Raw genomic sequence first — 55,550 nt, 5'->3', positions numbered from 1 at the left:
CATGGTCAAGCTGGCGTTGCTGGAAAAGGGCCTGCCCTTCGAGGAAGTGCTGTTTCTCGCCGGGCAGACGCCCGAGGCCCTGGCCATCAGCCCGCGCGGCAAGGTGCCGGTGTTGCAGACCGAGGACGGCCAGTACCTTAGCGAGACGTGCGTGATCCTCGAGTACATCGAGCAGACCCAGCCCGGCAAGCCGCTGCTGCCGGCCGACCCTTTCGAGCGGGCCAAGGTGCGCGAGCTGCTCAAGGAAGTGGAACTGTACATCGAGCTGCCCGCGCGTACCTGCTACGCCGAGGCATTCTTTGGCACGGCGGTGGAACCGCTGGTCAAGGAAAAGGCGCGCAGCGACTTGCTGGCGGGCTTTGCCACCCTAAAGCGCAATGGCCGCTTCGCGCCCTACGTGGCAGGTGAGCAGCTCACTCTCGCCGACCTGATGTTCCGCTTCTCGGTCGACCTGGCCGCGGCAGTGGGCAAGAGGGTGATGAGCGTGGATTTCCTGGCGGACTTCCCCCAGGCGAGGGCGTTGCTCGAGTTGCTGAAGGACAATCCGAACGTGGTGCGCATCGAAGCCGACAAAGAGGCGCAGATGCCGATGTTCATGGAGATGATCAAGAACAAGCGTTGATCTGGCGAGGGGCCGCGGTTCGGCGCCCCGGCAGGCCCGCTGAGCACGCTTGAAACCGGCGGGGAGCCCGCGAACACCGGCGAAGCCGGTGCCCGCGTTGCGACGGCTTAACGCGAGGCCAGCAGGGCCTGGCCGCGCACCACTGCCGCGCGCACTTGCGCCGGAGCGGTACCGCCGATGTGGTTACGGGCGTTGACCGAGCCTTCCAGGGTGAGCACGGCGAACACGTCCTGCTCGATCTGGTCGCTGAACTGGCGCAGTTCGTCCAGGCTCATCTCGGCCAGGTCCTTGCCGGTGTCCACGCCGTACTTCACCGCATGGCCGACGATCTCGTGGCAGTCGCGGAACGGCAGGCCACGGCGCACCAGGTAGTCGGCCAGGTCGGTGGCGGTGGAGAAACCGCGCAGGGCCGCTTCGCGCATGATGGCGTGCTTGGGCTTGATCGCCGGGATCATGTCGGCGAAAGCGCGTAGCGAGTCGCGCAGGGTATCGGCGGCATCGAACAGCGGTTCCTTGTCTTCCTGGTTGTCCTTGTTGTAGGCCAGCGGCTGGCCTTTCATCAGGGTCAGCAGGCCGGTGAGCGCGCCGAACACGCGGCCACTCTTGCCGCGTACCAGCTCCGGTACGTCCGGGTTCTTCTTCTGCGGCATGATCGAGCTGCCGGTGCAGAAACGGTCGGGCAGGTCGATGAACTGGAACTGCGCGCTGGTCCACAGCACCAGTTCTTCGGAGAAGCGCGACAGGTGCATCATCGCCAGGCTTGCGGCGGCGCAGAATTCGATGGCGAAGTCACGGTCGGAGACGCCGTCCAGCGAATTGCCGGCCACCGCCTCGAAGCCCAGCAGCTTGCAGGTCAGCTCACGGTCGATCGGGTAGGTGGTGCCGGCCAGCGCTGCGCTGCCCAGGGGCATGCGGTTGGTGCGCTTGCGGCAGTCGACCAGGCGCTCGTAGTCGCGGCTGAGCATTTCGAACCAGGCCAGCAGGTGGTGACCGAAGGTCACTGGCTGGGCGGTCTGCAGGTGGGTGAAACCGGGCATGATGGTCTCGGCTTCGCGCTCGGCCTGCTCCAGCAGGCCCTTCTGCAGGCGGGTGATTTCGCCGAGGATCAGGTCGATCTCGTCGCGCAGCCATAGGCGGATATCCGTGGCGACCTGGTCGTTGCGGCTGCGGCCGGTGTGCAGCTTCTTGCCGGTGATGCCGATGCGGTCGGTCAGGCGTGCTTCGATGTTCATGTGCACGTCTTCGAGGTCGACGCGCCAGTCGAACTTGCCGGCCTCGATTTCACCCTGGATGGTATTCAGGCCATCGACGATCGCATCGCGCTCGGCGTCGCTGAGCACGCCGACCTGCGCCAGCATGGTGGCGTGGGCGATCGAACCCATGATGTCGTGGCGGTACAGGCGCTTGTCGAAGTCGACCGAGGCGGTGAAACGGGCGACGAAGGCGTCGACGGGCTCACTGAAGCGGCCGCCCCAGGACTGATTGGTCTTGTCGGTGCTCATGGATTCACTCGTAGCAGGCGTGAACGAAAAAAGTGGCGCCGATCATAGCAGGGTTGGGGCCGCCGCCGCAGGGCGCTGGTCGCCGGAAACCGCCGAAAAACCATTGGCGTCGCAGGGCATGATGATATTCACCGATTGAACGGCAGTGTTCCACGGACCGTCTACAGTTGGACAAAGGGCTGGCAGTGTTCTGTCAGGCCACTGAATCTTTGGCCTTCGCATGGGTCTGTAAGCCTGACCGCGATAACGGTCGACCGACTCCTGTCTACGTGCTAACCCGTGCGAGACTCACTCAGGAATCCAGCACCATTATGAATGTCCTGATCGTTGATGATGAACCCCAAGCCCGCGACCGCCTGAGCCGCATGCTCGGCGAGCTGGAGGGCTACACCGTGCTGGAGCCCAGCGCCACCAACGGCGATGAGGCCCTGGCCCTGATCGAAAGCCTGAAGCCGGACGTGGTCCTGCTGGATATCGGCATGGTGGGCCTGGATGGCCTGCAGGTGGCAGCACGCCTTTGCGAGCGTGAGGCGGCGCCAGCCGTGGTGTTCTGCATCGAGGACCAACAGCAGCCCCAGTTCAAGGACAGCCCGCTGAGCCATGTGGCCAAGCCGGTCCAGCCCCAGGCGCTGCGCGACGCCTTGCGCAAGGCCGACAAGCCCAGTCGTGGCCTGCTGTCGGCGCTGACCAGCCCAGCCGGCGACAGCGGCACGGGGCCGCGCAGCCACATCAGCGCACGAACGCGCAAGGGCATCGAGCTGATCCCCTTGCCCCAGGTGATCTACTTCATCGCCGACCACAAGTACGTCACCTTGCGCCATGAGGCCGGCGAGGTGCTGCTCGACGAGCCGCTCAAGGCGCTGGAGGACGAGTTCGGCGAACGCTTCGTGCGTATCCATCGCAACGCACTGGTCGCCCGCGAGCGCATCGAACGCCTGCAACGTACGCCGCTGGGGCATTTCCAGCTGTTCCTCAAGGGACTCGAAGGCGACGCCCTGACCGTCAGCCGACGGCATGTGGCCGGGGTGCGCAAGATGATGCAGGCGCTCTGAGGCTGCAGCGTACACGCAGCCTTCCTTGACCCAGGCCTGCTGGTAATGCCGCCGTAGCTGTTATCATCGGCGGCATTTCTCTGCTTCGGGGCGTTTCATGTCCACTCGCGAAATCCGCATTGCCACCCGTAAAAGTGCCTTGGCTCTCTGGCAGGCCGAACATGTCAAGGCGCGCCTTGAGCAGGCCCACCCGGGCCTGGTCGTGACCCTGGTGCCGATGGTCAGCCGCGGCGACAAGCTGCTCGATGCGCCGCTGGCGAAAATTGGTGGCAAGGGCTTGTTCGTCAAGGAACTGGAAACAGCCCTGCTGGAGAACGAAGCCGATATCGCCGTGCATTCGATGAAAGACGTGCCCATGGACTTCCCCGAAGGCCTGGGCCTGTATTGCATCTGCGAGCGCGAAGACCCACGCGATGCGTTCGTTTCCAACCGCTTCGCCAGCCTCGATGCGCTGCCGGCCGGCAGCATCGTCGGCACCTCCAGCCTGCGGCGCCAGGCGCAGTTGCTGGCGCGCCGCCCGGACCTGGAAATCCGCTTCCTGCGCGGCAACGTCAATACCCGCCTGGCCAAGCTCGATGCCGGCGAGTACGACGCTATCATCCTTGCCGCAGCGGGCCTGATTCGCCTCGGTTTCGAACAGCGCATCACCTCCAGCATCAGTGTCGACGACAGCCTGCCGGCGGGCGGGCAGGGTGCCGTCGGTATCGAATGCCGCAGCGCCGACCTCGAGATCCACGCTCTGCTGGCCCCCCTCAACCACAAAGACACCTCCGACCGGGTAGTGGCCGAGCGTGCCTTGAACAAGCGCCTGAACGGCGGCTGCCAAGTGCCGATCGCCAGCTATGCGGTGCTCGAAGGCGAGCAGTTGTGGCTGCGTGGCCTGGTCGGTCAGCCCAGTGGCGGCACGCTGCTGGTGGCCGAGGCGCGGGCCGCCCGCAGCAATGCCGAAGCCCTCGGTGTGCAGGTCGCCGAAGACCTGCTCGATCAGGGGGCAGAGGCGATTCTCAAGGAAGTCTACGGCGAGGCCGGGCACCCGTGAGTAGCTGGCGCCTGTTGCTGACACGTCCCGCCGAGGAGTGCGCGGCACTGGCGCAACAGCTGGCCGCTGTCGGCATTTGCAGCTATAGCCTGCCGCTGCTGGCGATCGAGCCGCTGGGCCTGGATGCGGCGCAGCAACAACGCTTGGCCGCGCTTGCGCAGTACCAGGCGATCATAGTGGTCAGCAAGCCGGCGGCCCGCGTGTTGCTCGAGCGGCTGGCCGAAGCTGGCCTGCCTGCGCCGCGCCAGGGTTGGTTCACGGTGGGCGAGGCGACGGCATGTATCCTCCAGGCCCAGCACTTGCAGGTGCGCTGTCCCGAGGAGGGCGACGACAGCGAAGCCCTGCTCGCGCTTCCCGCCCTGCGCCAGGCCGTTGCCGTCCAAGGTGCGCGGGTGTTGATCGTGCGTGGGCAGGGTGGTCGTGAACTGCTGGCCGAGCGTCTCGCCGAGCAAGGTGCTAGTGTCGATTATCTGGAACTCTATGGCCGTCGCCTGCCAGAGTACCCCCGCGACAGCCTGGTACGTCTGGTCGAAGGGGAACGCCTCAACGGCCTGGTGGTCAGCAGTGGGCAGGGTTTCGAACACCTGATGCAACTGGCGGGTGCCGACTGGCCGCGCCTGGCGCAGTTGGCGCTGTTCGTCCCTAGCCCTCGGGTTGCCGCCCAGGCTCGCGCGGCAGGTGCCCAACAGGTTGTGGATTGCCGTGGCGCCAGCGCCACGGCTTTGCTGGCAGCCGTGCAGCGTAGCGCTGCACCTGCCCCTTAAGGCGCCAAGCGGACTGCGACGGCGCCCCCATGCATAGGATGGATACGTGAGCGAAACTGTCTTGCCAAACAACGAACGACCCACGGCGGGCGATACGCCGGAGCCCTCCGTCGCGCAAGCCACCGTTGCACAACCACCCAAGCGCGCGGGCAATGGCTTGGCACTGTTGGCGCTGTTGATCGGTGCGGCAGGGGTGGCCATTGGCGGTTGGGGTGCGTGGCAGGTGCGCCAGCTGCAAGGCAACGAACAGGGCCAGGGCGAGCACCTGGATGCCTTGAGCCAACGCGCCGAAGCCTTGCAGCAGCGCCAGCAGCAGTTCGGTACCCAGCTGGCGACCCTACCGCCTGCCAGCGAGCTGGAAGACCGCCGCCGTTTGGTGGCGCAGCTGCAAAGCGACCAGCAGCGCTTGAGCCAGCGCCTTGAGACCGTGCTTGGCGAGAGCCGCAAGGAGTGGCGCCTGGCGGAGGCCGAGCATCTGTTGCGCCTGGCAACCCTGCGCTTGTCGGCGCTGCAGGACGTCACCAGCGCCAAGGCGCTTGTCGAAGGCGCCGACGAGATCCTGCGTGAGCAAAGCGACCCCGGCGCCTTCGCTGCGCGCGAGCAACTGGCCCGCAGCCTGGCAACGCTCAACAGCACCCAGCAGCCAGACCGTACTGGCCTGTTCCTCAAGCTGGCCGCCCAGCGCGAGCAGGTCCAGCAGCTCAGTGCCCAGTCGCCAGAGTTCGAGGCCAACGCCGACGCCCTGGGCGCCTTGACCTCCGATGGTGATGGCGCCAGCCGCTGGTCGCGGTGGTGGGCGGAAATTTCCAAGTACTTCCAGATCGAGTTCGGCGCCGACGAAAACGTGCGCCCGCTGCTGGCCGGGCAGTCGCTGAACCAGTTGCGCCTGGCGCTGAGCCTGACCCTCGAGCAAGCCCAGTGGGCTGCGCTCAATGGCGAGGAAAAAGTCTACAACCAAGCGCTGGACGATGCCCGCAGCGTGTTGCTGGCCAACTTCAACGTGGACAACCCGCAGAGCAAGGCCATGCTCGACAGCCTCAACGCCCTGGCCGAACAGCCCGTCTCGGTAGTGGTGCCGGACCTCGCCGAGAGCCTGGCGGCGGTGCAGGCGTACATCCAGCGACGTCACTTGCCGGTCGAGGGCGAAGGGGGCAAGCCATGAAGCGTGTCTACCTGCTGGCGGTGCTGGCGATCGTCATCGCGGCGGGGCTGGGGATCGCTATCGCCAAGCACAGCGGCTACGTCTTGATCGCCTACGGCGGCTTCCGCTACCAGTCGGGGCTGTGGGCCGCATTGGCGGTGTTGGTGGCGTTGGTGCTGGCGCTGCTGCTGTTGAAATACCTGGTCGGGCTGGTACTGGCATCTACCGGGGTGGTGAACCCCTGGTCACGACGCAACCGGGGTCGACGCACCCGTATTGCCATCGAGCAGGGCCAACTGGACCTCGCCGAAGGCCGTTGGGCAAGTGCCCAGCGTCATCTGCATCGCGCCGCCGAGGCCGAGCGCCAACCGCTGCTCTATTACCTCGGCGCTGCCCGTGCGGCCAACGAGCAAGGGCGTACCGAGGACAGCGACAACCTGCTTGAGCGTGCCCTCGAGCGCCAGCCCCAGGCGGAGCTGGCCGTTGCCCTGACCCATGCGCAGTTGCAGATGGACCGGGGCGACAGCGATGGCGCGCTGGAAACCCTGCTGGCCATGCACGAGCGTCATCCCCACAACGCCCAGGTGTTGCGCTTGCTGCAGCGCCTGTATCGCGAGCGTGGCGACTGGCCGGCGCTGATTCGCCTGTTGCCCGACCTACGCAAAGGCAAGGTGCTTCCGGCAAGCGAATTGAGCGAGTTGGAGCAGCGAGCCTGGGGTCAGAACCTGACACTGGCGGCTACCCGTGGCGAGGAACCCCAGGCAGCGCGCCAGGCTCTGGAGCGCGCCTGGCAGCAGCTCACTTCAGCCCAGCGCCAGGAGCCTCAACTGGTGTCGGCCTACGCCGAACAATTGCGCCAGCTGGGCGCCCAGGGTGAGGCCGAGCAGGTGCTGCGCGCGGCGCTCAAGCGTCAGTACGAAAGCCACCTGGCCCGGCTCTATGGCCTGGTACGTGGTGATGACCCGGCTCGTCAGTTGCAAGTTGCCGAAGGGTGGCTCAAGGAGCACCCGCAGGACCCAAGCCTGCTGCTGACCCTGGGTCGCCTGAGCCTGCAGAACCGTCTGTGGGGCAAGGCCCGCGACTATCTCGAGAGCAGCCTGCGCCTGGAGCGTAACCCCGAAACCTGTGCGGAACTTGCGCGTCTGCTGGCTGGGTTGGGCGAAACCGAGCGTAGCAACCAGTTGTTCCAGGAAGGCCTCGGCCTGTTGGACTCCCGACTGCTGGCCCTGCCGCTGCCTGAAGGTGTCAAGGTCTGACGGTGTTCAGGAGAAAGCCCGGCACCCGCACTTCCAATGGTGTTGGCCAGCCGGGCTGAAGTATGAAGTTCATATTTGTCATGTAGGAAATCGGACTTTTAGTAGTGAGGGCTAGGAACTCTCCTACGTCACGGTCAAAAGTTTCCTTGTTAATCAGGGAGTTGTCCCATTAGTAGTGTCTTGAAACAAAGCGCTTGTTTCCACTAACGTTTCAAACCACTTTTCTACATTGGGACGTACATCGCTCATGTCGCTGGCCTGCTTGCGCACCCTGTTTCTTCCCGCCTTGCTTGGGTCGTTGGCCACGTTGCTGGGGGCGATCCTTCTAGAAACCCATATCGGTCTGCTGCCTTGCCCGCTTTGCCAGAGCCAGCGGCTGGTCCTCGCGCTGTACGCATTGGTATGCCTTTGCGCCATGGTGCATGCGCCGGGGCCTGCCGGTGAGCGCCGATACCAGGCGGCAGCCTTGGCCTTCGCGGTGTTCGGGGCCCTACTCGCGGGACGGCATGTCTGGCTGCAGGGGGAGTGGTCGTCCATGGCCGGGTGTCCACTGCCCTTGGGGCAGGTGAATTGGCACATCTGGCGAGAGGCCCTGGAGTGGCTGTTCGTGGGCGGTGCGGACTGCGTCTCGATCACCTGGAGCTTTCTCGACCTGACCGTCCCGGAATGGAGCCTGTTAGCGTTCCTTCTACTGGCCTCGCTGCCCCTGTCGCGCCTGCTGGCGTATCGTTTCCGCAACCTGGGCAAAGCTTGATCCAGAGCAATCGCCTCGGCCTTTGCTCGACCAGTGGTCCGCTGCAGGGGCATCAAACGCTTGTATGAACTTAGTCCACTGCGTACCTTGATGGGCAGCACGCACGGGAATAATCTCCCAGCACGCTCACTGAAAAACACAACTGCTCGATGCCGTTCTGCTGATGTCACCTTTGTGCTACACGGTTGTAGTGCGAGGTGCAGCGGCATCTACCCAGAAGGGAAGAATCGTCATGCTCGATAGTTGTCAGAACGCTCAGGAACGCTGGGGTGGGGTTCACAAGCTGATCGACCGCTGGTTGCAGGAGCGCCAGGAGCTGGTGCACGCCTTCCGGGCCCTGCGCGATGCCAAGCCGGCCTTTGCCGACAAACTCCAGAACCGCGATTTCTGCGCGATCCTGGTCGACTATGTATCGGCTTGGCATTTTGAGGTGTGCGAGCAGTTGGTCAGCGAAGCCAAGGCATTTGGTGACGAGAAGGCGCTCAAGCTGGCCGAAGAGATAAACCCTCGCATCAACGACAGTACCCAGATCGCCCTGGCGTTCAACGACCATTGCGAGAAAGGGGAGTGCAAGGACACCGAGCGCTTCGCCGAGAAGCTGCGCAAGTTGGGTAGCCTGCTGCACGAGCGTTTCGAATTGGAAGACTGCCTGATCGAAGTGCTGCACAACGCGCACAAGGAAGAGGGCCTGGTGCAGGCCTGATGGCCTGCTTCAGTCGGCTACCGACAGCAGCTCGATCTCGAATACCAGAGGGGTGTAGGGCGCTATCAAGTCACCTGCACCTTCCGCGCCGTAGGCTTGGGCCGACGGCACCACCACCCGCCATTTCGCACCGGCTTTCATCTTCGGCAACGCCACCTGCCAACCCTCTATCACCGAACCCAGGCTGAACCACTGCGGTTGCAGGTTCTGGTCGAACACCGAGCCATCCGGCAATTTCCCCACATAGCGTACCTGCACCCTGCCGCCTGCCTTGGGCTGAGCACCATTGCCGCTGGCCAGCTCGGTGTAGAGCACACCCTCGGCCAGTTCGTGCACGCCTGCGCGGGCGCGTTCGTTGGTCAGGAAGCGTTTTTCCGCACTCTGCACTCGCTCTAACTCGGCTTGTTGCGCTGCCGCATTGGCCTGTTCTTCGTGTTGCGCGAGGATGGCTTGCATGCGTGCCTTGTCGATGCGTGGTGGCTGGCCCTGATAAGCCTGGCGCAGGCCCTCTATCAAGGCGTCAAGTTGCAGACCCGGCATCTCCTGGCGCAAACGCTCACCTAGGCTGGAGCCCAGGCTGTAGGCCAGGTCCTGGTCGTTTGTGGGGGGAGTGTCGGTGGCGGCGAAGGCGCAGGGCGCCAAAAGATACAGGCCGAAAATCAGATAACGGGGCACGGTCGACTCCTGCTGCAAGAGCGCAAAGTATGCCAGCGTTTGTTGCCCGGTAATGTGTAAATATCTGCAATGACTTAATCGCGAACTACACTTGCACGCAGCTGCAAGATAACAACTTTGCCCAGGCATGCAACGCGGCGCAAACAATACTGTCAACATGCCCTAGCGGCGGTAGCAGCAGAAGCATAGTATGAGCCGCAATCTCGTCAGCCAGGAGGTAAGCCATGTCGGCCAGAAACAAGCCAGTCAGTACGCCTTTGCACCTGCTCCAGCAACTTTCCGGTAGCCTGCTCGAACATTTGGAAGAGGCCTGCTCGCAAGCGCTGGCTGATGCGGAAAAATTGCTGGCCAAGTTGGAGAAACAACGTGGCAAGGCGCAGGAGAAACTACACAACGCTCGCCTGAAGTTGCAGGATGCTGCCAAGGCCGGAAAAGCCAAGGCCCAGGGTAAGGCCAAAGGCGCTATCGGCGAACTTGAAACCCTGCTCGATTCGCTGAAAGATCGCCAGACGCAAACCCGTACTTATATTCAGCAACTCAAGCGTGATGCCCAGGAAAGCCTGAAGTTGGCCCAGGGCGTTGGCAAGGTTCGCGAAGCTGCGGGTAAAGCCTTGGGCGCACGTACTGCCGCTGCCAAGCCGGTTGCCTCGAAAACTGCCGCCAAGCCTGCCGCCAAGCGTGCTGTGAAGACCGCTGTCGCGAAACCCGCTGCCAAGCCTGCCGCGAAGACCGCTGCCGCGAAACCCGCTGCCAAGCCTGCCGCGAAGACCGCTGCCGCGAAACCGGCTGCCAAGCCTGCCGCGAAGACCGCTGCCGCGAAACCGGCTGCCAAGCCTGCCGCGAAGACCGCTGCTGCGAAACCGGCTGCCAAGCCTGCCGCGAAGACCGCTGCTGCGAAACCCGCTGCCAAGCCTGCCGCGAAGACCGCTGCCGCGAAGCCAGCCGCCAAGCCTGCCGCGAAGACCACTGCCGCGAAACCCGCTGCCAAGCCCGCCGTCGCGAAACCCGCCGCCAAGCCTGTTGCTAAATCCGCTGCCGCCAAGCCCGCTGCCGCGAAGCCAGTAGCCAAACCTGCTGCGAAACCCGCTGCCGCGAAACCTGTTGCAAAGCCCGCCGCGAAACCGGCGGCTGCCAAGTCCGCAGCGCCCAAGCCTGCGGCTCCCGCCGCTGCACCGGCCCCAACCACCAACTCGGCAAGCCCCGCCAGCGCGACTTCGTCCGTTCCGACCAGCACCCCGGCTCAGTCACCGTCCACGGCGTCCTGAAGCCCCTTGGCCGCGGCGCGCAGCTGTCGCAGCGCGTCGTGGTCGCCGGCCTGCTCCGGCACCAGCCACTCCAGCCAGTCTCCCGTAGGCCCGCCCGGGCTTGCGGGCCACTGCTGCGCATGCGCCTGCAAACGCGTCAGCAACGTGCGTTCTGCATCCAGTTCCAGCGTTTTGACGCGCTCCCGGAGTGTCGTCAGTTGCACATCACCCCGTGCAGGGCCGCGCCATTCACGACGCAGTGCACGCAGCGGACCTATCACGTTCCGCTGCCATGGCTCGGCGATGTCCCTCAACTCCTGCGCGCGCAAGACGCTGGCGGGTACCTGCCGCCTCTGCAGCCAAGTGGCGCACAGCAACAGGCACACATCGCCCCCCAGTTCCTGCAAACTTAAGCAGGCATTCTCCACGCCGGGCCGTGCATACAAGGCCAGGGCATGATTCCAAAGTTCGTCGTGCATGGTTCGCTCGCGCCAATGATCGAGTGGCCTGTGTGGCCCATCCGGAAGCTGATAGACTCCGCGACCATCATGATCAGACTATCGAACCTCACTTTACAGCGTGGTCCACAGCGCCTGCTAGAAGGCGCCGAGATGACCCTGCATACCGGCCACAAGGCCGGTTTGATCGGTGCCAACGGCGCCGGTAAATCCAGCCTGTTCGCCTTGCTGCGTGGCGAGCTGTCCCAGGACGCCGGCGACTGCCAGGTTCCCGGTGACTGGCGCATCGCGCACATGCGCCAGGAGGTCGACACCCTCGACCGCCTGGCCGTGGACTACGTACTCGACGGCGACCTGCGTCTGCGTACGGTCCAGGCCGAGCTTGCCGCTGCCGAGCAGGCCCACGACGGCAACGCGGTGGCACGTCTGCACAGCGAGCTGGACAGCGCCGATGGCTACACCGCCGATGCGCGCGCGCGCAAGCTGCTGGCCGGCCTCGGCTTTACCAGCGAGCAGATGGATCGCCGGGTCGGCGACTTCTCCGGTGGGTGGCGGATGCGCCTGAACCTGGCCCAGGCACTGATGTGCCCTTCCGACCTGCTGCTGCTTGACGAGCCCACCAACCACCTTGATCTCGACGCCATCCTCTGGCTGGAAGAATGGCTCAAGAGCTATCCCGGCACGCTGCTGCTGATTTCCCACGACCGCGACTTCCTCGACGCCGTGGTCGACCACGTGCTGCACGTCGAGCAGCGCAAGCTGAACCTCTACAAGGGCGGCTACAGTGCCTTCGAGCGCACCCGCGCCGAGCGCCTGGCGCAGCAGCAGCAGGCCTACGAGAAGCAGCAGGCGCAGCGCGCGCACATGGAAAAGTACATCGCCCGCTTCAAGGCCCAGGCTACCAAGGCCCGCCAGGCGCAAAGCCGAATCAAGGCCCTGGAACGCATGGAAGAGCTTTCGGCCGCCCACGTCGATTCGCCGTTCGACTTTGTCTTCCGCGAGGCACACAAGCTCTCCAGCCCGTTGCTGGACCTTTCCGAAGCGCGCTTGGGTTACGGCGAAAAGGCCATCCTCGAGAAGGTAAAGCTGCAATTGGTCCCCGGCGCGCGCATCGGCCTGCTTGGCCCCAACGGTGCCGGCAAGTCGACCCTGATCAAGAACCTCGCCGGCGAACTCGAGCCCATCGCCGGGCGCCTGGCCCGTGGCGAGAACCTCGCCGTCGGCTACTTCGCCCAGCACCAGCTCGACTCGCTGGACGACAAGGCCAGCCCGCTGCTGCATCTGCAACGCCTGGCGCCGGCCGAGCGCGAGCAGACCCTGCGCGACTTCCTGGGTGGCTTCGACTTCCACGGCGACCGGGTGGATGAGCCGGTGGTGAATTTTTCCGGTGGCGAAAAGGCGCGCCTGGCCCTGGCGTTGATCGCCTGGGAGCGGCCAAACCTGCTGCTGCTCGACGAACCGACCAACCACCTCGACCTGGAAATGCGCCTGGCCCTGACCATGGCCTTGCAGGAGTTCAGCGGCGCCGTGGTGGTGGTTTCCCACGACCGTCACCTGCTCAAGAGCACCACTGACGACTTTCTCCTGGTGGCTGATGGCAAGGTCGAGGCCTTCGACGGCGACCTGGACGACTACAGCCGTTGGCTGATTGACTTCCGTCAGCGCAGCGCACCGGTCAGCAACACGCCGGTCAACCCGGACAAGACCGACAAGAAGGCCCAGCGCCAGGCCGCTGCCGCACTGCGCCAGCAGCTCGCACCGCACAAGCGCGCCGCCGAGAAGCTCGAAGCCGAGCTGGGCCAGGTGCACACGCAACTGGCCGAGATCGAAACGGCACTGGGCGACAGTGGTCTCTACGACAACGCACGCAAGGAGGAACTGCGCGACCTGTTGGCGCGCCAGAGCAAGCTCAAGCAGCGTGAAGGCGAGCTGGAGGAGGCATGGATGGAAGCCCTGGAAACGCTGGAAAGCATGCAGGCCGAACTTGAGGCATTGTCCTGATGGAGGAGCTGCGCGGGCTGCTGCCGGGACAATGGATGGACGCGTTCTGGCTGGGGCTTCAGGTGCTGTTGATCCTGACGTTCGCGTTCATCCTGCAACGTATCGTCGGCCGCGCGCTAAGCCGCCTGGGTGATCGCTACCCGCTGCCGCCGGAGCTGCTGGTGCCGGTGCGCGCAGGTCTGCGCTGGTTGATCGTGGGCAGCGCGTTGCTGTTCGTGCTCGAGCGCATGGGCGTTTCCGCCACGGTGCTGTGGACGGCCTTGTCGGGTTTCGTCGCGGTGGCGGCGGTGGCGTTTTTCGCCATCTGGAGCGTGCTGTCGAACCTGCTGTGTGCGGTGTTGATCTTCACCGTCGGGCCGTTTCGCATCGGTGATGTGGTGGAACTGGTCGACACCACTGACAAGCCGGGGGTAAAGGGCCGGGTCATCGCCATCAACCTGCTGTACACCACGTTGATGGAAACCCCGGAGGCGGGTGGTGCACTGGTGCAGGTGCCGAACAGCCAGTTCTTCCAGAAAGCCGTGCGTCGTTGGCGCGGCGCCGAGGCCCAGTTGGCCTTGCAGGAAGCCCCAAGCCAGGCGGACTGATACCGGGAGCGCAGCAGACCCCGTAGGAGCGGGCAAGCCCGCCCCTACACGAAGTGCGCAGGTTTTCGGGTATGAGCGCTTCAGTCGGCTTCGTGGGTCAGCTCCAGTACGCGATCCACCAGTTTGTAGATTCCACCCGCCGCTTCGCTGATCGACTTGGCCAGCATGTAGGCCGGGGTAGTCACCAGCTTGCGCTGGGTGTCCTCGACGATGTCGTGTACATCGCATTCCTCATGGGTACCGCCCATCTTCACCACCGCCGCGCTGGTGTCGGCATCGTTGCCAATGGTGCAGACCACGCCGGGGCCATAGATCTTCGCCGCCAGGGCAGGAGAGATGCAGATCAGGCCCACCGGCTTGCAGGCATCGGCGAAGGCTTCGGCCAGGGCCAGCACATCCGGGTGCACGCTGCAGCCCGCGCCTTCGACGGCAAAGTTGGAGAGATTCTTCGCGGCACCGAAGCCGCCAGGCACGATCAGCGCGTCGAAGTCCTGCACCTTGGCTTCGCGGATGTCCTTCACATCGCCACGGGCAATGCGCGCAGATTCCACCAGCACGTTGCGCGACTCGGGCATCTCTTCGCCGGTGAGGTGGTTGATCACGTGCATCTGCGGGATGTTCGGCGCGAAGCACTGCACCTGGGCGCCACGTTGGTCGAGGCGCAGCAGGGTGATCACGCTTTCGTGGATCTCGGCGCCGTCATACACGCCACACCCGGAAAGAATCAACGCAACTTTTTTCGTCATGCTTGTTACTCCAGTATCGAGGCGCTAAATGTCCTCTAGTTTGGCAGATGTGGCCATAGGGTTCGCCCACGCCTGGGCCTAATCTCTGGAGAGCCCCCAAAGAGACGCTGCCCATGGACCTGATTCTGCTGGCCGTGCCGTTCTTCTTCGTGTTGATCGCCGTGGAGCTGGTGGCCGACCGTGTGCGTGGCCAGCGCAACTACCGGCTGGCCGACGCCATCAACAGCCTCAGCACCGGCGCCTTGTCGACCAGCACCGGGCTTTTGACCAAGGGCGTTGGGCTGGTGACCTACGCCATCGCCTGGGAGCACCTGGCGCTGCTGCGCCTGCCGGAGGGGGCGCTGTGGGTGTGGTTGCTGGCGTTCGTGCTCTATGACCTCTGCTACTACTGGCTGCATCGCCTGGGGCACGAGCGTAATGTGCTGTGGGCGGCGCACTCGGTGCACCACCAGAGCGAGGAGTACAACCTCACCACTGCCCTGCGCCAGACCAGTAGCGGCTTTATTTTCTCGTGGATCTTCTACTTGCCGCTGGCACTGCTCGGCGTGCCGCCCCTGGTGTTCATCACCGTGGCGTCGTTGAACCTGCTGTACCAGTTCTGGGTGCACACTCGCCATGTGCCGAAGCTCGGCTGGCTCGAGTGGGTATTGATCACGCCGTCCAACCATCGCGTCCACCATGCACAGAATCCTTTGTATTTGGATCGCAACTACGGCGGTGTGTTCATTATCTGGGACCGCCTGTTCGGCACCTTCCAGGAAGAAGACCCGCGCGAGCCGGTCGTCTTTGGCGTGACAACGCCGCTGGCGAGCTGGAACCCGCTGTGGGCCAACCTGCAGTTCTATGCCCAGCTGTGGAGCGATGCCCGGCGTACCCGCAGCCTGCGCGACAAACTGCGTATCTGGTTCATGCCAACGGGCTGGCGGCCGGCCGATGTGGCGCAGGCAGACCCTCAGGCCAAGCCGGACCTGGCGCTGTTTCGCAAGTTCGAGGTGCCTTTGGGCAAGGCGCAGCAGGTGTACGTGGTGGTGCAGTTCGCGCTGTACATCGCGCTGGGCAGCTACCTGATGGAGGTGGCCGAGCGTGTACCGGGCGCGGCCCTGGTGCTGGGCTGGGTAGTGATGGCCGGTGGTCTGTTCGTGCTGGGCGCAGCGCTGGAGGATCGCCCTTGGGCGCTGCGCCTGGAAGTGGCCCGCCTGCTGTCGAACGGGCCAGCGCTTTATTTGGCGGGTGTGCTGGGCCTAGGGACGGCCACGCCCCTTGCCTGGCTCCTGCTCGGGGGCTACAGCCTGCTCAGCTTCTGGGGGCTGGCTGTCTGCCGCAGCCTGGCGCTCCGCGCGCTGGTTACGGTAACGCCGGCGCAGCCACAGCCCGCCACCCAGCACGAGCAAGCCACCGAGCACCCATAGCTCGTATTTCTTGATGCTGCCCAGCATGCCTTCGAGGATGGCGCCGAAGTGGTAGGCGGCCAAGCCCAGCGCCACGGCCCAGATCGCCGCGCCAATGCCATTGAGCAACAGGTAGCGCCGCGGCGGGTAGCCCGACAGGCCGATGGCCACCGGCATCACCGTGCGCAGACCATAGACGAAGCGAAAGCTCAGCACCCAGATGTCCGGGTGGCGACGGATGTGCTCCAGGGCCCGGTCGCCCAGGGCCTGCCAGCGCGGCTTGCGGGCCAGGATCTTGCGTCCATGGCGGCGGCCCATGAAATACCACAGCTGGTCACCGGCGTAGCTTCCGCAGAAGGCCACGGCGATGACCACCTTGATGTCCATGTATTCGCGGAACGCCAGAAAGCCTGCGAGCACGAGAATGGTCTCGCCCTCGAAGAACGTGCCGAGAAAAAGGGCAAAGTAGCCGAAATCGTTCAGGAATTCTTGAAGCATATTCTGGCGTGCTGGCGAAATGAACGCGCAGCCTACTCCCTCGTGCGGCTGTGGGAAAGTGTCCGAATGTGTCTTGAGGTGAAGAATTCCTACGAGGACAATGCCTGCGGCCGCAAGTCGCAGGGTTGCCTCAAGGTGTAACACAGACGTCATAATGGCCGCTTATAACTGTCACGCTAGCCCGTCTGCGCGGGCTCAGGAGTCTGCCGTGAGCTTTACCCCCGCCAACCGTATGTTTCCTGCCACCCGCCTGCGTCGCAACCGCCGGGATGATTTCTCCCGTCGCTTGGTGCGTGAAAACACCCTGACCGTCGATGACCTGATTCTTCCGGTATTCGTGCTGGACGGTGAAAACCGTCGTGAAGAAATCCCTTCGATGCCGGGTGTCGAACGCCTGTCGATCGACCTGCTGCTCGAAGCCGCGCAGGAATGGGTACGCCTGGGGATCCCGGCATTGGCGCTGTTCCCGGTAACGCCGAGCGAGAAGAAAACCCTCGATGCCGCCGAAGCCTGGAACCCGGACGGCATCGCCCAGCGCGCCACCCGTGCCCTGCGTGAGCGCTTCCCTGAGCTTGGCGTCATCACCGACGTGGCCCTGGACCCGTTCACTACCCACGGCCAGGACGGCATCCTCGATGAAGAAGGCTACGTGCAGAACGACATCACCGTCGACGCCCTGGTGCGCCAGGCGTTGTCGCACGCCGAGGCTGGCGCCCAGGTGGTGGCCCCGTCTGACATGATGGACGGCCGCCTGCTGGCGATCCGCGAAGCCCTGGAACAGGCCGGCCACGTCAATGTGCGCATCATGGCCTACTCGGCCAAGTACGCCAGCGCCTACTACGGCCCGTTCCGCGACGCGGTAGGCTCGGCCCTGAACCTGGGCAAGGCCAACAAGGCCTCCTACCAGATGGACCCGGCCAATGGTGACGAGGCCCTGCATGAAGTGGCCACCGACCTCGCCGAAGGTGCCGACATGGTCATGGTCAAGCCTGGCATGCCCTACCTGGATATCGTCTACCGGGTCAAAACCGAATTCCGCGTGCCGACCTTCGCCTATCAGGTCAGCGGCGAATACGCCATGCACATGGCTGCGATCCAGAATGGCTGGCTCGGCGAGGCGGTCATCCTCGAATCGCTCACCGCTTTCAAACGGGCAGGCGCCGATGGCATCCTGACCTATTTCGCCGTGCGTGCCGCTCAATTGTTGAGAGGGCAGTAACGCCCTAACAGGAACGTCAGATGAATAACGAAGTGCTCACACCTGTCGAAATCAAGGAAGCCCAGGCGCTCCCGGAAGAGCTGCTCGAGACGCCAACGGACCTGCCGCCCGCGGTCGAACCGGAGGTGGTGGCCGAAGCCGCCCCGGCGCCGACCCCGACGCCGGCGATCCCCGTCCCGGGCCTGGACGACAGCAGCCTGTACATTCATCGCGAGCTCTCGCAGCTGCAGTTCAACATCCGCGTGCTGGAGCAGGCGCTGGATGAGTCCTACCCGCTGCTCGAACGTCTGAAGTTCCTGCTGATCTTCTCCAGCAACCTCGACGAGTTCTTCGAGATCCGCGTGGCGGGCTTGAAGAAGCAGATCAACTTCGCCCGTGAACAGGCCGGTGCCGACGGCCTGCAACCGCACCAGGCGCTGGCCCGCATCAGCGAGCTGGTGCATGGTGAGGTGGATCGCCAATACGCGATCCTCAACGATGTGCTGCTGCCGGAGCTGGAAAAACACCAGATCCGCTTCATCCGCCGCCGCTACTGGACGCCCAAGCTCAAGACCTGGGTGCGCCGCTATTTCCGCGACGAGATCGCGCCGATCATCACCCCGATCGGCCTCGACCCGACCCACCCGTTCCCGTTGCTGGTGAACAAGAGCCTGAACTTCATCGTCGAGCTCGAAGGCGTGGACGCCTTTGGCCGCGACTCGGGCCTGGCGATCATCCCGGCGCCGCGCCTCCTGCCACGGGTGATCCGCGTGCCGGAAGACGTGGGTGGCCCTGGCGACAACTATGTGTTCCTGTCGTCGATGATCCACGCCCACGCCGACGACCTGTTCCAAGGCATGAAGGTCAAGGGCTGTTACCAGTTCCGCCTGACCCGTAACGCCGACCTGGCGCTGGACTCCGAGGAAGTCGACGACCTTGCCCGCGCGTTGCGTGGCGAGCTGTTCTCGCGCCGCTATGGCGATGCCGTGCGCCTGGAAGTGGCCGACACCTGCCCGAAACATCTTTCCGATTACCTGCTCAAGCAGTTCAGCTTGAGCGAAAGCGAGCTTTACCAGGTCAACGGCCCGGTCAACCTTACCCGGCTGTTCAGCATCACCAGTCTGGATAGCCACCCGGAGCTGCAATACACGCCGTTCACCCCGGCGATTCCGAAGCTTTTGCAGAACGCCGAGAATATCTTCAGCGTGGTGGGCAAGCAGGACGTGTTGCTGATGCACCCGTTCGAGTCGTTCACCCCGGTGATCGACCTGCTGCGCCAGGCCGCCAAAGACCCCCATGTGCTCGCCGTGCGCCAGACCCTGTATCGCTCCGGGGCCAACTCGGAAATCGTCGACGCCCTGGTGGACGCGGCGCGCAACGGCAAGGAGGTCACTGCGGTGATCGAACTGCGTGCGCGCTTCGACGAAGAATCCAACCTGCAAATGGCCAGCCGCCTGCAAGCGGCGGGCGCGGTGGTGATCTATGGTGTGGTGGGCTTCAAGACCCACGCCAAGATGATGCTCATCCTGCGCCGTGAGCAGGGCGAGATCGTCCGCTACGCGCACCTGGGCACCGGCAACTACCACGCTGGCAACGCGCGCCTGTACACCGACTACAGCCTGCTGACCTCCGACGATGCCCTCACCGAGGACGTCGGCAAGCTGTTCAGTCAGCTGATCGGCATGGGCAAGACCCTGCGCATGAAGAAGCTGCTGCACGCGCCTTTCACCCTGAAGAAAGGCATGCTCGACATGATCGCTCGCGAAACCCAGTTCGCGCTCGAGGGCAAGCCTGCGCACATCATCGCCAAGTTCAACTCGCTGACCGATGCCAAGGTCATCAAGGCGTTGTACAAGGCCAGCCAGTCCGGCGTGCGTATCGACCTGGTGGTGCGTGGCATGTGTTGCCTGCGCCCAGGTATTCCGGGGGTTTCGCACAACATCAACGTGCGCTCGATCATCGGCCGCTTCCTCGAGCACACCCGGGTGTTCTACTTCCTCAATGGCGGCGACGAGCAGATCTACCTGTCGAGTGCCGACTGGATGGAGCGCAACCTCGACAAGCGCGTCGAGACCTGCTTCCCGGTGGAGGGCAAGAAGTTGCTGCTGCGGGTGAAGAAGGAGCTCGAGGGCTACCTCACCGACAACACCCAGGCCTGGACCTTGCAACCGGACGGGCGCTACGTGCGCAGCACGCCGACCGGCAACCAGAACCCTCGCAGCGCTCAGTCGACCCTGCTGGAGCGCCTGAGCAACCCGGTACTCAACGTACGCTGAGGGTGAAGTTGACCCGGGTCAGCCACTGCGCTTCGTTGTCGAAGTCGGCCTGGGTCAGCTGGTTCTGTTCCAGCCAGCCTTCCGGGAAGACCACCTCCAGGCTGTCGTCCTTGGCCTTGAACTGCACCTTTGGCATCTGCTGAGTGCCGCGGATGTGGTGGAAGAGGATGGCGAAGCGCAGCAGTACGCACAGGCGGATCAGCTTGACGCCTTCATCGCCGAACTCGGCGAACTTGTCCTTGGGAATGTTGCGGCGGTGGCCGCGCACCAGCAGGGCCAACATCTGCTGGTCTTCGCGGGAGAAGCCTGAAAGGTCGGAGTGCTCGATCAGGTAGGCGCCGTGCTTGTGGTAATGGTAGTGGGCGATGTCCAGGCCCACCTCATGCACCTTTGCCGCCCAACCCAGCAGGTCGCGCCAGTTGCCCTCTTCGAGGTCCCAGGCCTTGGCGACCTGGTCGAAGGCGTGCAGCGCCTTGCGCTCGACGCGTGCGGCCTGGCCTTGGTCGACGTGGTAGCGCTCCATCAGCGAGTTAAGGGTGCGTTCGCGTACATCCTCGTGCTGGTGGCGGCCCAGCAGGTCATACAGCACACCTTCGCGCAGGGCGCCGTCGCAGTGGTCCATGCGTTGCAGTTCCAGGGCGTCGAAGATCGCCTCGAGGATCGCCAGACCAGCGGGGAAGATGGCCCGGCGGTCGGGTTTCACGCCATCGAAGTCGATCTTGTCGGTTTCGCCCAGCTTGAACAGCTTGCGCTTGAGCGAATTCAGGCCTTCGGCGTTGACCTCGCCGTTGCCTTGGCCCATGGCCTTGATGGCGGCGCCGATGGCGCGGATGGTGCCGGACGAGCCAATCGCTTCATCCCAGGTCAGGCGGTGCAGGGCATTCTCGATGCTCATCAGCTCCAGGCGCGCCGCGGTGTAGGCCTGGGCATAGCGTGCGGGGGTGATCTTGCCGTCGCGGAAATAGCGCTGGGTGAAGCTCACGCAACCCATTTGCAGGCTTTCGCGCAGCAGCGGCTCGAAGCGCTGGCCGATGATGAATTCGGTGCTGCCGCCGCCGATGTCGGCCACCAGGCGCTTACCGGGGGTATCGGCCAGGGTATGGGAGACCCCCAGGTAGATCAGGCGCGCTTCTTCACGCCCGGAGATGACTTCGACCGGGTGGCCCAAGATCACCTCGGCGCGCTGAATGAACTCGTTGCGGTTGCGCGCTTCGCGCAGGGCGTTGGTGCCGACGATGCGTACCGCGCCGGCAGGCATGCCGTTGATCAGCTGGGCGAAGCGCTTGAGGCATTCCAGCCCGCGCTGCATGGCCTCTTCGCTGAGCTTGCGCTCTTCGTCGATGCCGGCTGCCAGCTGAACCTTCTCGCCGAGCCTTTCAAGAATGCGTATCTCGCTGAGGTGGGCCTTGGCCACGACCATGTGGAAGCTGTTGGAGCCCAGGTCGATGGCGGCGATCAACGACAGGTTCTTTGCGGTGGTATGCGGCATGATCTCGAAATTCTCGGTCGATAACCCGGCAATCGTGCCACGATCGCGAGGTTACGCCAACGCGCGACACGTCTGGGATTGATGCAGGGCAGGGTAGACGGGGCCTGAATGAAGCGTCTGCTCAGGGCCGCCGGCGAATCTTATGACGCCTGTGTGACGGTTTCGATTCGTGGCGTCTTGCACAACTATAGATACACTCAATCGAGTTCGGCTTCCTGTCGTCACTGGGTGCGGCTATGATGGGCCACGTTTTTTGCCTACGAATCTGGAGATATCCATGAGCAGCGATCTGATCAAACACGTCACCGACGCCACCTTCGAGGCCGACGTGCTGAAAGCCGAAGGCCCGGTGCTGGTCGATTACTGGGCTGAATGGTGCGGCCCTTGCAAGATGATCGCTCCGGTTCTGGACGACATCGCCTCTACCTACGAGGGCAAACTGACCGTCGCCAAGCTGAACATCGACGACAACCAGGAAACCCCGGCCAAGCACGGCGTGCGTGGCATTCCGACGCTGATGCTGTTCAAGAACGGCAACGTCGAGGCCACCAAGGTCGGTGCACTGTCCAAGTCCCAGCTGGCTGCGTTCCTCGACGCCCACCTGTGAGCCGAATAGCCCCGCGCACGCGGGGCTTTCTCTTTGTCCTGGGGTTGCCGCAGGGCAATGTTTGCCGAGTCAAAACCAGTAGACGCCGAAAAAAGCAAGTGTTACATTCGGCCTCGCACTGCTTCTCCAGTGCCCTCTGCACGCCGTCGCCGACGCATCCCTAATTCGAATCAGTACGCGATCCTGTCGCCAATCTTGCGGCGCGGCTTCATTAAGCCAGAAGCTTAATTCTCCCTTCTTACATGATTACGTCACTCCCCTTATGAACCTGACAGAACTCAAGCAAAAGCCGATTACCGATCTGCTGGAAATGGCCGAACAGATGGGCATCGAAAACATGGCCCGTTCGCGCAAGCAGGACGTGATTTTCGCCCTGTTGAAAAAACACGCGAAAAGCGGCGAAGAGATCTCGGGTGACGGCGTGCTGGAGATTCTCCAGGATGGATTCGGTTTCCTGCGTTCGGCAGATGCTTCGTATCTGGCCGGCCCTGACGATATCTACGTCTCGCCCAGCCAGATCCGCCGCTTCAACCTGCGCACCGGCGACACCATCGTCGGCAAGATCCGCCCGCCGAAGGAAGGGGAGCGTTATTTCGCCCTGTTGAAGGTCGACACCATCAACTTCGACCGTCCGGAAAACGCGAAGAACAAGATCCTGTTCGAGAACCTGACGCCGCTGTTCCCCAACGATCGCCTGAAGATGGAAGCCGGTAACGGCTCCACCGAAGACCTCACCGGTCGTGTCATCGACCTGTGCGCCCCGATCGGCAAAGGCCAGCGCGGCCTGATCGTCGCACCGCCCAAGGCCGGTAAAACGATCATGCTGCAGAACATCGCAGCGAACATCACCCGCAACAACCCCGAGTGCCACCTGATCGTCCTGCTGATCGACGAGCGCCCTGAAGAAGTGACCGAGATGCAGCGCACCGTGCGCGGCGAAGTGGTCGCGTCTACCTTCGACGAGCCGCCAACCCGCCACGTGCAAGTGGCCGAAATGGTGATCGAGAAGGCCAAGCGCCTGGTCGAGCACAAGAAGGACGTGGTCATCCTGCTCGACTCCATCACCCGTCTGGCGCGTGCCTACAACACCGTGATCCCGAGCTCCGGCAAGGTGCTCACCGGGGGTGTCGACGCCCACGCCCTGGAAAAGCCCAAGCGCTTCTTCGGTGCCGCCCGTAACATCGAGGAAGGTGGTTCGCTGACCATCATCGCCACCGCGCTGGTCGAAACCGGCTCGAAGATGGATGAAGTGATCTACGAAGAGTTCAAGGGTACCGGCAACATGGAATTGCCGCTGGACCGCCGTATCGCCGAGAAGCGTGTGTTCCCGGCCATCAACATCAACAAGTCCGGTACTCGTCGCGAAGAGCTGCTGACCGCCGACGACGAACTGCAGCGCATGTGGATCCTGCGCAAGCTGCTGCACCCTATGGACGAAGTAGCCGCCATCGAGTTCCTGGTCGACAAGCTCAAGCAGACCAAGACCAACGACGAGTTCTTCCTGTCGATGAAGCGCAAGTAAGATCGTCGAATCATGCAAAAGGCCGGGGGAACCCGGCTTTTTGCTGTCTGCCCTTTGGCCATTGCGGCCTGAACGGCGCTACACTTTGCACCCCGACCGATACGGCCAACACGAGGCTTCTGCATGCAGTATCGCGATTTGCGCGACTTTATCCGTGGCCTGGAACAGCGCGGCGAGCTCAAGCGCATCCAGGTTCCGATTTCCCCCGTCCTGGAAATGACCGAAGTCTGCGACCGAACCCTGCGCGCGAAAGGCCCGGCGCTGCTGTTCGAAAAGCCCACCGGCTTCGACATGCCGGTGTTGGGCAACCTGTTCGGTACCCCGGAGCGGGTAGCAATGGGCATGGGCGCCGAGTCGGTCGACGAACTGCGCGAAATCGGCAAGCTGCTGGCCTTCCTCAAGGAGCCCGAACCGCCCAAGGGCCTGAAGGACGCCTGGTCGAAGCTGCCGATCTTCAAGAAGGTCGTGTCCATGGCGCCGAAGGTGGTCAAGGATGCGGTGTGCCATGAAGTGGTGGTCGAGGGTGACGATGTCGACCTTGGCGCGCTGCCGATCCAGCATTGCTGGCCGGGCGATGTGGCGCCACTGATTACCTGGGGCCTGACCGTCACCCGTGGCCCCAACAAGGAGCGGCAGAACCTGGGCATCTACCGCCAGCAAGTGATCGGCCGCAACAAGGTGATCATGCGCTGGCTCAGCCACCGCGGCGGTGCGCTGGACTATCGGGAATGGTGCGAAAAGCACCCTGGCCAGCCATTCCCGGTGGCTGTGGCCCTCGGCGCGGACCCGGCCACCATCCTCGGTGCTGTCACCCCGGTGCCCGATACCCTTTCCGAATACGCCTTCGCCGGCCTGTTGCGTGGCAACCGCACGGAGCTGGTGAAGTGCCGCGGCAGCGACCTGCAGGTACCCGCCACCGCAGAAATCATCCTTGAAGGTGTGATTCATCCGGGTGAAATGGCCCCCGAAGGCCCCTATGGCGACCACACCGGCTACTACAACGAGGTGGACAGCTTCCCGGTGTTCACCATCGAGCGCATCACCCACCGGCGCAACCCGATCTACCACAGCACCTACACCGGGCGCCCGCCGGATGAACCGGCGATCCTGGGCGTGGCGTTGAACGAAGTGTTCGTGCCTATCCTGCAAAAGCAGTTCCCCGAGATCGTCGACTTCTACCTGCCGCCGGAAGGGTGTTCCTACCGCATGGCAGTGGTGACCATGAAGAAGCAGTACCCAGGCCATGCCAAGCGCGTGATGCTGGGTGTGTGGTCGTTCCTGAGACAGTTCATGTACACCAAGTTCGTTATCGTCACCGACGACGATATCAACGCGCGCGACTGGAACGATGTGATCTGGGCCATCACCACCCGCATGGACCCCAAGCGCGACACGGTGATGATCGACAACACGCCCATCGACTACCTGGACTTCGCGTCCCCCATTTCGGGCCTGGGCTCGAAGATGGGCATGGACGCGACCCACAAGTGGCCGGGCGAGACTACACGCGAATGGGGCCGCGCCATCGTCAAGGACGATGCCGTCACCCGCCGTATCGATGAGTTGTGGGACCAGTTGGGAATAGATTGATGCAGGTGACCTTGCAGCCGTCCGGTGCGGTACTGGCGATCGAACCGGGCGAGAGGATTCTGGATGCCGCGCGGCGCCTGGGCTATGACTGCCCGAGTAGCTGCCGTAATGGCAATTGCCATGTCTGCGCCGCGCTCCTGGTGGAAGGGCGTGTTCGCCAGGACGGTCAGGTGCGTGACCACGGCGAGCTGTTCACCTGCATCGCCGAGCCGCTGGAAGACTGTGTGCTGCTCTGGGATGGCGTGCTGGCCCTGGGTGAGCTGCCGGTGCGCAAGCTGGCGTGTACGGTCAGCGAGTGCCTCGAGGTAGGTGGCGATGTCTGGCGCGTGCGCCTGCGGGCGCCGGCTGGCAAGCTGCCGCGCTACCACGCCGGCCAGTACCTGTTGATCGAGCGTGAGGGCGCGGACCAGGCCGCTTTCTCGCTGGCGTCCGCGCCACACGGCGGGCGCGACCTGGAGCTGCATGTCCTGGCCCGCGAGAGCAGTGCCCAGGCCCTGGTCGCGCAGTTGCAGCGTAACGGCATGGCCCGTATCGAGCTGCCGTTCGGCGATGCGCACCTGGCGGAGTTGCCCGACGGTCCGCTGGTGTTGATCGCCGCAGGCACTGGCATGGGGCAGATGCACAGCCTGGTCGAGCATTGCCGCGCGCAGGGTTTCAAGCACCCGGTACACCTGTACTGGGGCGTGCGTCGACCCGAGGAGTTCTACCATATCGAGCATTGGCCCGAGTGGGAGCGCCTGCCGAACCTGTTCCTGCACAAGGTGGTCAGTGACCCGTGCGGCTGGAAAGGGCGTTGCGGGTTACTGCACGAAGCGGTCTGCGAGGACATCGCCGACCTCAACAGCGTGCACGTCTACGCCAGTGGCTCGCCAAACATGGTGTATGGCACCCTCGATGCGCTGGTCGAGGCCGGGATGGACGCCCACCGCATGCGTGCGGATGTGTTCGCCTACGCGCCACGCGGTTGAGTGAAGAACGGCACGCGGTAAAGGCGTGCCTTTTGTTAATAACCGAAGTTGTAGTTGCCGATTATAAGGGCGGTATTTTCGGCAGCGCCGGTTACAACTATCGCTATACTCGAAACATGGCTTTCCGATCGTCGTGAATAGTGGTGAAACCTTTGCCTTGGGGGTTGAGGTTTTCCTCGCATATGCCTTACGTTAGCGCTGTCCCGGCGTGCCTAGGCGCTCCGTGATGTGGCAGTGTCTATCGAAAAGTTCATGTGGAACCGTGGCGGCAGATCATGTCGGCAATTGAAAGTAGCGCCTGGCAATATTCCTATCCCCCGATGGTCGATTTCGGGCGACCTTCTACCCGCGAACAATTGTTCAATTCGATGCAGCTCACCTTGGCTCAGCATAAAGGCGGCCCGGTGTGGTTGTTCGCCTATGGTTCGCTTATATGGCGTCCGGAGTGCAATTCGGTAGAGCGTCAGCGCGCGCGGGTGCATGGCTACCATCGCGGGTTATACCTGTGGTCCCACGAGCATCGTGGCACGCCTGAGACGCCTGGCCTGGTGTTCGGGCTCGACCGGGGCGGTTCATGCAGTGGTTTTGCCTATCGCCTGGATGAGAGCAGCCTCGAGGACTCGCTGATGGCGCTGTGGCAGCGGGAAATGCCTTATCCGGCGTATCGTCCGCACTGGTTGAGCTGCCGCCTGGGTGATGGCAGCAAGGTGCAGGCCTTGGGCTTCGTGCTGGAGCGGCACTTGCCGTGCTATGCCGGCAACCTTCCGGATAGGTTGCTTAGCCATATTCTTGCCAGTGCCAAGGGGCGTTATGGCTCGACTCGGGACTATGTAGAGCAGACCCTGAACGCCTTGCGCAGCCACCAGATGCCAGATCGCAACCTGGAGGCGCGATTCCGGCGTTGCCATAACCTGCGTGAGGTCTAGGGGCTGGTGGCTGTGTCGGCCTCTTCGCGGGCTTGCCCGCGAAGAGGCCAAAAACGACAACCAAATAACCCAGCCCTACCTGGCCAGCACCACCAACTTGCCCACCGCCTGGCGCTGCCCCAGCCGCTCGATTGCTGCCCCGGCATCCGCCAGCGGGTAGGTCTGCGACACCAACGGCTTGAGCTTGCCCTCGGCATGCCAGGCGAACAGTTGGCGGAAGTTCGCAGCATTATCCTCCGGCTGACGCTGGGCAAAGGCCCCCCAGAACACGCCCAGCACTGCCGCACCCTTGAGCAGCGCCAGGTTCACTGGCAATTGCGGGATCGTGCCGCTGGCGAAACCCACCACAAGCAACCGGCCATTCCAGGCCAGGCTGCGTACGGCCTGGTCGAACAGCTCGCCACCCACCGGGTCGTAGATCACATCCACGCCTTGGCCACCGGTCAGGCGCTTGAGCTCGTCCTTCAGGCTGCCTTGGCTGTAGTCGATCACCTCGTCCGCACCCGCGGCCCTGGCCACGGCCAGCTTTTCCGCACTGCTGGCTGCGGCGATCACCCGGGCACCCAGGGCCTTGCCGATCTCTACCGCCGCCAGGCCCACGCCGCCCGATGCGCCGAGTACAAGCAGCGTTTCGCCGGCCTTGAGCTGGCCGCGCTGGGTCAGGGCGTGCATCGAGGTGCCATAGGTCATGCCGAATGCGGCGGCGGTGGTCAGGTCCATGCTTTGCGGCACGGGCAGCACGTTGTAGAAAGGCACGGCCACCTGTTCGGCGAACGCGCCCCAGCCGGTCAGTGCCATCACCCGGTCGCCGACCTTGAAGGCCCCAGCCTTTTCACCTACGGCGGCGACCACGCCAGCCGCCTCGCCGCCCGGGGAGAAGGGCAGTGGCGGCTGGAATTGATATTTGCCTTCGATAATCAGGGTGTCGGGGAAGTTGACCCCGGCGGCGTGCACGTCGAGCAGCACTTCGTTCTTCTTCGGAGTCGGGCCGCAGACTTCTTCCAGCACCAGGTTCCGTGCCGGACCCAGGGTTTTGCACAACACGGCTTTCATCGGGGCTATTCCTTTGCGAGTGATGGCCGATAAGTGTAGGAAGGCGAGGGTGCCGGTCAACGAGCATGGCCGCCCCTGATGAGCCGGCATAAGCCCGGGCTTGGGTTTGAACGCAGTGCTGGGTAAGCTGGCGCCAACTGTATTGAGGAGCGAATTCGTGAAAGCGTGGATTGTGATGATGCTGGCCCTGATGCTGCCGGTAACTGCCATGGCAGCGGCCGAAGCGCCCAAGGAAGGCGAACCCAAGGTCGCCTACATCAACCTCAGCCCGCCCCTGGTCGGCAACTATGCCCTCGACGGTGGCCCCCGGCTGCGCGTGTACAAGGCCGATATCGCGATGCGCGTGACCGGTGATGCTGCCGCTGCGGCGATCAAGCACCATGAGCCGCTGATCCGCAACCAGCTGGTGGCGCTGTTCACCCAGCAGGGTGTGGACAACATGAACAACGTCGAGGCCAAGGAAGCGCTGCGCAAGGAGGCGTTGAAGCAGGTGCAGCAGGTGATGGAAACCGAAGAGGGCAAGCCGATCGTCGAGGACCTGCTGTTCAACAACCTGATAGTGCAGTGAGCTGAAACACTGGTCTCGCGGTAGGGCGCTTGGGTTCTACGTTTTCGGGTGCCCTTTGTCGTTTTAGTTTGTCAGCGCGCAAGCGCCATGATTGCCGACCACTGTTCTGCGGTCACCGGCATCACCGACAGTCGGCTGCCTTTGTGTACCAGTGCCAGTTCTTCCAATGCGGTCTGCTGCTTGAGCAACCCAAGCCCCAGTACCTGCTTGAAGGTTTGTACATGGGCCACATCCACCGCGCTCCAGGGGTTCTTCTCGGCACTGGCCTTGGCGTCGAAGTAGTGGCTCTGTGGGTCGAGGGCCGTGGGGTCGGGGTAGGCCGCGGCGATGATCTTCGCGACGCCGGCAATGCCGGGTTGCGGGCAGCTGGAGTGGTAGAAGAAGAACGAGTCGCCGACGCTCATCGAGCGTATGAAGTTACGCGCCTGGTAGTTGCGTACCCCGTCCCAGCGGGCCTGGCCGAGGCGGCCCAGGGCTTCGATGGACAGCTCGTCGGGCTCGGATTTCATAAGCCAGTAGGCCATGGGTATTGCTCCGGAAAAGATTAGAAATAACCTATTGCAGTAAACCGACAGTCGGTTGGCGTCAACGTTTGCTTGGCGACGCAGGTTGTCGGAAAATGCGCCGATTTCAAGCACCACGCTCCGGTAGCACCAAGAAGGCTGTCGAGCGGATCAGTTTGCCTTAGGGGGGCAACCATGAAAAAACGCAAACCGGATTTGCTCTGGGTATTGGCCTTTCTTTTCGGCCTGGGCGTCGTCACCACCGGTTATGCGCAGGGTTTCTGGGAGCGAAAGATGGACGCCGCCTACCAGACCCCGATCGAGCACACCCAGGCGCAACGCTGAGCCCGCCTTCCGGCGTGGCTCACTGCGGTGCAAGGTACCAGCCACGGTCCGATACCGTCCCGCGCAGTGGCACATCCCAGCTGGCCTGGGCCAGCCGCTCGACTTTCTGGCATTCATGGGCCAGCCCCAGCAGGAGCGGCTTCTTCCAGGTTTTGCGGCGCGCCTGGTAGGCCAGGCTGCGGTCATAGAAGCCACCCCCCATCCCCAGCCGTCCTCCCACTTCATCGAAACCGACCAGCGGTAGCAGGACCAGGTCCAGCGCCCATGTCGGGCGTTGCCGCTTGCGTGAGGTCAGCGGCTCCGGAATACGGAAGCGATTACGCCGCAAGGTTTCGCCCTGTTCGAAGCGCTGGAACACCATACGTGTACGCGGCCAGGCATTGAGCACGGGCAGGTAGGTGCGCTTGCCGCGCTTCTGGGCGGCGCGCAGCAACAGGCGTGGGTCGATCTCGCCATCGTTGGGCAGGTACAGGGCGATATGCCGGGCGCGGCGGAACACGGGGTGCTGGGCCAGTTGCCGGTACAGGCCGAGCGTGGCCTGGCGTTGCTGAGCTGGCGTCAGGGCGCGGCGGGCGTTGCGCAGCAGGCGGCGCAGTTGAGGGCGGCTGAGCGGCGCGGTGTCGGTCATGGCACAGGCGGTCCCGAGGCGTTGGCCAACAACGCTGGCCGAAACGAAAAGCCCGCCTGGGAGGGCGGGCATTTGAATTCAGGCTCCCCGATGAAACCGCTATCGGTGTAGCCCTTGAACCCGAAAGTTCAAGGTGGAGATTGCAGGGGGCGTTAAGGCTTTCCGTCGAGCGGACATGCACACCTGCCCCAGCGTGCAACCCCCGTGGTTGTGCGTATCGGCTCAGGGACATAACCGACTGGCGCATCCCCCAGGGAGTGGCGCCAGTATATCAAGCTCAGCCGATTTTGGTATCCGCCTCGTCGCCCAATGCCTGGTCGACACGCTCGAGCAGGTCGCGCACCTGCTCGCGGGAGGTACCGCCGCTGGCCACTTCCGGACGCTCCTGGCGGTGCAGCAGCTCGTGGGTGATGTTCAGCGCGGCCATGACCGCGATACGGTCGGCGCCGATCACCTTGCCGCTGCTGCGGATCTCACGCATCTTGCCGTCCAGGTAGCGTGCTGCGCTGACCAGGTTGTTGCGTTCCTCGGGCGGACAGATGATGGAATATTCCTTGTCGAGGATCTGGACGGTGACGCTGTTGCTTGAACTCATGAGTCTTGCTCCAAGGCCTTGAGGCGCAAAATCATCGATTCGATCTTGCGTCGTGCGATCTCGTTCTTTTCGATGAGGTGGGCGCGCTCCTCGCGCCAGGACTTTTCCTGCGTTAGTAGGAGTGCATTTTGCCGTTTTAGTTGCTCGACGCGCTCGATCAGCAGCTCGAATCGGCTCATCAGCGCTTGCAGGTCGTTTTCTTGCGCGTTCTCTTGCATGGTGTGCGCTCGCTTCGCTCCGTCGTCGATCGTCCGGCCATCATGCCTGTCCCGGGGGCGGGACGGCCAGTGCAGATGGTCTTGGCGCGCCTGCCGGTGCTAGGATACAAGGCCTTCATTCTAGTCAAATGCGCCGCCTGGCGCCTAGCAGCCCATGCCCAATACCCAATCGCCGTACATCGCCTTTGCCATGCTGCTTTCCAGCAATGGTCACCCTGTCACTCCCGCTGAGCTGCACGGCCTGCTGATCGGTCGCAGTTGCGCCGGTGCCGGCTTCGATGCCGAGGCCTGGCTGGCTGACGCTGCCCAGTTGCTCGAAACCGAACCAGGCGACAGCGTGCGCAACGCCCTGGTCGGCCTTCAGGAGATGGTCAAGGCCGAACTCACTGGGGAAGACGTCGCTATCGTCCTTTTGTTGCCCAGTGATGACGCAGCGCTGGCCGACCGTGCTGCCGCCCTGGGCCAATGGTGCCAGGGCTTCATTACCGGCTTCGGCCTGAACGCCGGTGGCAAGGACTTGTCCACCGATGCCAAGGAAGTGCTCCAGGACCTGGTGGCCATTTCGCAGGTGCAGGAAGCGCTGGAAGAGTCCGAAGACGGCGAGAGCGACTACATGGAAGTCATGGAGTACCTGCGCGTCGCGCCGCTGCTGCTGTTCACCGAGCTGGCCAAGCCCGAAGCGCCCGCACCCAAGCCATCGCTGCATTGATCGTTCCGGGGGTCGTTTGCCCATGAGCCACATACCCAAGGCGGAGTACGCCCGTCGGCGCAAGGCGCTGATGGCGCAGATGGTCCCCAACAGCATCGCCATCCTGCCGGCTGCTGCCGTTGCCATCCGCAACCGCGATGTCGAGCACGTGTATCGCCAGGACAGCGACTTCCAGTACCTCAGCGGTTTCCCCGAGCCCGAGGCGGTGATCGCCCTGATTCCCGGCCGTGAGCACGGCGAGTACGTGCTGTTCTGCCGCGAACGCAACCCTGAGCGCGAGCAGTGGGACGGCCTGCGCGCCGGCCAGGAGGGTGCGATACGCGACTTCGGCGCTGACGACGCCTTCCCCATCACCGATCTCGACGAGATTCTGCCGGGCCTGATCGAGGGCCGCGACCGGGTCTATACCGCCATGGGCAGCCACCCCGAGTTCGACCGCCACCTGATGGAGTGGATCAACGTGATCCGCTCCAAGGCGCGCCTCGGCGCCCAGCCGCCGAACGAGTTCGTTGCCCTGGATCACCTGCTGCACGACATGCGCCTGTATAAATCGGCGGCGGAAGTGAAGGTGATGCGTGCGGCGGCCGAAATTTCCGCGCGCGCGCACGTGCGAGCCATGCAGGCCTGCCGCGCCGGGCTGCATGAGTTCAGCCTGGAAGCCGAGCTGGACTACGAGTTCCGCAAGGGCGGGGCGAAGATGCCGGCCTACGGCTCGATCGTCGCCGCCGGGCGCAATGGCTGCATCCTGCACTACCAGCAGAACGACGCGCTGCTCAAGGACGGGGACCTGGTACTGATCGACGCCGGTTGCGAGATCGACTGCTACGCCAGCGACATCACCCGCACCTTCCCGGTCAGCGGGCGTTTCTCGGCCGAGCAGAAGGCGATCTACGAGCTGGTGCTCAAGGCTCAGGAAGCCGCGTTCGCCGAGATCGCCCCGGGCAAGCATTGGAACCACGCCCACGAGGCGACGGTGCGGGTCATTACCGAGGGCCTGGTCGAGCTGGGGCTGCTCAAGGGCGAGGTGCAGGCATTGATCGACAGTGAGGCGTATCGCGCGTTCTACATGCACCGCGCCGGGCACTGGCTGGGCATGGACGTGCACGATGTGGGCGAATACAAGGTCGGCGGGCAGTGGCGAGTGCTCGAGCCGGGCATGGCGTTGACCGTCGAACCCGGCATCTACATTGCCGCCGACAACCAGGACGTCGCCAAGAAATGGCGCGGCATTGGCGTACGAATCGAGGACGACGTGGTGGTGACCCGCAACGGCTGTGAAATTCTCACATCGGGCGTGCCGAAGACGGTCGCCGAGATCGAGGCGTTGATGCGTGACGCGCGCGGGGTCGTTGCATGAGCCGGGTCAACCTGGCGATCATCGGCGGCGGGCTGGTCGGCGCCAGCCTGGCCCTGGCCCTGCAGGCTGGAGCCAAGGCGCGTGGCTGGAAGATCCTGCTGGTCGAGCCGTTCGCCCCAGGCGACAGCTTCCAGCCCAGCTATGACGCACGCTCCTCGGCGCTATCCTTCGGTACGCGGCAAATTTACGAGCACCTGGGCCTGTGGCAGGCCATCAGCCGCCGCGCCGAGCCGATCCGTCAGATTCTGGTGTCCGACCGCGGCCGTTTCGGCGCCACCCGCCTGGATGCCCTCGAAGAAGGCGTGCCGGCGCTCGGCTACGTGCTGGAGAATGCCTGGCTCGGCCAGTGCCTTTGGCAGGGGCTGGACAGCGAGGTGGTCACCTGGCGCTGCCCCGCCGAGGTCAAGGCCATGCAGGCGATCGAGGGCGGCTACCGCCTGCAACTGGACGACGACACCCTGGTCGAATGCGACCTGGCGGTGCTCGCCGATGGCGGGCGCTCCGGCCTGCGCGAGCAGTTGGGTATCCACGTGCGCCGCACGCCCTACGACCAAAGCGCGCTGATCGCCAACATCACCCCCGGCGAGGCCCATTGCGGGCAGGCCTTCGAGCGTTTCACCGAACAAGGCCCGATGGCCCTGCTGCCGTTGCCGGAAAATCGCTGCGCGCTGGTGTGGACGCGCCAAGGCATGGATGCCAAGCGCCTGGTCGAGCTCGACGAGCGTGCTTTCCTGCGCGAGCTGCAGGAGGCGTTCGGCTATCGCCTGGGCGCGCTGCGCCAAGTGGGCGCACGTCATCTGTACCCGCTGTCGCTGGTGGAAGCCGAGGAGCAAGTACGCCCGCACCTGGTGGTGCTCGGCAACGCCGCCCACAGCCTGCACCCGATTGCCGGCCAGGGCTTCAACCTGTCGTTGCGTGACGTGCAGTCCCTGGCCGAAGCGCTGCTCGGCGGGCCGCAGCACCCCGGCGATCTGGCCACGCTACAGGCCTACCAGCAACGCCAGCGCCGCGACCAGGCCATGACGATCGGCTTCTCCGACCAGGTCACACGCCTGTTTGGCAGCAACCAGCCGCTGATTACTGCCGGGCGCAACCTCGGCCTGCTGGGGCTGGACCTGCTGCCGCCGGCCAAAAGCTGGTTCGCCCGCCAGGCCATGGGCCTGGGCACCCGTCCCGACCTGCGGGGCCGGGCATGAGCGATACCCGCAAGCTCGCCCGCCGCGCCCGCATGCTGCGCTGGCTCCTGAACTTCTACCCGCCCTACCTCGGTGCTGGCATCCGAGTGCTGCATATCAGCCCCGACATGCGCAGCGCCAAGGTGCGTATGAAGCTGACCCGCCTGAACCGCAACTATGTCGGCACCCAGTTCGGCGGCAGCCTGTATTCGATGGTCGACCCCTTCTACATGCTGCTGCTCATCGAGCAGCTGGGGCGCGACTACATCGTCTGGGACAAGGCTGCCAGCATCGACTTCATCGCGCCTGGCAAAGGCCCGGTGTTTGCCGAATTCCACATCGATGACGCGCTGCTGGAGGAGATCCGCCAGCAGACAGCAAGCGGCAAGAAGTACCTGCCCCGTTTGCAGGTCGATATCCGCGATGGCGCTGGCGAGCTGGTGGCGCGGGTCGATAAAACCCTATATGTGCGGCTCAAGCCGCAAGCGAGGCTGGCGTAAGGCATGGAAATGCGCGCAGATCTGTTGATAGTCGGTGCCGGCATGGTCGGCAGCGCACTGGCCCTGGCCCTGCGCCACAGCGGCCTGGAAGTGATCCTGCTGGACGGTGGTCCGCTGTCGGTCAAACCGTTCGACCCGGCCTCGGCGTTCGAGCCACGGGTCAGTGCGCTGTCGGCCGCCAGCCAGCGCATCCTCGAGCGCCTGGGCGCCTGGGAGGGCATCGCCCGGCGCCGCGTGTCACCTTATTCGGACATGCAGGTGTGGGACGGCAGCGGCACCGGGCAGATCCACTTCTGCGCCGCCAGCGTGCATGCCCACGTACTGGGCCATATCGTCGAGAACCGTGTGGTGCAGGATGGCCTGCTCGAGCGCCTGCACGACAGTGACGTCGGCCTGCTGGCCAATGCCCGCCTAGAACAGCTGCGACGCTCCGGCGATGACTGGCTGCTGACCCTCGCCGACGGCCGCAGCCTGCGGACCCCGCTGGTGGTCGCTGCCGACGGTGCCAACTCTGCGGTTCGGCGGCTGGCTGGCTGTGAAACCCGCGAGTGGGATTACCTGCACCACGCCATCGTCACCAGCGTGCGTTGCAGCCAGGCGCACCGGGCCACGGCCTGGCAGCGCTTCACCGACGAAGGCCCGCTGGCGTTCCTGCCGCTGGCCCGCGATGGCGGGCAGGACTGGTGCTCGATCGTCTGGTCGACCACCCCGGAGCACGCCGAGCAGATCATGGCGCTGGACGACACGGCGTTCTGCCAAGCCTTGGAGCGCGCCTTCGAGGGGCGTCTGGGCCAGGTGCAACATGCCGACCCGCGGCTGTGCGTGCCGCTGCGCCAGCGCCATGCCAAGCGCTACGTCCAGGAAGGGCTGGTGCTGATCGGCGATGCAGCGCACACCATCCACCCGCTGGCGGGGCAGGGCGTCAACCTGGGCTTCCTGGACGCCGCCGTGTTGGCCGAAGAGCTGGTGCATGCCTGCGAGCGCGGTGAGCGCCTGGCGGATGTGAAGGTCCTCAGCCGCTACGAGCGTCGGCGCATGCCGCACAACCTGGCGTTGATGGCGGCCATGGAAGGCTTCGAGCGGCTGTTCCAGGCCAACCCTTTGCCGCTGCGGTGGCTGCGTAACACGGGGCTGAAGCTGGTCGAAGGCATGCCCGAAGCCAAGGCGTTGTTCGTGCGTCAGGCGTTGGGGCTGAGTGGCGATTTGCCTGAGCTTGCTAAAGCCTGAGGGGTTCGGGGGGCTACAGGCTTACGGCGACCCCTGTAGGCGCGGGCTTGTCCGCGAAAGGCTGCCCAGCAGACCCTTGCAACATTCGGTAACGGGTGTAGTGGTGAGTAGGAAAATGGGATTCACTACCATTTACACCTCAACCACCGAGGAGCACGTCATGTTGCCACGCAAACCCCTACTGGCCGCCCTGGCTCTTTCCTTGTTCGCAGGCACCGCCAGCGCGGCGGACGAAGTGGTGGTGTACTCCTCGCGTATCGACGAATTGATCAAGCCGGTATTCGACGCCTACACCGCCAAGACCGGCGTGAAGATCAAGTTCATTACCGACAAGGAAGCCCCGTTGATGCAGCGCATCAAAGCCGAGGGCCAGAACGGCGTGGCCGACCTGCTGCTGACCGTGGACGCCGGCAACCTCTGGCAGGCCGAGCAGATGGGCATCCTGCAACCGCTCAAGTCGGACGTCATCGACAAGAACATCCCCGCCCAGTATCGCGCGTCCTCCCATGAGTGGACCGGCCTGAGCCTGCGCGCGCGGACCATCGTCTACTCCACCGAGCGGGTCAAGCCCTCGGAGCTGAGCACCTACGAGGCGCTGGCCGACAAGCAGTGGGAAGGCCGTCTGTGCCTGCGCAGCTCGAAGAAGGTCTACAACCAGTCGCTCACCGCCACCTTGATCGAGAGCCACGGCGAGGCCAAGGCCGAGCAGGTCGTCAAGGGCTGGGTCAACAACCTGTCCACCGACCCGTTCTCCGATGACACCGCCGTGCTGCTGGCGATCGAGGCCGGCCAGTGCGACGTGGGCCTGGTCAATACTTACTACTACGGCCGCCTGCACAAGGAAAAGCCCAGCCTGCCGGTCAAGCTGTTCTGGCCGAACCAGGCGGATCGCGGTGTGCACGTCAACCTCTCGGGCATCGGCCTGACCAAGCATGCACCGCATCCGGAAGCGGCGAAAAAGCTGGTGGAGTGGCTGACCAGCGTGGAGGCGCAGAACCTGTTCGCCGACATCAACCAGGAGTTCCCAGCCAACCCGCAGGTCAAGCCGTCGGCGGAAGTGGCGGCCTGGGGCAGCTTCAAGGCTGACAGCATTCCGGTAGAAGTGGCTGGCAAGCGCCAGGCCGAGGCCATTCGCCTGATGGATCGGGCTGGCTGGAACTAAGCGCAAGGCTTTATGCTTTCGGGGCTGTTCAGGGCCCTTTCGCGGGCAAGCCCGCTCCTGCAGGGTTCGCTGAGCCCTGTAGGAGCGACCTTGTCGGGGCGTCGAGCCGTCGCGAACGACCGCAACGCGGTCGCAATCCACCATAGAGACATCCTCATTGCCCCATTCCCCCCAACGCCGCTGGCACCTCCCGGTCTCCTTCGTCGCCCTCCTGGTGCTCATGCCGCTGAGCGTGCTGCTGCTGTCATGGCAGTCGATCGATGTGCAGATCTGGTCGCACCTGCTCGACACCCAGATGAGCCGCCTGCTCGGCAATACCCTGACGCTGATCCTCGGCGTCGGCATCGGCGTGACTGTCCTGGGCGTGAGCCTGGCCTGGCTCACCAGCCTCTGCGAGTTCCCGGGCAGGCGCTGGCTTGACTGGGCGTTGATGTTGCCGTTCGCCATTCCAGCCTATGTGCTGGCGTTCGTCTTCGTCGGCCTGCTGGACTTCGCCGGCCCCGTGCAGAGCGCGCTACGCGAAGTGTTCGGGCCTATGCGCCTGCCCCGGGTGCGTTCCACCGGTGGTGTCATCATCGTGCTGGTGCTGGTGTTCTACCCCTATGTCTACCTGCTCGCGCGCACCGCCTTTCTCGTCCAGGGCAAGGGCCTGATGGAAGCGGCGCGAGTGCTTGGTCTGTCGCCGTTGCAGGCGTTCTGGCGGGTGGCGCTGCCGATGGCGCGGCCGGCCATCGGCGCGGGAATCGCCCTGGCGCTGATGGAGACCCTGGCGGATTTCGGCGCGGTCTCGGTATTTAACTTCGACACCTTCACCACCGCCATCTACAAGACCTGGTACGGCTTCTTCAGCCTTTCCAGCGCCGCGCAGCTGGCCAGCCTGCTGCTCTTGGTAGTGATACTGGTGCTGTACGGCGAGCGCCGCGCACGGGGCGCCAGCCGCACCGGCAACGAACGCCCGCGTGGCCAGGCGCTCTACCACCTGCGTGGCGTCAAGGCGCTACTGGCCAGTAGCTGGTGCGGGCTGGTATTCGCCTGTGCCTTCGTCATCCCGATGCTGCAATTGCTGGCGTGGTTCTGGCAGCGCGGGCGGCATGACCTCGACGAGCGCTATGCCGGGTTGATCCTGCACACCCTGTACCTGGGCGCCCTGGCAGCGCTGATTACCGTGTGCGTGGCCTTGCTGCTGGCATTCGCCCGGCGCCAGGCACCGACGCCGGCGATACGCGCCGGCGTCGGTATGGCCAACCTGGGCTATGCGTTGCCAGGTTCGGTGCTGGCGGTGTCGATCATGCTGGCTTTCAGCTTCCTCGATAACCAACTGGTGATACCGCTTTCCAAGGGGTTGGGCGGTGCGGGCAAGCCGCTGCTGCTGGGCAGCCTGTCGGCGTTGCTGCTGGCCTACCTGGTGCGCTTCATTGCCGTGGCCTATGGCCCGCTGGAGAGCAGCCTGGAGCGTATTCGACCCTCGTTGCCAGAGGCCTCGCGCAGCCTGGGTGTCAGTGGCACAGGATTGTTTTTCAGGGTGTATCTGCCCTTGTTGCTACCGGGGGCCCTCAGCGCCGCGCTGCTGGTGTTCGTCGACGTACTCAAGGAAATGCCGGCCACCTTGCTGATGCGCCCGTTTGGCTGGGACACCCTGGCGGTACGGGTGTTCGAGATGACCAGCGAAGGGGAGTGGGCGCGTGCTTCCCTACCCGCCCTGACCCTGGTGCTGGTAGGCCTGCTGCCGGTGATTGGCCTGATCCGCCGCTCGGCGCAACGCCTGGGCGAGGGGCGCTGAGGGTGCCAGTCCGCGCCCATGCGGCTACAATGCGCGGCATTCGCAGCGGCGAGTCCTACAAGAAACGGTGACCAGTAAACGTCGCCACCATCGCCGCTTCGCCACGCCCGGAAGGAGAAACCCATGGGACAGCGTACGCCTTTGTATGACCTGCACCTGGCGCTTGGCGCCAAGACGGTCGATTTCGGCGGTTGGGACATGCCCCTGCATTACGGCTCGCAAGTCGAGGAGCACCACCAGGTGCGTAGCGACTGCGGGGTCTTCGACGTCTCCCACATGACCGTCATCGATATCGACGGCCCTGCCGCCACCGCCTGGTTGCAGCACTTGCTGGCCAACGACGTGGCGCGTCTGGATAGCGCAGGCAAGGCGCTCTACAGCCCGCTGCTGAATCAGCAGGGCACCATCATCGACGACCTGATCGCCTATCGCACCGAGGACGGCTACCGCGTGGTAGTCAACGCCGCCACCCGCGACAAGGTGTTGGCGTGGCTGACTGAAAGCAGTCACGGCCAGGATGTACGCTTCAGAGCGCGCCCCGAACTTGCCATTCTCGCCATCCAAGGCCCGCGCGCGCGGGAAAAGGTCGCCGAGCTGGTGAGTGCCGCGCGCGCAGCGTTGATTCGCGAACTGCGGCCTTTCGAGGGCCTCGCCGAAGGTGACTGGTTTATCGCCCGCACCGGCTACACCGGCGAGGACGGCCTGGAGATCATCCTGCCCGGTGAACAGGCCCCTGCCTTCTTCAACGACCTGGTCGGCGCCGGTATCGCGCCGAGCGGCCTTGGCGCACGTGACACGCTGCGCCTGGAGGCTGGCATGAACCTGTATGGCCAGGACATCGACGAAGCCCATACCCCACTTACATCCAACCTGGGCTGGAGCATCGCCTGGGAGCCTGCCGGGCGCGACTTCATCGGCCGCAAGGCACTGCTCGCGGAAATCGAGCAAGGGGTGAAGGAAAAACTGGTCGGCCTGGTGCTGGAGGAGCGTGGCGTATTGCGCGCCCACCAGCCCGTGCGTGTAGCCGGAATTGGCGAAGGGGAGATCACCAGTGGTAGTTTCTCGCCTACGCTGAGCAAGTCCATTGCATTGGCGCGCGTACCCATGGCCACCGGCGACCGAGCCGAGGTTGAGATTCGCGGCAAGTGGTACCCGGTGCGGGTGGTCAAGCCGACCTTCGTGCGCCACGGCAAGATTCTTATCTGAACAATTACCGGCGGGCCGACCGCTGAGCCAATCGAGGAATACAACCTATGAGCAATATCCCCGCCGACCTGCGTTTCGCCGAAAGCCACGAGTGGGCACGCCTGGAGGCCGACGGTACGGTGACCGTCGGTATCAGCGACCATGCCCAGGAAGCCCTGGGCGATGTGGTGTTCGTCGAGCTGGCCGAAGTCGGCAAGACCTTCTCTGCTGGCGACGCGGCAGGTGTGGTCGAGTCGGTCAAGGCCGCTTCCGATATCTACGCACCAGTGGGTGGCGAGGTGATCGCGGTAAACGAAGAGCTGGCAGACAGTCCGGAACTGCTGAACGAAGAACCCTACGGGTCGTGGATCTTCAAGCTCAAGCCAAGCGACAAGACCGAGCTGGACAAGCTGCTGGACGCGGCCGGCTACAAGGCCGCCATCGGCGAGTGATGCCGAGGCTGTTCCTATAGCTGCTCGCAACGGCAGCGTAGATCCTGTAGGAGCGGGCTTGCCCGCGAAGAACCCACTGCGGTGCATGCCCAGGGCTTGCGCCCTGGTTCGCGGGCAAGACCGCTCCTACCGGGTATGGGCCGTGCTCACGATCGATTTACCTGCAACATCCCCGATCCCTTCCTAGACTTGTAAGTCTCTTTGACAACTGGTCCGGGAAACGATCACCATGTCCCAGTCGCCATCCCTGAGTCAACTGCAAGCGCTCAACCCTTTCCTGCGTCGCCACCTGGGGCCCGATGCTTCGGAGCAGGCTGCGATGCTCGCTGCCCTGGGCGTAGCCAGCCGTGGCGAACTGATCGACCAGACCGTCCCCCCAGGCATTCGCCTGGGTCGCCCGCTCGACCTGCCTGCCGCCCTCGACGAACAGGCCGCACTGGCCAGGTTGGCCGGCTATGCCAACCAGAACCAGGTCTGGACCAGCCTGATCGGCATGGGCTACCACGCCACTCTCACCCCGACCGTGATCCTGCGTAACGTGCTGGAGAACCCCGGCTGGTACACCGCCTACACGCCCTACCAGCCAGAGATCGCCCAAGGGCGGCTGGAGGCGCTGCTGAACTACCAGCAGATGGTCATCGACCTTACCGGCCTGCCCCTGGCCAACGCCTCGTTGCTGGACGAAGCCAGCGCGGCGGCGGAGGCCATGGCACTGGCCAAGCGCGTCGCGCGCAACAAGCGCAACACCTTCTTTGCCGACGAGCATTGCCACCCGCAGACCCTCTCGGTATTGAAAACCCGCGCTGAAGGTTTTGGCTTCGAGTTGGTGGTCGATTCGCTGGACAACCTCGGCAAGCACCAGGTGTTCGGTGCCTTGCTGCAATACCCCGATACCCATGGCGAGGTCCGCGACCTGAAGCCAATGATCGAGCAACTGCATGCACAGCAGGCCATGGCCTGCGTGGCGGCAGATATCCTGAGCCTGGTGGTGATGACCCCGCCTGGTGAGCTGGGCGCCGACGTGGTGCTTGGCTCCACCCAGCGTTTCGGCGTGCCGATGGGCTACGGCGGCCCCCACGCGGCCTATTTCGCCTGCCGCGATGAGCACAAGCGGGCCATGCCGGGGCGCATCATCGGCGTGTCCCGCGATGCCCGTGGCAACACCGCCTTGCGCATGGCGTTGCAGACCCGCGAGCAGCACATTCGTCGCGAAAAGGCCAACTCCAACATCTGCACCGCCCAGGTGCTGCTGGCCAACATCGCCGGTTTCTATGCCGTCTACCATGGCCCTGAAGGGCTGCTGCGCATCGCCCAGCGCGTGCACCGGCTGACCCGCCTGCTGGCCACTGGTCTTGAGTCCAAGGGTGTCAAGCGCATCAACCAGCACTTCTTCGATACCCTCACTCTCGACGTGGGCGGTACCCAGGCGGCGGTGATCGAAAGCGCCGAGGATGCGCGCATCAATCTGCGCATTCTCGGGCGCGGCCACTTGGGTGTGAGCCTCGACGAAACCTGTACGGCAGAAACCGTCATGCGCCTGTTCGACATCTTCCTGGGAGTCGACCACGGCTTGGCTATCGACACCCTCGACCAGCAGCCCCTGGCCGAAGGCATTCCGGCTGCCTTGCAACGCGGCACGCCGTTCCTCGAACACCCGGTATTCAACCAGCACCACAGCGAAACCGAGATGCTGCGTTACCTCAAGCAGTTGGAGAACAAGGACCTGGCTTTGAACCAGTCGATGATCCCGCTCGGCTCCTGCACCATGAAACTCAATGCCACCAGCGAGATGATCCCCATCACCTGGCCGGGCTTCGCCCTGTTGCACCCGTTCGCTCCCGAGGCCCAGGTACAGGGCTACCGGGCGATGATCGACGAACTGGAAAGCTGGTTGTGCGCCATCACCGGCTTCGACGCCATCTGCATGCAGCCCAACTCCGGCGCCCAGGGCGAATACGCCGGGCTCATGGCCATTACCCGTTACCACCGCAGCCGGCGCCAGCCCCAGCGCACGCTGTGCCTGATCCCTTCATCGGCCCATGGCACCAACCCGGCCTCGGCGCAGATGGCTGGCATGGAGGTGGTGATCGTCGAGTGCGACGATGCCGGCAACGTCGACCTCGATGATCTGAAGGCCAAGGCCCAGGAGGCGGGCGAGCGCCTGTCGTGCCTGATGGTCACCTACCCCTCGACCCATGGGGTGTACGAGGAAGGCATCCGCGAGATCTGCGAAGCGGTGCACCAGCAAGGCGGTCAGGTGTACATGGACGGCGCCAACCTCAATGCCCAGGTCGGGCTGGCGCGCCCGGCGGATATCGGTGCGGACGTCTCGCACATGAACCTGCACAAGACTTTCTGCATTCCTCACGGCGGCGGCGGCCCAGGCATGGGGCCGATCGGCGTGAAGAAACACCTGTTGCCCTTCGTCGCCAGCCACCCGGTGGTGCCAGTGCCTGGGCTGGACCCGAACAACAGCGCGGTGAGCGCCGCACCCTGGGGCAGTGCCAGCATCCTGCCGATCAGCTGGATGTACATCGCTATGATGGGTCCGCAACTGGCCGACGCCAGCGAGGTGGCGATCCTTTGTGCCAATTACCTGGCCAGCCAGCTGGGCGGCGCATTCCCGGTGCTGTATCGCGGCCGCAACCAGCGTGTGGCCCATGAATGCATCCTCGACCTGCGCCCGCTGAAGGCACAGACCGGGATTACCGAGGAGGATGTGGCCAAGCGCCTGATGGACTACGGCTTCCATGCCCCGACCATGTCGTTCCCGGTGCCGGGAACGCTGATGGTGGAGCCCACCGAGAGCGAGTCGAAGGCCGAGCTGGATCGCTTCGTCGAAGCCATGCTGGCAATACGCGAGGAAATTGCCCAGGTGCAGGAAGGGGTGTGGCCTGGGCTCGACAACCCGCTCAAGCATGCGCCACACACCTTGGCTGATGTGTTGGCGCCGTGGAGCAGGCCCTACAGCCTGGAACAGGGGGTCGCGCCCAGTGCTCACGTGCGTCAGCACAAGTATTGGCCAGCGGTGAACCGGGTCGACAATGTGTATGGCGACCGGAATCTGTTCTGCGCGTGTGTGCCGGTGGAGGCGTATCGCTGAAAAATCAGGGGGCTGCGTGGCAGCCCCCTGAAGGTTTATTCGGCGACGGCGTTCTTCGCCAGGATGGCGTTCGCCAGCTCCATGTCACTGGCCTCGACACCTGGGTTGTCCGCCCGCACCTGACGCATCGCTGCCTCGAGGAATGGCCCACGGATCGCGCCTTCGCTGGCGACGAAGCTGCCGGCGTCTTCCTGCGCCGCGACGATCATCTTATGGTCCTTGAAGGTCAGGTAGGTCGAACCGGTGGTGGCGCCGGAGGAAATGACATTGCGCCAGAAGCCGTCGGCCATGGCAGAGCCGATAGGCAGCGAGAGCAGGGCGGCGGCTGCGATGGCGGTTTTGAGACGCATGGTGGATCACCTCGATTGGTGAGGGTTGAAGATGGCGGGTTTGATCCTGCCAGGCGGATGCAAGTTCCCTGTACGCAAGGGTTTTTCCACTTATCCACAAACCCTCAGCACCTCTGCCCGGCTGGTCAGTCGACAGCTGACTTTCTCTTCACCGCACTGGCGCAGGTCGCGCAACCCCTCGGCGACGGCTTGGCGGCGTAGCATTGCCAGATCGACGTGCGGGCCGACCTGGGCCAGCAGGTGCTCGCTGGGCGCAAGCAGTTCGAACAAGCCGGTGCGCCCGTGGTAGCCGGTGCCGCGACAATCGCGGCAGGCGCTGTGGCCAGGGCGAGCGCTGCCCTGGCAACGGCGGCACAGGGTGCGCACCAGGCGCTGGGCCATTACCCCGATCAACGTGGCTTTGATCAGGTAGTCGGCAACCCCCAGCTCCTGCAGGCGAGTGATCGCGCCGCAGGCGTCATTGGTATGCAAGGTGGAAAGCACCAGGTGCCCGGTGAGCGCCGCTTGCACGGCCACCTGCGCGGTCTCGCGGTCACGTATCTCACCGATCATGATGATGTCCGGGTCCTGGCGCAGCAGCGCCCGCACGCCGTTGGCAAAGCCCAGGTCGAGCGAGGGCTGGACCTGCAACTGGTTGAAGGCCGGCTCCAGGCGCTCGATGGGGTCTTCGATGGTGCACAGGTTGACCTCTGGCGTGGCCAGGCACTTGAGGCTGGCGTAGAGCGTGCTGGTCTTGCCGGAACCAGTAGGGCCGGTCACCAGCAGAATGCCTTGGCGCCGTTGCAGCAGCGCCTGCCACTGTTCGCGCAGCGCCCCCTCCAGGCCGAGGCGCTCGAAGTCCTCGTTGCGTTGCTCGGGGTCGAACAGACGCAGCACCAGTTTTTCGCCAAAGGGCGTCGGCAGTGTGGACAAGCGCATCTCCACCTCGTTGCCTGTGGCCAGCCGGGTTTTCAGGCGGCCATCCTGCGGGCGGCGCTTTTCGGCGACATCCATGCGCCCGAGGTGCTTGAAGCGGCTGACCAGTGCCAGGCTGACGCTGGCCGGAAATGCGTAGACACCATGCAACAGGCCGTCGATGCGATAGCGCAACTGGCCATGTTGGCGTCGCGGCTCGAGGTGGATATCACTGGCGCGCTGTTCGATGGCGTACTGCAACAACCACTCGACGATATGGGCGATGTGCTCGTCCTGCACGCTGCTGGCGTTGCGCGCCCCTTGTTCCAGCAATTGCTCCAGATCGCCCAGGCTGGCCCGCTGTTGCGCGTGGGCACCTTGTACCGAGTGAGACAGGCGCAGGCAGGTCTCGGTCAGCTGGCGAATCAACACCGGGCTCGCCAGCACGCGGTGCACCGGGCGCGCCAGGCTTTGGGCGAGGTCGGTTTCCCAGTCGCATTGGAAGGGCTGTGCGCTGGCCACGGTGACCCCCGCCGCGTCCGAGGCGATCGCGAGAATGCCGTGGCGCTCGGCGAAGGCTGGGGATATCAGCCCACCGGTGCGGGCCATGTCGACTTGCAGAGGGTCGATGCGCAGGTACGGTTGCCCTGCTTTGTCCGCCAGCCACTGGCAGAGGGCATCGAGGTCGAGCGCCGCGTCAGGCTGCGCGCGATCCGCCAGGTCAAGGCTGGCAAGGGTTTCCAGTGGGTGTTCGCCCGGCTGCTGTTGTGCGCGCTCCAGTGCTGCGAGCACATCGGCGGCGTGCAGTCGCCGTTCGGCGAGCAGGGTGTCGAGCACGCGATGCAGGTCGAGTGCGTGGTTTTCGTCTGTGAGCATGGCGGCGTCCGTGCCGGTGGGGAGGATACCGAGCAAGGCTAGACGCCGCAGCGAAGTGCATCCAAGGCAAGCGGTTACGGCATTTTTCGCAAGGCTTGGCAGTTCAGCCGAACGCCAGCTCGAGCCGACTGGGTGCAGGTTCCAGGTGGACTTCGGCGACACAAACCAGGTTACGCATTTTCTGCGCGATCACCTCGGCGCGGTGCCAGCTAAGGGCCGCGATACCGATTTCGACATGCAACAGGTCATCGTGCTGGCTCACCTGCACGCTGTGCGGGGTGAGAAATTGCAGGGCAAACAGGTTGAGCACGCGGCACAGCGCGTCGGGCTCTGCTTCGGCTTGCAGGCGATAGCACACGCTGGCATGAGGGGTGTTGGCGGCCCAGGTGTCGGGGCGGGGCGAGGTGAGAGCTTCCATAGGGCCTCCTGTGATGGCAGGAGAAATTCTTTCAGGTCTGTCCGGGTATTTCTTCGCTATCATTCCAGTCAATCGCCATGTTTGCGAATTGTTCAATTCTGAATGTCTGCCAAGAAGGAATTATTAATGCTGGGTGAACTGGACGCCTACGATCGCCGCATCCTGGAGTTGCTGCAGGAAGACGCTTCGCTGTCCAGCGCGCAGGTCGCCGAGCGCGTCGGCCTCTCGCAATCGCCGTGCTGGCGGCGTATCCAGCGTTTGAAGGAGGAAGGGGTCATCCGTGGCCAGGTGACCTTGCTGGACCGCAAGAAAGTCGGGCTGAACACGCAGATCTTCGCCGAGGTAAAGCTCAATGCCCACGGGCGTTCCAACTTCACTGAATTCACCGAGGCGATCCGCGGTTTTCCCGAGGTGCTGGAGTGCTATGTGCTGATGGGGTCGGTGGACTTCCTGCTGCGTATCGTCACGTCGGATATCGAGGCGTATGAGCGCTTCTTCTTCGAAAAACTATCGAACGTGCCGGGCATACAAGAGGTGAACTCGATCGTCGCGTTGTCGGAGATCAAGTCCACCACCAGCTTGCCGTTGGGGCGCTGAAGGAGCTTCAGCCTTTGAGCAGGTGCTTCCAGCCGCGGCTCTGGTCGACCGCACGAGCCTGCTCGACGCGCTCTTCCAGCAACTCGTCGGAAAGAGGCTGTTCGGCCAGGGCGTGCAGTCTTTTCAGGTCGCCGTAGAGGCGGTCCATCTGCGGTGCATCGAGCACCTGGCGAGCGTGATGCAGCCAGGTAAGCAGTTGCTCGATACGTGGCAGCTGCTCGGCCAGGTCTTCCGGACGTTGCACATACAGCGGCAGCTTCAACGCGCGGCCTTCCTCGCCCAGCAGGTGAGCCAGCCAACTGGCCAACTGCGCCTTGCCCTGGCGCTCGCCACGGCCTTTGCGTTCCACGGTCCAGGCGCGAGCCAGCAGCCAACGCGAGGTTTCCAGCGAGAACTGGCCCCAGCGGGTGTCTTCCAGCTCTTCGGCGAACTGCTCGGGCGCCGCGCGGCGGATGTCTTCGTCGTCGTTGCCGGCTTGCACCAGCGGACGCCAGTCTTCCAGCAAGGCGTCCAGGCGGCTGCGCAGGTCGCGAGTGCTGGCGCGTGGCGCGGCCTGGCCCAGGCTGCTGGTAAGGGCGCGCAATTCGGCCAGGCACTCGACCCAGTCCTGCAGCAGGCGCCAATGGCCATTGTGGCGATACTGCTCGGCCAGGCGTTGGCTACTGCCCAGCAGTTGCCAGGCCAGGGCGGCATAGGCGTCGTCCAGCAGGGTTTCGGCGTCCAGTTCGGTGGTCGGCAGGCTCAGCTCGTAGCTGTCCGGCTCCAGCAGGCGGTAGCCGCGTTCGGCCTTGCTGATGTCGCACGGCATCAGCGGCAGGCTGGCGGCGAGTTCGGCGGCCAGTTCCAGCAGCGCTTCGGGGGCGCCTTCACGCAGTTCCAGCTCCAGCTCGCAGATAGGCTCCTTGCGCTTGCCGACGATCACGAAACCTTGGTCCAGGGCGGCTTCGATGACTACCTTGGCCTTGCCGCGGCCCCAGGAGATCTCGGCGTATTCGCGGGTGAAGTCGGTGGTGAACAGCGGCTTGATGGTCTTCTTGTCCAGCTCGGCCAGTTGCTCGGGCCAGCAGCTGTCGTCGAGCTTCTTCAAGTCCAGCTTGACCTTGTCCAGGTACCACTCGTACTCGTTGCGCTCGGACAAGCCGGCGACGCTCTGGCCGCGGCACTTGAGGGTCTGGATGATGACCTCGCCGTCGCGCCGCAGGCGCAGGGCGACGCGGGCGGCCGACAGGTCGCGGCCAGGGGTGTCGAAGTACTGGTTGAGCAGTTCGCGGGTCTGCCAGCCGGACTTGTTGCGCTTCTTCAGCAGGGGGTGCTCGCGCAGGGCGGCAAGGGTCTCGCGGCTGGCGCGGAGTTTGAGTTCGGTTTCTTTGTGCATCGCGGGCTCGAAGGAGGGCATCGTGTGGGTGGCAGTCTACATGACTGTAGGCTTGTGCCGGATTCTTCGTAGGCTAAACCTGTGAATGGTTGCCGCAGGATGTTACTGCGTGGTTATGATGGTCCGACGCCCTCGAAGGAATTTGCGCATGCCGTTGCCGTCGCTTAAAGACCAGTTCGCCGCCCTGATCGCAGCCCCCTCTGTCAGCTGTACCCAGGCTGCGCTCGACCAGTCGAACCGCCCGGTCATCGACCTGCTGGCGGGTTGGCTGGGCGACCTGGGCTTTCATTGCGAGATCCAGCAGGTAACGCCGGGCAAGTTCAATCTGCTCGCCAGCCGCGGCACCGGCCCTGGTGGGTTGGTGCTGGCCGGGCACAGCGACACCGTGCCCTACGACCCGCAGTTGTGGAGCAGCGACCCGCTCAAACTTACCGAGGTCGATGGTCGTTGGGTGGGCCTGGGTAGTTGCGACATGAAGGGCTTCTTCGCCCTGGTGATCGAAGCCGTGCTGCCGCTGCTGGAGCACGACTTCAAGCAACCGCTGCTGATCCTTGCCACCTGCGACGAGGAAAGCTCGATGTCCGGCGCTCGCGCACTGGCCGAGGCCGGGGCGCCGCTGGGGCGGGCGGCGGTGATCGGCGAGCCTACGGGCCTCAAGCCGATTCGCATGCACAAGGGCATTCTGATGGAGCGCATCGAGATCCTCGGGCGCAGTGGCCACTCGTCGGACCCAAGCCTGGGCCGCAGCGCCATGGAGGCCATGCACGCGGTGATGGCCGAGATGATGGACCTGCGTCAGCAATGGCAGAAAACCTATTCCAACCCGCAGTTCACCGTGCCTACGCCGACCATGAACTTCGGCTGTATTCATGGTGGCGACAACCCCAATCGCATCTGCGGCCAATGCGCCATGGAGTTCGACCTGCGCCCCTTGCCGGGCATGGACCCTGAGCAACTGCGCGCGGCGATCCGCGAGAAGCTGGTGCCCCTGGCCGAGCGCCATGACGTGCGCATCGACTACGCCCCGCTGTTCCCCGAGGTGCCGCCCTTCGAGCAGAGCGCCGACGCCGAGCTGGTGCAATTGGCCGAGCGTCTCACCGGTCACCGCGCCGAAGCGGTGGCCTTCGGCACCGAGGCGCCGTATCTTCAGCAACTTGGTTGCCAGACCATCGTGCTCGGCCCTGGCGACATCAGTTGTGCCCACCAGCCGGGCGAGTACCTTGAAATGTCACGAATCGAGCCTACCGTGCGTCTATTGCGTGACTTGATCCGGCACTATTGCCTGGTTTAAACGTCCACTGACCTGATTCGTTCCTGCCTAGAGGAGACCGCGCGTGACCGCAAGCCTGTTCCGACGATGACTTTCGAACGTTGTGCGCCTTCACCGTTCTCGTTCACTTATCCACAGGCCCTGTCATGCCCGATTACGTCAACTGGCTGCGTCATGCTTCTCCCTACATCAACGCCCACCGCGACTGCACCTTCGTGGTCATGCTGCCCGGAGATGGGGTAGAGCACCCCAACTTCGGCAATATCGTCCACGACCTGGTGCTGCTGCACAGCCTCGGCGTGCGCCTGGTGCTGGTGCACGGCTCGCGCCCGCAGATCGAAAGCCGCCTGGCCGCTCGTGGCCTGACCCCGCATTACCACCGGGGCATGCGCATCACCGATGCCGCGACCCTGGACTGCGTGATCGATGCGGTGGGCGCCTTGCGCCTGGCCATCGAGGCGCGCCTTTCGATGGACATGGCCGCTTCGCCTATGCAGGGCTCGCGCCTGCGCGTGGCGTCCGGCAACCTGGTCACTGCGCGGCCGATCGGCGTGCTGGAAGGCGTGGACTACCACCATACCGGCGAGGTTCGGCGGGTCGACCGCCGGGGTATCAACCGCCTGCTCGACGAGCGCTCCATCGTGCTGCTTTCCCCCCTGGGCTACTCGCCGACCGGGGAAATCTTCAACCTGGCCTGCGAAGACGTGGCCACTCGCGCGGCCATCGACCTGGGCGCGGACAAACTGCTGCTGTTCGGCGCCGAGCCGGGCCTGCTGGACGAAAACGGCAAGCTGGTACGCGAGCTGCGCCCACAGCAGGTGCCCGCGCATTTGCAGCGCCTGGGCAGCGACTACCAGGGCGAGTTGCTCGACGCCGCTGCCGAGGCCTGCAAGGGCGGCGTGGCGCGCAGCCATATCGTCAGCTATGCCGAAGATGGCGCGCTGCTGACCGAGCTGTTCACCCGTGGCGGTGGCGGTACGCTGGTGTCCCAGGAGCAGTTCGAGGTGGTGCGCGAGGCGACCATCGAGGATGTCGGCGGCCTGTTGGAACTGATCAGCCCGTTGGAAGAGCAGGGCATCCTGGTGCGTCGTTCGCGCGAGGTGCTGGAGCGCGAGATCGAGCAGTTCAGCGTGGTCGAGCGCGAAGGCATGATCATCGCTTGCGCTGCGTTGTACCCGATTGCCGATTCCGAGGCGGGCGAGCTGGCCTGCCTGGCGGTGAACCCGGAATACCGCCATGGTGGGCGTGGCGACGAGTTGCTCGAACGCATCGAGGCGCGGGCGCGCATCCTGGGCTTCAAGACCTTGTTCGTGCTTACTACCCGCACCGCGCACTGGTTCCGCGAGCGTGGCTTCGAGCCTAGTGGCGTGGAGCGGCTGCCTGCGGCGCGGGCATCGCTGTACAACTACCAGCGTAATTCGAAGATCTTCGAGAAGTCTTTGTAAGAGGCAGTCTGTACCGGCCTCTTCGCGGGTAAACCCGCTCCTACAGATACAGCGCTTGCCTTCAGACCGGTGCAGTAGCTGTGGGAGCGGGTTTACCCGCGAAGCAGGCGACACTGTACTCAATGAAAAACGCCGCCCTTGTGGGCGGCGTTTTCGTCTACACGGTGTGCAGGTACCAGTTGTACTCGAGGTCGGAGATGGAGTGCTCGAACTCCTCCAGCTCGCTTTCCTTGCACGCGACGAAGATGTCGATGTACTTGGGGTCGATGTACTTGTTGAGGATCTCGCTGTCGTCCAGCTCGCGCAGGGCATCGCGCAGGTTGTTCGGCAGGCTCTGCTCCAGTTGCTCGTACGAATTGCCTTCGATCGGCGTACCGGGGTCGACCTTGTTGGTCAGGCCATGGTGCACGCCGGCCAGCACGGCCGCCATCATCAGGTACGGGTTGGCATCGGCACCGGCCACGCGGTGTTCGATGCGCACCGCATCCGGGGCGCCGGTGGGCACGCGCAGGGCCACGGTGCGGTTGTCCAGACCCCAGCTCGGCGCGTTCGGCACGTAGAACTGAGCGCCGAAACGCCGATACGAGTTCACGTTCGGGCAGAGGAATGCCATGGATGCGGGCAGGGTCTCGAGCACACCGCCGACCGCGTGACGTAGCGCGGCGTTCTGCTCGGGATCCTCGCTGGTGAAGATGTTGTTGCCATCTTTGTCCAGCACCGAAATGTGTACGTGCAGGCCGTTGCCCGCCTGGCCCGGGTAAGGCTTGGCCATGAAGGTGGTGTCCATTTCATGGTCGTAGGCGATGTTCTTGATCAGGCGCTTGAGCAGTACGGCGTAGTCGCAGGCCTTCAGCGGGTCGGCGACATGGTGCAGGTTCACCTCGAACTGCGCCGGGGCGCTTTCCTTGACAATGGCGTCGGCAGGAATGCCCTGCTCCTTGGCGCCCTCGAGGATGTCCTGCAGGCAGTCGGCGTATTCGTCGAGGTCGTCGATCAGGTACACCTGGGTCGACTGCGGGCGCTTGCCGGAGATCGGCGAGCGAGGCGGCTGCGGGCGGCCGTTCACGTTCTCCTGGTCGATCAGGTAGAACTCCAGCTCGAACGCGGCGCAGATGGTCAGGCCCATGTCGGTGAACTTGCTCACCACCTGGCGCAGTACTTCGCGCGGGTCGGCGAAGAACGGCTCGCCTTCCAGTTCGTGCATGGTCATCAGCAGCTGCGCAGTAGGACGCTTCTGCCAGGGTTCGTTGGAGAGAGTGCCAGGGATGGGGTAGCAGATGCGGTCGGCGTCGCCGATATCCAGGCCAAGGCCAGTGCTTTCGACGGTCGAGCCGTTGATATCCAGGGCGAAGAGGGAGGCAGGCAGGTTGATGCCTTTCTCGTAAACCTTGTGGAGGCTGGTGCGCTCGATGCGCTTTCCACGCACCACACCATTCATATCTGCAATCAGAAGGTCAACGTAGAGAACCTCAGGATGTTCCTTAAGGAACGCGTTCGCTTCGTTAAGCTGAACGGCACGCGGGGGTACCGACATGATGCAACACCTTTGTTGTTAAAAATATCAATCAAGGGGGGCTTGCAAGCCCAGTCAATCGAAAAGACATAGTGATGTCAAGCCAACCCCATGATGCCCTGAAATGGCACATATGCGGCGGATTTGCTGCATATCAGGGCGCGCCATTATCCGCTATTTTCACGCTGGAGGGCTATCTCGGACAAAGCGTCTTTTATTTTTTACGGAGGTGTTGTGTAAAAAAATGAACGGCGCTAAGCTCGGTCGCAACCCATAACAGTAATAATACGAGGGTCACATGGTCCGCTTGCCGCGACCTGAAAGCGCTGCCTGCACCGCGCAGTCAGGTATTTTTACCGCTTGTCGCACAGCCTTTGCGCGCCTGGTCCATCGCCTGGATGAACTGGCCGCAATAATTGACGCGCGCTGCAGCCAGCCCATGCCCCGTAGCAGTTTACTGCACGCTTTTCTTCCTTCCTGCCCTTTGCTTTCGTCGTGGAGCGCGCTTTTTCTCGCGGCTTCACCGCTGTCCTGCGAGAGGGTTTTTGCTTTAGCAACATACTCCATCCAGAATCAAGGCGCGGGCCTTCGCAGGCACCGTGGTGCCGCGTGCGCCGTCCTTGAGCGACGCCAGGCGTCAGTAGCGCCCGAGTGCCAGGCACCGGGTCACCTTACCTCCTGAGGTACTTATGAGTAACAACCTCGACCAGCTCACCGATTGGTTGAAAGAACACAAGATCACCGAAGTCGAATGCCTGATCAGCGACTTGACCGGCATCACTCGCGGCAAGATCTCGCCCACCAACAAGTTCATCGCCGAGAAGGGCATGCGCCTGCCCGAAAGCGTGCTGTTGCAGACCGTTACCGGCGACTACGTCGATGACGACATCTATTACGAACTGCTCGACCCGGCCGACATCGACATGATCTGCCGTCCCGACCAGGACGCCGTGTTCCTGGTGCCATGGGCTATCGAGCCGACCGCCCAGGTCATCCACGACACCTACGACAAGAAAGGCAACCCGGTCGAGCTGTCGCCGCGCAACGTGCTCAAGAAAGTGCTCAAGCTCTACGCCGACAAAGGCTGGCAGCCGATCGTCGCGCCGGAGATGGAGTTCTACCTGACCAAGCGCAGCGAAGACCCTGACTTCCCGCTGCAACCGCCAGTAGGCCGCTCTGGCCGCCCGGAAACCGGCCGGCAGTCGTTCTCCATCGAGGCGGCCAACGAATTCGACCCGCTGTTCGAGGATGTCTACGACTGGTGCGAGTTGCAGCAGCTGGACCTCGATACGCTGATCCACGAGGACGGCACGGCGCAGATGGAGATCAACTTCCGTCATGGCGACGCCCTGCACCTGGCCGACCAGATCCTGGTGTTCAAGCGCACCATGCGCGAGGCCGCGCTCAAGCACAACGTGGCCGCCACCTTCATGGCCAAGCCAATGACTGGCGAGCCGGGCAGCGCCATGCACCTGCACCAGAGCGTGATCGACGTGGCCACTGGCAAGAACATCTTCGCCAACGACGACGGCAGCATGAGCGAGCTGTTCCTCAACCATATCGGCGGGCTACAGAAATTCATCCCCGAGGCGTTGCCGCTGTTCGCGCCGAACGTCAACTCGTTCCGCCGGTTCCTGCCCGATACCTCGGCGCCGGTGAACGTCGAGTGGGGCGAGGAGAACCGCACCGTCGGCCTGCGCGTGCCGGATGCCAACCCACAGAATCGCCGGGTGGAGAACCGCCTGCCGGGCGCCGATGCCAACCCGTACCTGGCCATCGCCGCCAGCCTGCTGTGCGGCTACATCGGCATGGTCGAGGGCATCCAGGCCAGTGCGCCGGTCCAGGGACGTGGCTACGAGCGACGCAACCTGCGTCTGCCGCTGACCATCGAGGACGCCCTTGAACGCATGGAAAACAGCCGGGCGCTGGTGCAGTACCTGGGCAAGAAATTCATTGCCGGCTATGTCGCCACCAAGCGCGCCGAGCATGAAAACTTCAAGCGCGTCATCAGTTCCTGGGAGCGAGAGTTCCTGCTGTTTGCCGTGTAACCCACCCTGGAGCCGCAGATGAGCGTCAACAACCCACAAACCCGTGAATGGCAGCAGCTCAGTGGCGAGCACCACCTGGCGCCTTTCAGCGACTACCAGCAGCTGAAGGCCAAGGGGCCACGCATCATCACCAAGGCCCACGGTGTACACGTGTGGGATAGCGAGGGTCGGCAGATCCTCGACGGCATGGCCGGCCTGTGGTGCGTGGCGGTGGGTTATGGGCGCGAGGAGCTGGTGCAGGCCGCTGAAAGGCAGATGCGCCAGCTGCCTTACTACAACCTGTTCTTCCAGACCGCCCACCCGCCAGCCCTGGAGCTGGCACAGGCGATCACCGAGCTGGCGCCGGAAGGCATGAGCCACGTGTTCTTCACAGGCTCCGGCTCTGAGGGCAACGACACCGTGCTGCGCATGGTTCGGCATTACTGGGCGCTCAAGGGCAAGTCGAACAAGCAGACGATCATCGGCCGGGTCAACGGCTACCACGGATCCACCGTCGCCGGCGCCAGCCTGGGCGGCATGAGCGGTATGCACGAGCAGGGCGGCCTGCCGATTCCGGGCATCGTGCACATCCCTCAGCCGTACTGGTATGGCGAAGGCGGCGACATGACGCCGGATGCGTTTGGCGTGTGGGCGGCCGAGCAGTTGGAGCAGAAGATTCTCGAAGTCGGCGAAGACAAGGTCGCGGCCTTCATCGCCGAGCCTATCCAGGGCGCGGGTGGGGTCATTATCCCGCCTGAAACCTACTGGCCGAAGGTCAAGGAGATCCTCGCCAGGTACGACATTCTGTTCGTTGCCGACGAAGTGATCTGCGGCTTTGGGCGTACCGGCCAATGGTTCGGCTCCGACTACTACGACCTGGCCCCCGACCTGATGACCATCGCCAAGGGCCTGACCTCCGGCTATATCCCCATGGGTGGCGTGATCGTGCGGGACAAAGTGGCCAAGGTGCTCAGCGAAGGCGGCGACTTCAACCACGGTTTCACCTACTCCGGCCACCCGGTTGCGGCGGCGGTGGGCTTGGAAAACCTGCGTATCCTGCGTGACGAAAAGATTGTCGAGCGCGCGCGTACCGAGGTGGCACCGTACTTGCAAAAACGACTGCGCGAGCTTGAGGACCACCCGCTGGTGGGCGAGGTGCGCGGCCTGGGCATGCTCGGTGCGATCGAGCTGGTCAAGGACAAGGCGACCCGCAGCCGTT

At 64.0% G+C, this 55,550-nt stretch carries 51 protein-coding genes, 1 other RNA gene and 1 pseudogene (2 of these 53 cut by a window edge); 36 read left to right on the top strand and 17 right to left on the bottom strand.

Features of this window, described 5'->3' with window-relative positions:
- On the top strand, positions 1 to 622 hold the 3' portion of the coding sequence (locus tag RAC97_RS14900; RefSeq protein ID WP_375102042.1) for a glutathione S-transferase family protein. It extends 41 nt beyond the left edge of the window; 622 of the gene's 663 nt are visible here — the last part of the coding sequence; its start codon lies beyond the left edge, outside the window; it ends in the stop codon at positions 620 to 622.
- Positions 623 to 729: 107 nt separating this feature from the next.
- Here the strand turns inward: RAC97_RS14900 and argH are convergent, their stop codons facing one another.
- Positions 730 to 2,124: an argininosuccinate lyase gene (argH, locus tag RAC97_RS14895; protein ID WP_375102043.1), complete on the bottom strand. Its 1,395-nt coding sequence runs from the start codon at positions 2,122 to 2,124 to the stop codon at positions 730 to 732.
- A gap of 311 nt (positions 2,125 to 2,435) precedes the next feature.
- On the opposite strand from argH, the gene RAC97_RS14890 reads away from it, so the two are divergent.
- The 7 genes from RAC97_RS14890 to rsd all read left to right on the top strand — a co-directional run bounded on the left by RAC97_RS14890 (position 2,436) and on the right by rsd (position 8,833).
- Positions 2,436 to 3,176: a LytR/AlgR family response regulator transcription factor gene (locus RAC97_RS14890; protein ID WP_375102044.1), complete on the top strand. Its 741-nt coding sequence runs from the start codon at positions 2,436 to 2,438 to the stop codon at positions 3,174 to 3,176.
- Positions 3,177 to 3,273: 97 nt separating this feature from the next.
- Positions 3,274 to 4,215, top strand: a complete 942-nt coding sequence (gene hemC / locus RAC97_RS14885) for a hydroxymethylbilane synthase (RefSeq protein ID WP_375102045.1) — start codon at positions 3,274 to 3,276, stop codon at positions 4,213 to 4,215.
- Positions 4,212 to 4,979: a uroporphyrinogen-III synthase gene (locus RAC97_RS14880; protein ID WP_375102046.1), complete on the top strand. Its 768-nt coding sequence runs from the start codon at positions 4,212 to 4,214 to the stop codon at positions 4,977 to 4,979. The genes hemC and RAC97_RS14880 overlap by 4 nt, the downstream gene beginning before the upstream one ends.
- 46 nt (positions 4,980 to 5,025) lie before the next feature.
- A complete protein-coding gene (locus tag RAC97_RS14875; protein ID WP_375102047.1) occupies positions 5,026 to 6,141 on the top strand; it encodes a uroporphyrinogen-III C-methyltransferase in 1,116 nt (371 codons plus the stop codon).
- Positions 6,138 to 7,376, top strand: a complete 1,239-nt coding sequence (locus RAC97_RS14870) for a heme biosynthesis protein HemY (protein WP_375102048.1) — start codon at positions 6,138 to 6,140, stop codon at positions 7,374 to 7,376. Before RAC97_RS14875 ends, RAC97_RS14870 begins: the two co-directional genes overlap by 4 nt.
- A gap of 247 nt (positions 7,377 to 7,623) precedes the next feature.
- Positions 7,624 to 8,130: a disulfide bond formation protein B gene (locus RAC97_RS14865; protein WP_375102049.1), complete on the top strand. Its 507-nt coding sequence runs from the start codon at positions 7,624 to 7,626 to the stop codon at positions 8,128 to 8,130.
- A gap of 232 nt (positions 8,131 to 8,362) precedes the next feature.
- Positions 8,363 to 8,833, top strand: a complete 471-nt coding sequence (rsd, locus tag RAC97_RS14860) for a sigma D regulator (RefSeq protein WP_375102050.1) — start codon at positions 8,363 to 8,365, stop codon at positions 8,831 to 8,833.
- Between the two features lie 9 nt (positions 8,834 to 8,842).
- Here rsd and RAC97_RS14855 read toward each other — a convergent pair whose 3' ends face one another.
- Positions 8,843 to 9,508, bottom strand: coding sequence for an FKBP-type peptidyl-prolyl cis-trans isomerase (locus tag RAC97_RS14855; protein ID WP_375102051.1), 666 nt, complete (start codon positions 9,506 to 9,508; stop codon positions 8,843 to 8,845).
- A 224-nt stretch (positions 9,509 to 9,732) separates the two neighbouring features.
- On the opposite strand from RAC97_RS14855, the gene RAC97_RS14850 reads away from it, so the two are divergent.
- Positions 9,733 to 10,773: an AlgP family protein gene (locus tag RAC97_RS14850; protein ID WP_379671494.1), complete on the top strand. Its 1,041-nt coding sequence runs from the start codon at positions 9,733 to 9,735 to the stop codon at positions 10,771 to 10,773.
- Here RAC97_RS14850 and RAC97_RS14845 read toward each other — a convergent pair.
- Positions 10,749 to 11,231 carry a TIGR02444 family protein gene (locus RAC97_RS14845; RefSeq protein WP_375099980.1) on the bottom strand — a complete coding sequence of 161 codons (483 nt, stop codon included), beginning with the start codon at positions 11,229 to 11,231 and terminating at the stop codon, positions 10,749 to 10,751. The genes RAC97_RS14850 and RAC97_RS14845 overlap by 25 nt on opposite strands.
- 69 nt (positions 11,232 to 11,300) lie before the next feature.
- Here RAC97_RS14845 and RAC97_RS14840 point away from each other — a divergent pair, with 69 nt between their 5' ends.
- Together RAC97_RS14840 and RAC97_RS14835 are read left to right on the top strand one after the other, a co-directional pair.
- A complete protein-coding gene (locus tag RAC97_RS14840) occupies positions 11,301 to 13,211 on the top strand; it encodes an ATP-binding cassette domain-containing protein (RefSeq protein ID WP_375099981.1) in 1,911 nt (636 codons plus the stop codon).
- Positions 13,211 to 13,798: a mechanosensitive ion channel domain-containing protein gene (locus tag RAC97_RS14835; RefSeq protein WP_375099982.1), complete on the top strand. Its 588-nt coding sequence runs from the start codon at positions 13,211 to 13,213 to the stop codon at positions 13,796 to 13,798. The genes RAC97_RS14840 and RAC97_RS14835 overlap by 1 nt, the downstream gene beginning before the upstream one ends.
- Before the next feature lie 80 nt (positions 13,799 to 13,878).
- On the opposite strand, the gene elbB is transcribed toward RAC97_RS14835, so the two are convergent.
- On the bottom strand, positions 13,879 to 14,544 hold the full coding sequence (gene elbB, locus RAC97_RS14830) for an isoprenoid biosynthesis glyoxalase ElbB (RefSeq protein ID WP_375099983.1): 666 nt from the start codon (positions 14,542 to 14,544) through the stop codon (positions 13,879 to 13,881).
- A 113-nt stretch (positions 14,545 to 14,657) separates the two neighbouring features.
- Between elbB and RAC97_RS14825 the strand changes: the two are divergent.
- Positions 14,658 to 15,284: pseudogene (locus RAC97_RS14825) on the top strand (sterol desaturase family protein); the annotation flags it as partial.
- Between the two features lie 501 nt (positions 15,285 to 15,785).
- Here the strand turns inward: RAC97_RS14825 and RAC97_RS14820 are convergent.
- A complete protein-coding gene (locus tag RAC97_RS14820; RefSeq protein WP_375099985.1) occupies positions 15,786 to 16,430 on the bottom strand; it encodes a DedA family protein in 645 nt (214 codons plus the stop codon).
- Between the two features lie 208 nt (positions 16,431 to 16,638).
- Here RAC97_RS14820 and hemB point away from each other — a divergent pair, with 208 nt between their 5' ends.
- Together hemB and ppk1 are read left to right on the top strand one after the other, a co-directional pair.
- Positions 16,639 to 17,649, top strand: coding sequence for a porphobilinogen synthase (gene hemB / locus RAC97_RS14815; protein ID WP_375099987.1), 1,011 nt, complete (start codon positions 16,639 to 16,641; stop codon positions 17,647 to 17,649).
- A gap of 20 nt (positions 17,650 to 17,669) precedes the next feature.
- Positions 17,670 to 19,904, top strand: coding sequence for a polyphosphate kinase 1 (ppk1, locus tag RAC97_RS14810; protein ID WP_375099989.1), 2,235 nt, complete (start codon positions 17,670 to 17,672; stop codon positions 19,902 to 19,904).
- Here ppk1 and ppx read toward each other — a convergent pair.
- A complete protein-coding gene (ppx, locus tag RAC97_RS14805) occupies positions 19,891 to 21,393 on the bottom strand; it encodes an exopolyphosphatase (RefSeq protein WP_375099990.1) in 1,503 nt (500 codons plus the stop codon). The two genes, ppk1 and ppx, sit on opposite strands and share 14 nt — an antisense overlap.
- A gap of 277 nt (positions 21,394 to 21,670) precedes the next feature.
- Between ppx and trxA the strand changes: the two genes are divergently transcribed.
- The 5 genes from trxA to RAC97_RS14780 all read left to right on the top strand — a co-directional run bounded on the left by trxA (position 21,671) and on the right by RAC97_RS14780 (position 27,006).
- Positions 21,671 to 22,000 carry a thioredoxin TrxA gene (gene trxA / locus RAC97_RS14800; RefSeq protein ID WP_375099991.1) on the top strand — a complete coding sequence of 110 codons (330 nt, stop codon included), beginning with the start codon at positions 21,671 to 21,673 and terminating at the stop codon, positions 21,998 to 22,000.
- A gap of 262 nt (positions 22,001 to 22,262) precedes the next feature.
- Positions 22,263 to 23,522, top strand: coding sequence for a transcription termination factor Rho (gene rho / locus RAC97_RS14795; protein ID WP_375099992.1), 1,260 nt, complete (start codon positions 22,263 to 22,265; stop codon positions 23,520 to 23,522).
- Between the two features lie 123 nt (positions 23,523 to 23,645).
- Entirely contained in the window at positions 23,646 to 25,112 is a 1,467-nt protein-coding gene (gene ubiD / locus RAC97_RS14790) for a 4-hydroxy-3-polyprenylbenzoate decarboxylase (protein ID WP_375099993.1), read from the top strand.
- Entirely contained in the window at positions 25,112 to 26,080 is a 969-nt protein-coding gene (locus RAC97_RS14785) for a CDP-6-deoxy-delta-3,4-glucoseen reductase (RefSeq protein WP_375099995.1), read from the top strand. The genes ubiD and RAC97_RS14785 overlap by 1 nt, the downstream gene beginning before the upstream one ends.
- Positions 26,081 to 26,355: 275 nt before the next feature.
- Positions 26,356 to 27,006 (top strand): gamma-glutamylcyclotransferase, encoded by a 651-nt coding sequence (locus RAC97_RS14780; protein WP_375099996.1) that lies wholly within the window; start codon positions 26,356 to 26,358, stop codon positions 27,004 to 27,006.
- 75 nt (positions 27,007 to 27,081) lie between these two features.
- On the opposite strand, the gene RAC97_RS14775 is transcribed toward RAC97_RS14780, so the two are convergent.
- Positions 27,082 to 28,059 carry an NADPH:quinone oxidoreductase family protein gene (locus RAC97_RS14775; RefSeq protein ID WP_375099997.1) on the bottom strand — a complete coding sequence of 326 codons (978 nt, stop codon included), beginning with the start codon at positions 28,057 to 28,059 and terminating at the stop codon, positions 27,082 to 27,084.
- A gap of 157 nt (positions 28,060 to 28,216) precedes the next feature.
- On the opposite strand from RAC97_RS14775, the gene RAC97_RS14770 reads away from it, so the two are divergent.
- On the top strand, positions 28,217 to 28,627 hold the full coding sequence (locus RAC97_RS14770) for a flagellar basal body-associated protein FliL (RefSeq protein WP_375099999.1): 411 nt from the start codon (positions 28,217 to 28,219) through the stop codon (positions 28,625 to 28,627).
- 71 nt (positions 28,628 to 28,698) lie between these two features.
- On the opposite strand, the gene RAC97_RS14765 is transcribed toward RAC97_RS14770, so the two are convergent.
- Positions 28,699 to 29,151, bottom strand: a complete 453-nt coding sequence (locus tag RAC97_RS14765) for an EVE domain-containing protein (protein ID WP_375100000.1) — start codon at positions 29,149 to 29,151, stop codon at positions 28,699 to 28,701.
- 174 nt (positions 29,152 to 29,325) lie between these two features.
- Here RAC97_RS14765 and RAC97_RS14760 point away from each other — a divergent pair, with 174 nt between their 5' ends.
- Positions 29,326 to 29,475, top strand: coding sequence for a hypothetical protein (locus tag RAC97_RS14760; RefSeq protein WP_375100002.1), 150 nt, complete (start codon positions 29,326 to 29,328; stop codon positions 29,473 to 29,475).
- A 19-nt stretch (positions 29,476 to 29,494) separates the two neighbouring features.
- On the opposite strand, the gene RAC97_RS14755 is transcribed toward RAC97_RS14760, so the two are convergent.
- The 4 genes from RAC97_RS14755 to RAC97_RS14740 form a co-directional block, all read right to left on the bottom strand.
- The gene (locus RAC97_RS14755) at positions 29,495 to 30,103 is read right to left on the bottom strand and encodes a 5-formyltetrahydrofolate cyclo-ligase (RefSeq protein WP_375100003.1); all 609 of its coding nucleotides are present in this window, start codon (positions 30,101 to 30,103) and stop codon (positions 29,495 to 29,497) included.
- A gap of 80 nt (positions 30,104 to 30,183) precedes the next feature.
- A non-coding RNA gene (gene ssrS / locus RAC97_RS14750) (6S RNA) lies at positions 30,184 to 30,363 on the bottom strand.
- A gap of 17 nt (positions 30,364 to 30,380) precedes the next feature.
- Positions 30,381 to 30,698 carry a cell division protein ZapA gene (locus RAC97_RS14745; RefSeq protein WP_375100005.1) on the bottom strand — a complete coding sequence of 106 codons (318 nt, stop codon included), beginning with the start codon at positions 30,696 to 30,698 and terminating at the stop codon, positions 30,381 to 30,383.
- The gene (locus RAC97_RS14740; RefSeq protein WP_375100007.1) at positions 30,695 to 30,916 is read right to left on the bottom strand and encodes a TIGR02449 family protein; all 222 of its coding nucleotides are present in this window, start codon (positions 30,914 to 30,916) and stop codon (positions 30,695 to 30,697) included. The genes RAC97_RS14745 and RAC97_RS14740 overlap by 4 nt, the downstream gene beginning before the upstream one ends.
- Before the next feature lie 154 nt (positions 30,917 to 31,070).
- On the opposite strand from RAC97_RS14740, the gene RAC97_RS14735 reads away from it, so the two are divergent.
- The 10 genes from RAC97_RS14735 (at position 31,071) to gcvP (ending at position 43,566) form a co-directional block, all read left to right on the top strand.
- Positions 31,071 to 31,625 carry a YecA family protein gene (locus RAC97_RS14735; RefSeq protein ID WP_375100009.1) on the top strand — a complete coding sequence of 185 codons (555 nt, stop codon included), beginning with the start codon at positions 31,071 to 31,073 and terminating at the stop codon, positions 31,623 to 31,625.
- Between the two features lie 22 nt (positions 31,626 to 31,647).
- Positions 31,648 to 32,982 carry a Xaa-Pro aminopeptidase gene (gene pepP / locus RAC97_RS14730; RefSeq protein ID WP_375100011.1) on the top strand — a complete coding sequence of 445 codons (1,335 nt, stop codon included), beginning with the start codon at positions 31,648 to 31,650 and terminating at the stop codon, positions 32,980 to 32,982.
- Positions 32,979 to 34,178, top strand: coding sequence for a 2-octaprenyl-6-methoxyphenyl hydroxylase (gene ubiH, locus RAC97_RS14725; RefSeq protein WP_375100013.1), 1,200 nt, complete (start codon positions 32,979 to 32,981; stop codon positions 34,176 to 34,178). Before pepP ends, ubiH begins: the two co-directional genes overlap by 4 nt.
- Positions 34,175 to 34,657, top strand: a complete 483-nt coding sequence (locus tag RAC97_RS14720) for a DUF4442 domain-containing protein (RefSeq protein WP_375100014.1) — start codon at positions 34,175 to 34,177, stop codon at positions 34,655 to 34,657. Before ubiH ends, RAC97_RS14720 begins: the two co-directional genes overlap by 4 nt.
- Positions 34,658 to 34,666: 9 nt before the next feature.
- Complete coding sequence (locus RAC97_RS14715) at positions 34,667 to 35,884, top strand: 2-octaprenyl-3-methyl-6-methoxy-1,4-benzoquinol hydroxylase (protein ID WP_375100015.1); 1,218 nt, start codon at positions 34,667 to 34,669, stop codon at positions 35,882 to 35,884.
- Positions 35,885 to 36,044: 160 nt separating this feature from the next.
- Entirely contained in the window at positions 36,045 to 37,046 is a 1,002-nt protein-coding gene (locus tag RAC97_RS14710) for an extracellular solute-binding protein (protein ID WP_375100017.1), read from the top strand.
- 220 nt (positions 37,047 to 37,266) lie between these two features.
- On the top strand, positions 37,267 to 38,826 hold the full coding sequence (locus RAC97_RS14705) for an ABC transporter permease (protein ID WP_375100123.1): 1,560 nt from the start codon (positions 37,267 to 37,269) through the stop codon (positions 38,824 to 38,826).
- 123 nt (positions 38,827 to 38,949) lie between these two features.
- Positions 38,950 to 40,032 carry a glycine cleavage system aminomethyltransferase GcvT gene (gene gcvT, locus RAC97_RS14700; RefSeq protein WP_375100018.1) on the top strand — a complete coding sequence of 361 codons (1,083 nt, stop codon included), beginning with the start codon at positions 38,950 to 38,952 and terminating at the stop codon, positions 40,030 to 40,032.
- 47 nt (positions 40,033 to 40,079) lie between these two features.
- Positions 40,080 to 40,463, top strand: coding sequence for a glycine cleavage system protein GcvH (gcvH, locus tag RAC97_RS14695; RefSeq protein WP_375100019.1), 384 nt, complete (start codon positions 40,080 to 40,082; stop codon positions 40,461 to 40,463).
- A gap of 229 nt (positions 40,464 to 40,692) precedes the next feature.
- Positions 40,693 to 43,566, top strand: a complete 2,874-nt coding sequence (gene gcvP / locus RAC97_RS14690; RefSeq protein WP_375100020.1) for an aminomethyl-transferring glycine dehydrogenase — start codon at positions 40,693 to 40,695, stop codon at positions 43,564 to 43,566.
- Between the two features lie 35 nt (positions 43,567 to 43,601).
- Here the strand turns inward: gcvP and RAC97_RS14685 are convergent, their stop codons facing one another.
- From RAC97_RS14685 to RAC97_RS14675, 3 genes are all read right to left on the bottom strand, one after another.
- A complete protein-coding gene (locus tag RAC97_RS14685; RefSeq protein ID WP_375100021.1) occupies positions 43,602 to 43,916 on the bottom strand; it encodes a DUF2388 domain-containing protein in 315 nt (104 codons plus the stop codon).
- A 90-nt stretch (positions 43,917 to 44,006) separates the two neighbouring features.
- Complete coding sequence (locus RAC97_RS14680; protein WP_375100022.1) at positions 44,007 to 45,686, bottom strand: GspE/PulE family protein; 1,680 nt, start codon at positions 45,684 to 45,686, stop codon at positions 44,007 to 44,009.
- Positions 45,687 to 45,789: 103 nt separating this feature from the next.
- Positions 45,790 to 46,104 (bottom strand): hypothetical protein, encoded by a 315-nt coding sequence (locus tag RAC97_RS14675; protein WP_375100023.1) that lies wholly within the window; start codon positions 46,102 to 46,104, stop codon positions 45,790 to 45,792.
- A gap of 126 nt (positions 46,105 to 46,230) precedes the next feature.
- On the opposite strand from RAC97_RS14675, the gene RAC97_RS14670 reads away from it, so the two are divergent.
- Positions 46,231 to 46,701 carry an Lrp/AsnC family transcriptional regulator gene (locus RAC97_RS14670; protein WP_375100024.1) on the top strand — a complete coding sequence of 157 codons (471 nt, stop codon included), beginning with the start codon at positions 46,231 to 46,233 and terminating at the stop codon, positions 46,699 to 46,701.
- Between the two features lie 7 nt (positions 46,702 to 46,708).
- Here RAC97_RS14670 and RAC97_RS14665 read toward each other — a convergent pair whose 3' ends face one another.
- On the bottom strand, positions 46,709 to 48,076 hold the full coding sequence (locus tag RAC97_RS14665; RefSeq protein ID WP_375100026.1) for a CYTH domain-containing protein: 1,368 nt from the start codon (positions 48,074 to 48,076) through the stop codon (positions 46,709 to 46,711).
- A gap of 148 nt (positions 48,077 to 48,224) precedes the next feature.
- Between RAC97_RS14665 and argE the strand changes: the two genes are divergently transcribed.
- The gene (gene argE, locus RAC97_RS14660) at positions 48,225 to 49,367 is read left to right on the top strand and encodes an acetylornithine deacetylase (protein WP_375100027.1); all 1,143 of its coding nucleotides are present in this window, start codon (positions 48,225 to 48,227) and stop codon (positions 49,365 to 49,367) included.
- A 125-nt stretch (positions 49,368 to 49,492) separates the two neighbouring features.
- On the top strand, positions 49,493 to 50,791 hold the full coding sequence (gene argA / locus RAC97_RS14655) for an amino-acid N-acetyltransferase (protein WP_375100028.1): 1,299 nt from the start codon (positions 49,493 to 49,495) through the stop codon (positions 50,789 to 50,791).
- Positions 50,792 to 50,948: 157 nt separating this feature from the next.
- Here argA and RAC97_RS14650 read toward each other — a convergent pair whose 3' ends face one another.
- Positions 50,949 to 52,325, bottom strand: a complete 1,377-nt coding sequence (locus RAC97_RS14650; protein ID WP_375100029.1) for a glutamine synthetase family protein — start codon at positions 52,323 to 52,325, stop codon at positions 50,949 to 50,951.
- Between the two features lie 668 nt (positions 52,326 to 52,993).
- On the opposite strand from RAC97_RS14650, the gene RAC97_RS14645 reads away from it, so the two are divergent.
- Together RAC97_RS14645 and RAC97_RS14640 are read left to right on the top strand one after the other, a co-directional pair.
- On the top strand, positions 52,994 to 54,352 hold the full coding sequence (locus tag RAC97_RS14645; RefSeq protein WP_375100030.1) for a glutamine synthetase family protein: 1,359 nt from the start codon (positions 52,994 to 52,996) through the stop codon (positions 54,350 to 54,352).
- Between the two features lie 18 nt (positions 54,353 to 54,370).
- A protein-coding gene (locus RAC97_RS14640) for an aspartate aminotransferase family protein (protein WP_375100031.1) crosses the window boundary here: on the top strand, positions 54,371 to 55,550 show its 5' portion. Its footprint extends 182 nt past the window's final position; 1,180 of the gene's 1,362 nt are visible here — the first part of the coding sequence; it begins with the start codon at positions 54,371 to 54,373; the stop codon falls past the right edge of the window.

The organism is Pseudomonas sp. LS_2 (assembly GCF_042709235.1).
Classification (GTDB): Bacteria; Pseudomonadota; Gammaproteobacteria; order Pseudomonadales; family Pseudomonadaceae; genus Aquipseudomonas.
This window is presented reverse-complemented; position numbering and strand designations above follow the sequence as displayed.

Bases quoted from the DNA above. Each gene is read 5' to 3' on its own strand.
- RAC97_RS14680 (WP_375100022.1), bottom strand. From the start codon at position 45,686: ATGCTCACAGACGAAAACCACGCACTCGACCTGCATCGCGTGCTCGAC.
- RAC97_RS14840 (WP_375099981.1), top strand. From the start codon at position 11,301: ATGATCAGACTATCGAACCTCACTTTACAGCGTGGTCCACAGCGCCTG.
- RAC97_RS14760 (WP_375100002.1), top strand. From the start codon at position 29,326: ATGAAAAAACGCAAACCGGATTTGCTCTGGGTATTGGCCTTTCTTTTC.
- RAC97_RS14715 (WP_375100015.1), top strand. From the start codon at position 34,667: ATGCGCGCAGATCTGTTGATAGTCGGTGCCGGCATGGTCGGCAGCGCA.
- RAC97_RS14845 (WP_375099980.1), bottom strand. From the start codon at position 11,231: ATGCACGACGAACTTTGGAATCATGCCCTGGCCTTGTATGCACGGCCC.
- RAC97_RS14645 (WP_375100030.1), top strand. From the start codon at position 52,994: ATGAGTAACAACCTCGACCAGCTCACCGATTGGTTGAAAGAACACAAG.
- RAC97_RS14775 (WP_375099997.1), bottom strand. From the start codon at position 28,059: ATGAAAGCCGTGTTGTGCAAAACCCTGGGTCCGGCACGGAACCTGGTG.
- ubiH (WP_375100013.1), top strand. From the start codon at position 32,979: ATGAGCCGGGTCAACCTGGCGATCATCGGCGGCGGGCTGGTCGGCGCC.
- RAC97_RS14735 (WP_375100009.1), top strand. From the start codon at position 31,071: ATGCCCAATACCCAATCGCCGTACATCGCCTTTGCCATGCTGCTTTCC.
- RAC97_RS14675 (WP_375100023.1), bottom strand. From the start codon at position 46,104: ATGGAAGCTCTCACCTCGCCCCGCCCCGACACCTGGGCCGCCAACACC.
- pepP (WP_375100011.1), top strand. From the start codon at position 31,648: ATGAGCCACATACCCAAGGCGGAGTACGCCCGTCGGCGCAAGGCGCTG.
- gcvT (WP_375100018.1), top strand. From the start codon at position 38,950: ATGGGACAGCGTACGCCTTTGTATGACCTGCACCTGGCGCTTGGCGCC.
- RAC97_RS14820 (WP_375099985.1), bottom strand. From the start codon at position 16,430: ATGCTTCAAGAATTCCTGAACGATTTCGGCTACTTTGCCCTTTTTCTC.
- RAC97_RS14865 (WP_375102049.1), top strand. From the start codon at position 7,624: ATGTCGCTGGCCTGCTTGCGCACCCTGTTTCTTCCCGCCTTGCTTGGG.
- RAC97_RS14835 (WP_375099982.1), top strand. From the start codon at position 13,211: ATGGAGGAGCTGCGCGGGCTGCTGCCGGGACAATGGATGGACGCGTTC.
- RAC97_RS14870 (WP_375102048.1), top strand. From the start codon at position 6,138: ATGAAGCGTGTCTACCTGCTGGCGGTGCTGGCGATCGTCATCGCGGCG.
- RAC97_RS14740 (WP_375100007.1), bottom strand. From the start codon at position 30,916: ATGCAAGAGAACGCGCAAGAAAACGACCTGCAAGCGCTGATGAGCCGA.
- ppk1 (WP_375099989.1), top strand. From the start codon at position 17,670: ATGAATAACGAAGTGCTCACACCTGTCGAAATCAAGGAAGCCCAGGCG.
- rsd (WP_375102050.1), top strand. From the start codon at position 8,363: ATGCTCGATAGTTGTCAGAACGCTCAGGAACGCTGGGGTGGGGTTCAC.
- trxA (WP_375099991.1), top strand. From the start codon at position 21,671: ATGAGCAGCGATCTGATCAAACACGTCACCGACGCCACCTTCGAGGCC.
- gcvP (WP_375100020.1), top strand. From the start codon at position 40,693: ATGTCCCAGTCGCCATCCCTGAGTCAACTGCAAGCGCTCAACCCTTTC.
- RAC97_RS14890 (WP_375102044.1), top strand. From the start codon at position 2,436: ATGAATGTCCTGATCGTTGATGATGAACCCCAAGCCCGCGACCGCCTG.
- ubiD (WP_375099993.1), top strand. From the start codon at position 23,646: ATGCAGTATCGCGATTTGCGCGACTTTATCCGTGGCCTGGAACAGCGC.
- RAC97_RS14710 (WP_375100017.1), top strand. From the start codon at position 36,045: ATGTTGCCACGCAAACCCCTACTGGCCGCCCTGGCTCTTTCCTTGTTC.
- ppx (WP_375099990.1), bottom strand. From the start codon at position 21,393: ATGCCGCATACCACCGCAAAGAACCTGTCGTTGATCGCCGCCATCGAC.
- RAC97_RS14755 (WP_375100003.1), bottom strand. From the start codon at position 30,103: ATGACCGACACCGCGCCGCTCAGCCGCCCTCAACTGCGCCGCCTGCTG.
- RAC97_RS14670 (WP_375100024.1), top strand. From the start codon at position 46,231: ATGCTGGGTGAACTGGACGCCTACGATCGCCGCATCCTGGAGTTGCTG.
- RAC97_RS14720 (WP_375100014.1), top strand. From the start codon at position 34,175: ATGAGCGATACCCGCAAGCTCGCCCGCCGCGCCCGCATGCTGCGCTGG.
- hemC (WP_375102045.1), top strand. From the start codon at position 3,274: ATGTCCACTCGCGAAATCCGCATTGCCACCCGTAAAAGTGCCTTGGCT.
- RAC97_RS14705 (WP_375100123.1), top strand. From the start codon at position 37,267: ATGCCGCTGAGCGTGCTGCTGCTGTCATGGCAGTCGATCGATGTGCAG.
- RAC97_RS14665 (WP_375100026.1), bottom strand. From the start codon at position 48,076: ATGCACAAAGAAACCGAACTCAAACTCCGCGCCAGCCGCGAGACCCTT.
- elbB (WP_375099983.1), bottom strand. From the start codon at position 14,544: ATGACGAAAAAAGTTGCGTTGATTCTTTCCGGGTGTGGCGTGTATGAC.
- RAC97_RS14685 (WP_375100021.1), bottom strand. From the start codon at position 43,916: ATGCGTCTCAAAACCGCCATCGCAGCCGCCGCCCTGCTCTCGCTGCCT.
- RAC97_RS14745 (WP_375100005.1), bottom strand. From the start codon at position 30,698: ATGAGTTCAAGCAACAGCGTCACCGTCCAGATCCTCGACAAGGAATAT.
- argA (WP_375100028.1), top strand. From the start codon at position 49,493: ATGCCCGATTACGTCAACTGGCTGCGTCATGCTTCTCCCTACATCAAC.
- RAC97_RS14785 (WP_375099995.1), top strand. From the start codon at position 25,112: ATGCAGGTGACCTTGCAGCCGTCCGGTGCGGTACTGGCGATCGAACCG.
- RAC97_RS14765 (WP_375100000.1), bottom strand. From the start codon at position 29,151: ATGGCCTACTGGCTTATGAAATCCGAGCCCGACGAGCTGTCCATCGAA.
- gcvH (WP_375100019.1), top strand. From the start codon at position 40,080: ATGAGCAATATCCCCGCCGACCTGCGTTTCGCCGAAAGCCACGAGTGG.
- RAC97_RS14650 (WP_375100029.1), bottom strand. From the start codon at position 52,325: ATGTCGGTACCCCCGCGTGCCGTTCAGCTTAACGAAGCGAACGCGTTC.
- argE (WP_375100027.1), top strand. From the start codon at position 48,225: ATGCCGTTGCCGTCGCTTAAAGACCAGTTCGCCGCCCTGATCGCAGCC.
- RAC97_RS14780 (WP_375099996.1), top strand. From the start codon at position 26,356: ATGTCGGCAATTGAAAGTAGCGCCTGGCAATATTCCTATCCCCCGATG.
- RAC97_RS14850 (WP_379671494.1), top strand. From the start codon at position 9,733: ATGTCGGCCAGAAACAAGCCAGTCAGTACGCCTTTGCACCTGCTCCAG.
- rho (WP_375099992.1), top strand. From the start codon at position 22,263: ATGAACCTGACAGAACTCAAGCAAAAGCCGATTACCGATCTGCTGGAA.
- argH (WP_375102043.1), bottom strand. From the start codon at position 2,124: ATGAGCACCGACAAGACCAATCAGTCCTGGGGCGGCCGCTTCAGTGAG.